General features: G+C 66.3%; 56 protein-coding genes, 1 tRNA gene, 1 pseudogene and 1 riboswitch (1 of these 59 only partly in view). Of the genes and pseudogenes, 18 read left to right on the top strand and 40 right to left on the bottom strand.

Features of this window, described 5'->3' with window-relative positions; translation table 11 throughout:
* On the bottom strand, positions 1-1,084 hold the 5' portion of the coding sequence (locus JWN03_RS39325) for an MDR family MFS transporter (RefSeq protein WP_297626536.1). Its footprint begins 587 nt before the window's first position; only the first 1,084 of its 1,671 coding nucleotides appear in the window; its start codon is at positions 1,082-1,084; its stop codon lies off the left edge, out of view.
* Positions 1,085-1,326: 242 nt separating this feature from the next.
* Positions 1,327-2,148 (bottom strand): crotonase/enoyl-CoA hydratase family protein, encoded by an 822-nt coding sequence (locus tag JWN03_RS39320; RefSeq protein WP_297626533.1) that lies wholly within the window; start codon positions 2,146-2,148, stop codon positions 1,327-1,329.
* Between the two features lie 145 nt (positions 2,149-2,293).
* Here JWN03_RS39320 and JWN03_RS39315 point away from each other — a divergent pair, with 145 nt between their 5' ends.
* From JWN03_RS39315 to JWN03_RS39305, 3 genes are all read left to right on the top strand, one after another.
* Positions 2,294-2,614, top strand: a complete 321-nt coding sequence (locus tag JWN03_RS39315) for a 2-oxo-4-hydroxy-4-carboxy-5-ureidoimidazoline decarboxylase (protein WP_297626530.1) — start codon at positions 2,294-2,296, stop codon at positions 2,612-2,614.
* 39 nt (positions 2,615-2,653) lie between these two features.
* A complete protein-coding gene (locus JWN03_RS39310; protein WP_297626527.1) occupies positions 2,654-3,127 on the top strand; it encodes a YbaK/EbsC family protein in 474 nt (157 codons plus the stop codon).
* 208 nt (positions 3,128-3,335) lie between these two features.
* The gene (locus JWN03_RS39305) at positions 3,336-3,800 is read left to right on the top strand and encodes a flavin reductase family protein (protein WP_441343143.1); all 465 of its coding nucleotides are present in this window, start codon (positions 3,336-3,338) and stop codon (positions 3,798-3,800) included.
* Positions 3,801-3,816: 16 nt separating this feature from the next.
* Here the strand turns inward: JWN03_RS39305 and JWN03_RS39300 are convergent, their stop codons facing one another.
* Together JWN03_RS39300 and JWN03_RS39295 are read right to left on the bottom strand one after the other, a co-directional pair.
* Entirely contained in the window at positions 3,817-4,452 is a 636-nt protein-coding gene (locus tag JWN03_RS39300; RefSeq protein WP_297626521.1) for a LysE family translocator, read from the bottom strand.
* A 132-nt stretch (positions 4,453-4,584) separates the two neighbouring features.
* On the bottom strand, positions 4,585-5,241 hold the full coding sequence (locus tag JWN03_RS39295) for a biliverdin-producing heme oxygenase (RefSeq protein WP_297626518.1): 657 nt from the start codon (positions 5,239-5,241) through the stop codon (positions 4,585-4,587).
* Between the two features lie 181 nt (positions 5,242-5,422).
* Positions 5,423-5,536: riboswitch (SAM riboswitch) on the top strand.
* Positions 5,537-5,588: 52 nt separating this feature from the next.
* Between JWN03_RS39295 and JWN03_RS39290 the strand changes: the two genes are divergently transcribed.
* Entirely contained in the window at positions 5,589-6,902 is a 1,314-nt protein-coding gene (locus tag JWN03_RS39290) for an aminotransferase class V-fold PLP-dependent enzyme (protein ID WP_297626515.1), read from the top strand.
* Positions 6,903-7,023: 121 nt separating this feature from the next.
* Here JWN03_RS39290 and JWN03_RS39285 read toward each other — a convergent pair whose 3' ends face one another.
* Together JWN03_RS39285 and JWN03_RS39280 are read right to left on the bottom strand one after the other, a co-directional pair.
* Positions 7,024-7,209: a hypothetical protein gene (locus JWN03_RS39285; RefSeq protein ID WP_297626512.1), complete on the bottom strand. Its 186-nt coding sequence runs from the start codon at positions 7,207-7,209 to the stop codon at positions 7,024-7,026.
* A gap of 91 nt (positions 7,210-7,300) precedes the next feature.
* A complete protein-coding gene (locus JWN03_RS39280) occupies positions 7,301-7,750 on the bottom strand; it encodes a DUF2752 domain-containing protein (RefSeq protein ID WP_297626509.1) in 450 nt (149 codons plus the stop codon).
* Positions 7,751-7,965: 215 nt separating this feature from the next.
* On the opposite strand from JWN03_RS39280, the gene JWN03_RS39275 reads away from it, so the two are divergent.
* Positions 7,966-9,132, top strand: a complete 1,167-nt coding sequence (locus JWN03_RS39275; RefSeq protein WP_297626506.1) for a hypothetical protein — start codon at positions 7,966-7,968, stop codon at positions 9,130-9,132.
* A 76-nt stretch (positions 9,133-9,208) separates the two neighbouring features.
* Here the strand turns inward: JWN03_RS39275 and JWN03_RS39270 are convergent, their stop codons facing one another.
* Positions 9,209-9,835 carry a TetR family transcriptional regulator gene (locus JWN03_RS39270; RefSeq protein WP_297626504.1) on the bottom strand — a complete coding sequence of 209 codons (627 nt, stop codon included), beginning with the start codon at positions 9,833-9,835 and terminating at the stop codon, positions 9,209-9,211.
* 146 nt (positions 9,836-9,981) lie between these two features.
* Here JWN03_RS39270 and JWN03_RS39265 point away from each other — a divergent pair, with 146 nt between their 5' ends.
* A complete protein-coding gene (locus tag JWN03_RS39265) occupies positions 9,982-10,770 on the top strand; it encodes an SDR family oxidoreductase (RefSeq protein WP_297626550.1) in 789 nt (262 codons plus the stop codon).
* A gap of 13 nt (positions 10,771-10,783) precedes the next feature.
* Entirely contained in the window at positions 10,784-11,848 is a 1,065-nt protein-coding gene (locus JWN03_RS39260) for an NAD(P)H-dependent amine dehydrogenase family protein (protein ID WP_297626501.1), read from the top strand.
* A 12-nt stretch (positions 11,849-11,860) separates the two neighbouring features.
* Here JWN03_RS39260 and JWN03_RS39255 read toward each other — a convergent pair whose 3' ends face one another.
* From JWN03_RS39255 to JWN03_RS39225, 7 genes are all read right to left on the bottom strand, one after another.
* A complete protein-coding gene (locus JWN03_RS39255; RefSeq protein WP_297626498.1) occupies positions 11,861-13,642 on the bottom strand; it encodes a copper resistance CopC/CopD family protein in 1,782 nt (593 codons plus the stop codon).
* Positions 13,624-14,310, bottom strand: a complete 687-nt coding sequence (locus tag JWN03_RS39250; protein ID WP_297626495.1) for a YcnI family copper-binding membrane protein — start codon at positions 14,308-14,310, stop codon at positions 13,624-13,626. Before JWN03_RS39250 ends, JWN03_RS39255 begins: the two co-directional genes overlap by 19 nt.
* Entirely contained in the window at positions 14,307-15,725 is a 1,419-nt protein-coding gene (locus JWN03_RS39245) for a PLP-dependent cysteine synthase family protein (protein ID WP_297626493.1), read from the bottom strand. The genes JWN03_RS39250 and JWN03_RS39245 overlap by 4 nt, the downstream gene beginning before the upstream one ends.
* On the bottom strand, positions 15,722-16,564 hold the full coding sequence (locus JWN03_RS39240) for an ABC transporter ATP-binding protein (RefSeq protein ID WP_297626490.1): 843 nt from the start codon (positions 16,562-16,564) through the stop codon (positions 15,722-15,724). The genes JWN03_RS39245 and JWN03_RS39240 overlap by 4 nt, the downstream gene beginning before the upstream one ends.
* Positions 16,558-17,604 (bottom strand): ABC transporter permease, encoded by a 1,047-nt coding sequence (locus JWN03_RS39235; RefSeq protein WP_297626488.1) that lies wholly within the window; start codon positions 17,602-17,604, stop codon positions 16,558-16,560. The genes JWN03_RS39240 and JWN03_RS39235 overlap by 7 nt, the downstream gene beginning before the upstream one ends.
* Before the next feature lie 11 nt (positions 17,605-17,615).
* Positions 17,616-18,791 carry an ABC transporter substrate-binding protein gene (locus JWN03_RS39230; RefSeq protein ID WP_297626485.1) on the bottom strand — a complete coding sequence of 392 codons (1,176 nt, stop codon included), beginning with the start codon at positions 18,789-18,791 and terminating at the stop codon, positions 17,616-17,618.
* Between the two features lie 279 nt (positions 18,792-19,070).
* Positions 19,071-19,502, bottom strand: coding sequence for a hypothetical protein (locus tag JWN03_RS39225; RefSeq protein ID WP_297626483.1), 432 nt, complete (start codon positions 19,500-19,502; stop codon positions 19,071-19,073).
* 131 nt (positions 19,503-19,633) lie between these two features.
* On the opposite strand from JWN03_RS39225, the gene JWN03_RS39220 reads away from it, so the two are divergent.
* Complete coding sequence (locus JWN03_RS39220; RefSeq protein WP_297626480.1) at positions 19,634-20,266, top strand: TetR family transcriptional regulator; 633 nt, start codon at positions 19,634-19,636, stop codon at positions 20,264-20,266.
* A 336-nt stretch (positions 20,267-20,602) separates the two neighbouring features.
* On the opposite strand, the gene JWN03_RS39215 is transcribed toward JWN03_RS39220, so the two are convergent.
* Positions 20,603-20,914, bottom strand: a complete 312-nt coding sequence (locus JWN03_RS39215) for a hypothetical protein (protein ID WP_297626477.1) — start codon at positions 20,912-20,914, stop codon at positions 20,603-20,605.
* Positions 20,915-21,158: 244 nt separating this feature from the next.
* On the bottom strand, positions 21,159-21,902 hold the full coding sequence (locus JWN03_RS39210) for a TauD/TfdA family dioxygenase (RefSeq protein WP_297626475.1): 744 nt from the start codon (positions 21,900-21,902) through the stop codon (positions 21,159-21,161).
* 99 nt (positions 21,903-22,001) lie between these two features.
* Here JWN03_RS39210 and JWN03_RS39205 point away from each other — a divergent pair, with 99 nt between their 5' ends.
* From JWN03_RS39205 to JWN03_RS39195, 4 genes and pseudogenes are all read left to right on the top strand, one after another.
* The gene (locus tag JWN03_RS39205; RefSeq protein ID WP_297626471.1) at positions 22,002-22,427 is read left to right on the top strand and encodes an NUDIX hydrolase; all 426 of its coding nucleotides are present in this window, start codon (positions 22,002-22,004) and stop codon (positions 22,425-22,427) included.
* 8 nt (positions 22,428-22,435) lie between these two features.
* Positions 22,436-22,732 (top strand): annotated as a pseudogene (locus JWN03_RS45655) (helix-turn-helix domain-containing protein); the annotation flags it as partial.
* 72 nt (positions 22,733-22,804) lie between these two features.
* Positions 22,805-23,695, top strand: a complete 891-nt coding sequence (locus JWN03_RS39200; protein ID WP_297626468.1) for a hypothetical protein — start codon at positions 22,805-22,807, stop codon at positions 23,693-23,695.
* 77 nt (positions 23,696-23,772) lie between these two features.
* Positions 23,773-24,357, top strand: coding sequence for a hypothetical protein (locus tag JWN03_RS39195; RefSeq protein ID WP_297626465.1), 585 nt, complete (start codon positions 23,773-23,775; stop codon positions 24,355-24,357).
* Between the two features lie 105 nt (positions 24,358-24,462).
* Here JWN03_RS39195 and JWN03_RS39190 read toward each other — a convergent pair whose 3' ends face one another.
* The 4 genes from JWN03_RS39190 to JWN03_RS39175 form a co-directional block, all read right to left on the bottom strand.
* A complete protein-coding gene (locus tag JWN03_RS39190) occupies positions 24,463-25,566 on the bottom strand; it encodes a hypothetical protein (protein WP_297626463.1) in 1,104 nt (367 codons plus the stop codon).
* A gap of 239 nt (positions 25,567-25,805) precedes the next feature.
* Positions 25,806-26,600 (bottom strand): hypothetical protein, encoded by a 795-nt coding sequence (locus tag JWN03_RS39185; protein ID WP_297626460.1) that lies wholly within the window; start codon positions 26,598-26,600, stop codon positions 25,806-25,808.
* Between the two features lie 24 nt (positions 26,601-26,624).
* Positions 26,625-27,080 carry a hypothetical protein gene (locus tag JWN03_RS39180; protein WP_297626458.1) on the bottom strand — a complete coding sequence of 152 codons (456 nt, stop codon included), beginning with the start codon at positions 27,078-27,080 and terminating at the stop codon, positions 26,625-26,627.
* Positions 27,065-27,316, bottom strand: a complete 252-nt coding sequence (locus JWN03_RS39175) for a hypothetical protein (RefSeq protein WP_297626455.1) — start codon at positions 27,314-27,316, stop codon at positions 27,065-27,067. Before JWN03_RS39175 ends, JWN03_RS39180 begins: the two co-directional genes overlap by 16 nt.
* Positions 27,317-27,366: 50 nt before the next feature.
* Here JWN03_RS39175 and JWN03_RS39170 point away from each other — a divergent pair, with 50 nt between their 5' ends.
* Positions 27,367-27,495, top strand: coding sequence for a hypothetical protein (locus tag JWN03_RS39170; RefSeq protein WP_297626452.1), 129 nt, complete (start codon positions 27,367-27,369; stop codon positions 27,493-27,495).
* A gap of 207 nt (positions 27,496-27,702) precedes the next feature.
* On the opposite strand, the gene JWN03_RS39165 is transcribed toward JWN03_RS39170, so the two are convergent.
* The 3 genes from JWN03_RS39165 to JWN03_RS39155 are packed head-to-tail and all read right to left on the bottom strand — an operon-like array spanning position 27,703 to position 29,290.
* Positions 27,703-28,179, bottom strand: a complete 477-nt coding sequence (locus JWN03_RS39165; protein ID WP_297626450.1) for a hypothetical protein — start codon at positions 28,177-28,179, stop codon at positions 27,703-27,705.
* Positions 28,176-29,066, bottom strand: coding sequence for a helix-turn-helix domain-containing protein (locus JWN03_RS39160; protein WP_297626446.1), 891 nt, complete (start codon positions 29,064-29,066; stop codon positions 28,176-28,178). Before JWN03_RS39160 ends, JWN03_RS39165 begins: the two co-directional genes overlap by 4 nt.
* A gap of 56 nt (positions 29,067-29,122) precedes the next feature.
* Entirely contained in the window at positions 29,123-29,290 is a 168-nt protein-coding gene (locus JWN03_RS39155; RefSeq protein ID WP_297626547.1) for a helix-turn-helix domain-containing protein, read from the bottom strand.
* A gap of 216 nt (positions 29,291-29,506) precedes the next feature.
* Here JWN03_RS39155 and JWN03_RS39150 point away from each other — a divergent pair, with 216 nt between their 5' ends.
* Positions 29,507-30,148, top strand: a complete 642-nt coding sequence (locus JWN03_RS39150) for a helix-turn-helix domain-containing protein (RefSeq protein ID WP_297626443.1) — start codon at positions 29,507-29,509, stop codon at positions 30,146-30,148.
* A gap of 938 nt (positions 30,149-31,086) precedes the next feature.
* Positions 31,087-31,581 carry a tyrosine-type recombinase/integrase gene (locus JWN03_RS39145; RefSeq protein ID WP_297626440.1) on the top strand — a complete coding sequence of 165 codons (495 nt, stop codon included), beginning with the start codon at positions 31,087-31,089 and terminating at the stop codon, positions 31,579-31,581.
* A gap of 92 nt (positions 31,582-31,673) precedes the next feature.
* Here JWN03_RS39145 and JWN03_RS39140 read toward each other — a convergent pair.
* The 5 genes from JWN03_RS39140 to JWN03_RS39120 form a co-directional block, all read right to left on the bottom strand.
* Positions 31,674-31,749, bottom strand: a tRNA-Thr gene (locus tag JWN03_RS39140).
* A gap of 62 nt (positions 31,750-31,811) precedes the next feature.
* Positions 31,812-33,032 (bottom strand): DNA polymerase III subunit delta', encoded by a 1,221-nt coding sequence (locus tag JWN03_RS39135; protein WP_297626437.1) that lies wholly within the window; start codon positions 33,030-33,032, stop codon positions 31,812-31,814.
* 304 nt (positions 33,033-33,336) lie between these two features.
* Positions 33,337-33,843, bottom strand: coding sequence for a mycothiol transferase (locus JWN03_RS39130; protein WP_297626434.1), 507 nt, complete (start codon positions 33,841-33,843; stop codon positions 33,337-33,339).
* 141 nt (positions 33,844-33,984) lie between these two features.
* Entirely contained in the window at positions 33,985-36,921 is a 2,937-nt protein-coding gene (gene topA / locus JWN03_RS39125) for a type I DNA topoisomerase (protein WP_441343140.1), read from the bottom strand.
* A gap of 252 nt (positions 36,922-37,173) precedes the next feature.
* On the bottom strand, positions 37,174-37,380 hold the full coding sequence (locus JWN03_RS39120; protein WP_297626431.1) for a cold-shock protein: 207 nt from the start codon (positions 37,378-37,380) through the stop codon (positions 37,174-37,176).
* A 436-nt stretch (positions 37,381-37,816) separates the two neighbouring features.
* Between JWN03_RS39120 and JWN03_RS39115 the strand changes: the two genes are divergently transcribed.
* Positions 37,817-40,213: a DEAD/DEAH box helicase gene (locus tag JWN03_RS39115; protein ID WP_297626428.1), complete on the top strand. Its 2,397-nt coding sequence runs from the start codon at positions 37,817-37,819 to the stop codon at positions 40,211-40,213.
* Positions 40,214-40,611: 398 nt separating this feature from the next.
* Here the strand turns inward: JWN03_RS39115 and JWN03_RS39110 are convergent, their stop codons facing one another.
* The 7 genes from JWN03_RS39110 to ssd all read right to left on the bottom strand — a co-directional run bounded on the left by JWN03_RS39110 (position 40,612) and on the right by ssd (position 47,202).
* Complete coding sequence (locus tag JWN03_RS39110) at positions 40,612-41,007, bottom strand: Rv3654c family TadE-like protein (protein WP_297626425.1); 396 nt, start codon at positions 41,005-41,007, stop codon at positions 40,612-40,614.
* Positions 41,004-41,318 carry a TadE family type IV pilus minor pilin gene (locus tag JWN03_RS39105; protein ID WP_297626422.1) on the bottom strand — a complete coding sequence of 105 codons (315 nt, stop codon included), beginning with the start codon at positions 41,316-41,318 and terminating at the stop codon, positions 41,004-41,006. Before JWN03_RS39105 ends, JWN03_RS39110 begins: the two co-directional genes overlap by 4 nt.
* A gap of 56 nt (positions 41,319-41,374) precedes the next feature.
* Positions 41,375-41,578, bottom strand: a complete 204-nt coding sequence (locus JWN03_RS39100) for a DUF4244 domain-containing protein (protein ID WP_441343142.1) — start codon at positions 41,576-41,578, stop codon at positions 41,375-41,377.
* A gap of 66 nt (positions 41,579-41,644) precedes the next feature.
* Positions 41,645-42,247 (bottom strand): type II secretion system F family protein, encoded by a 603-nt coding sequence (locus tag JWN03_RS39095; RefSeq protein ID WP_297626416.1) that lies wholly within the window; start codon positions 42,245-42,247, stop codon positions 41,645-41,647.
* Complete coding sequence (locus tag JWN03_RS39090) at positions 42,244-43,056, bottom strand: type II secretion system F family protein (protein ID WP_297626413.1); 813 nt, start codon at positions 43,054-43,056, stop codon at positions 42,244-42,246. The genes JWN03_RS39095 and JWN03_RS39090 overlap by 4 nt, the downstream gene beginning before the upstream one ends.
* Positions 43,057-44,129: 1,073 nt before the next feature.
* Positions 44,130-45,314: a TadA family conjugal transfer-associated ATPase gene (locus JWN03_RS39085; protein ID WP_297626410.1), complete on the bottom strand. Its 1,185-nt coding sequence runs from the start codon at positions 45,312-45,314 to the stop codon at positions 44,130-44,132.
* A gap of 703 nt (positions 45,315-46,017) precedes the next feature.
* The gene (gene ssd, locus JWN03_RS39080) at positions 46,018-47,202 is read right to left on the bottom strand and encodes a septum site-determining protein Ssd (protein WP_297626406.1); all 1,185 of its coding nucleotides are present in this window, start codon (positions 47,200-47,202) and stop codon (positions 46,018-46,020) included.
* Between the two features lie 382 nt (positions 47,203-47,584).
* Between ssd and JWN03_RS39075 the strand changes: the two genes are divergently transcribed.
* On the top strand, positions 47,585-48,385 hold the full coding sequence (locus JWN03_RS39075) for an HAD family hydrolase (RefSeq protein ID WP_297626405.1): 801 nt from the start codon (positions 47,585-47,587) through the stop codon (positions 48,383-48,385).
* 415 nt (positions 48,386-48,800) lie between these two features.
* Here JWN03_RS39075 and JWN03_RS39070 read toward each other — a convergent pair whose 3' ends face one another.
* The 5 genes from JWN03_RS39070 to JWN03_RS39050 form a co-directional block, all read right to left on the bottom strand.
* Positions 48,801-49,547 carry an oxidoreductase gene (locus JWN03_RS39070; RefSeq protein ID WP_297626402.1) on the bottom strand — a complete coding sequence of 249 codons (747 nt, stop codon included), beginning with the start codon at positions 49,545-49,547 and terminating at the stop codon, positions 48,801-48,803.
* 91 nt (positions 49,548-49,638) lie between these two features.
* Positions 49,639-51,327 (bottom strand): dipeptide ABC transporter ATP-binding protein, encoded by a 1,689-nt coding sequence (locus JWN03_RS39065; RefSeq protein ID WP_297626399.1) that lies wholly within the window; start codon positions 51,325-51,327, stop codon positions 49,639-49,641.
* A 5-nt stretch (positions 51,328-51,332) separates the two neighbouring features.
* Positions 51,333-52,292 (bottom strand): ABC transporter permease, encoded by a 960-nt coding sequence (locus JWN03_RS39060; RefSeq protein WP_297626396.1) that lies wholly within the window; start codon positions 52,290-52,292, stop codon positions 51,333-51,335.
* The gene (locus JWN03_RS39055; protein ID WP_297626393.1) at positions 52,285-53,211 is read right to left on the bottom strand and encodes an ABC transporter permease; all 927 of its coding nucleotides are present in this window, start codon (positions 53,209-53,211) and stop codon (positions 52,285-52,287) included. Before JWN03_RS39055 ends, JWN03_RS39060 begins: the two co-directional genes overlap by 8 nt.
* A gap of 80 nt (positions 53,212-53,291) precedes the next feature.
* Complete coding sequence (locus JWN03_RS39050; RefSeq protein WP_297626390.1) at positions 53,292-54,872, bottom strand: peptide ABC transporter substrate-binding protein; 1,581 nt, start codon at positions 54,870-54,872, stop codon at positions 53,292-53,294.
* A gap of 389 nt (positions 54,873-55,261) precedes the next feature.
* On the opposite strand from JWN03_RS39050, the gene JWN03_RS39045 reads away from it, so the two are divergent.
* Positions 55,262-56,073 (top strand): AMP-binding protein (locus JWN03_RS39045; protein ID WP_297626387.1); only part of this gene is annotated, 812 nt, incomplete at its 3' end.

The raw sequence follows: 56,073 nt of genomic DNA, 5'->3' as shown, positions 1-56,073 counted from the left end.
GGCCGAGGGTGATCATGCCCGCGCCGATCAGCGTGTACGCGCGGTAGCGGCCGGTCCGCGAGATCAGCTGCCCCGAGATCACCGAGCCGACCATCATGCCCAGCACCATGGGCATCATTTGCAGGCCGCCGATCATCGGACTGGCCCCGCGCACCGCCTGCAGATACTGCGGCAGCAGCAGAATTCCGCCGAACATGCCCGCGCCCACTACGAACGAGATCACCACCCCGAGCGCGAAGGTGCGGTTCCGGAAGATGCGCAGCGGGATCAACGCCGCATCCCCGAGCATCCGCTCCACCCACACGAAGACGATTACGCCGACCACTCCGACCACATAGCAGAGCACCGATCGCACACTGCCCCAACCCCATTCGCGCCCCTGCTGAGCCACGATCAGCAGTGGCGTGAGGGCGATGGCCAGCACCGCCGCACCCCAGTAGTCCACCCGGTCCCGCGAGCGCTCCCGCACCGGCAGATGCAGTGCGCGGGTCACCACCACCAGGGTGAACAGCCCGATCGGCACATTCACCAGGAACACCCAGCGCCAGCCCGCAATGCCGAGAATGCTGTCCTGCCCGGCGAACAGCCCGCCGAGGACCGGCCCGACGACACTGGAGGTGCCGAACACGGCCAGGAAATAGCCCTGATACTTGGCTCTTTCGCGGGGACTGACAATATCGCCGACGATGGTGAGCGCCAGCGACATCAGCCCGCCCGCGCCCAGCCCCTGCAGCGCCCGGAACACGGCCAGTTCGTACATCGACTGCGAGAACGCGCTCAGCAGCGAGCCGATCAGGAAGATGGTGATGGCGGCGAGATAGAAGGGCTTGCGCCCGTACATATCCGAGAGCTTGCCGTACAGCGGCGTGGCCAGCGTGGCCGTGATCAGGTACGCGGTGGTCGCCCAGGCCTGCAGCGAATAGCCGTTCAGATCATCGGCGATGGTGCGGATCGCCGTGGAAACAATGGTCTGGTCGAGCGCGGCCAGCAATATGCCGAGTAGCAGCCCGCTCAGAATCACCAGAATCTGCCGGTGGGTGAAGCCACCCTCCCCGGTCGATTCGGTCACCTCGGATGTCGCCATGCTCAACCTCCCGGTCCCTCGCACCACGATAGGCGTCGAACCGGAGGTTGGCAGTCCTTTTTCGGCCCCGCGTCCGGGCTCGAAAGCCACTCGAGACCGCTTGCGTCGCAAGCGGTCTCGAGGTCATGCATTAGCACCATGTTTGCCGATCCCGGAGGGCGTCGCCGGACTTCGGACGGGGTTTCAGCGGCGGAGCACCGGCGCAGAGAGGTGGAGCCGCGAGTCCCGAGAGTTGGGAGTACCTACTTCCCCTGGAAGCGCGGATCGCGCTTCTCGAAAACCGCCTGGATGGCCTCGGTCAGATCCTCCGAGGGCAGGAATGCGGCATTCCAGGCGGAGACGTAGCGCAGGCCGTCGGCGACCTTGCCCGCCCTGGGCTGATCCAGCACATCCTTGATGCCCTGCACCACCAGCGGCGGGTTCTCGGCGATCTCCCGCGCCAGCGCGTAGGCCGCGTCCAGCGTGGCCTCCCGATCGGCGTAGACGTCGTTGATCAGGCCGATCTTCTCGGCGCGCGCGGCATCGATGTCCTTGCCGGTGTAGGCGAGTTCGCGCAGGTGCCCCTCGCCGATAATGCCCGGCAGCCGGTGCAGCGACCCGATATCGGCGACGATCGCCACCTTCGCCTCGCGCAGGCTGAATTTCGCGTCCGCGCTGGCCAACCGGATATCCGCGGCCGCGATCAGATCCAGCCCGCCGCCGATGCACCAGCCGGCGACCGCCGCGATGACCGGCTTGTGGGAATCGGCGACCGCGGTGACCGCAGCCTGCATGGCACGCACCTCACGCAGGAAACCGGTGCGCGGCCCGGCCAGCGCGCGATCGGCAAGCAGTGCGCCGAACGTCGGAGCCATAGCGGGCAGGTCCAGTCCGTAGGAGAAATGCTTGCCCGCGCCGGTGATGACAATGGCCCGCACCTCGGGGTCGGCGTCGAGTTCGCCGAAGATGAGCGGCAACTCGCGCCAGAAGTCCGGGCCCATGGCATTGCCCTTGCCGGGACCGGTCAGCGTCACGGTCGCGATGTGGTCCTTGCTTTCGACCTCGAAAGCCTTCCAATCGGTCATCGGTCCAGCGTATCGGGGGTGCCGGCGGTTCGGGAGGGCGGTGTAAACCCTGTGCTAAATCTGCTGGGCTGCACTGGTTTCCAAGCGCTCTAGAACGGGACGATTGAAACGTCCGCAAGCTGCACTCCCGAGTGTGGAGATCCCGATGTTGATGCATCATGGAATCGGTCTCGACCGCTTCAATACGTTTTCCCGGCACCGCGCGGTGCACGCCCTGTACGAATGCTGCTGCAGCCTCACCTGGGCTGCCAAGATCGCCGACGGCCGGCCCTACCCCGGCTACGACGCCCTGTTCACCGCTGCCGACGGGGAACTGCACGCCCTCTCCCCCGCCGAACTCGACAGCGCCTTCGATTCATGTGTGCACGAAACCATTTCGGAGCGCACCGTCACGGAACTCGTGCGCATCACCCGCGCTCGCCTCACGCGGATGCTCGGTCCCGAAGAGGGCTACCCCGAATACTGATCCCCCGCACATCCACCGCAATCGCTCTACTCTGGTGCCATGCGCAGGTCCCTGCCGCCGGTCGCTTCCAAAGTCTCCGACACGCTCATCGCCCGCGGCCATCACGGGGTGATTCTCACTCAGCCGCAAGCCACCCATACCGCGGCGGATGCCGCCCAGGCCCTCGGCGTGGAGATCGGGGCCATCACCAAATCCCTGGTTTTCCTGCTCGACGACGATCCGGTGCTGCTGCTGGTCTCCGGCGCACACCAGGTCGACCTCGATCACACCGGTCAGCGCCTGGAAGGCAGGCTCACCCGCGCACCCGCCGCCATGGTGCGGCAGGTGACCGGGCAGCCGGTCGGCGGCGTCGCCCCGGTCGGGCACCCGATCAATCTGCCCACCTTCATCGACACCGCACTGTCCCGGCATTCGGAACTGTGGGCTGCCGGCGGGCATCCGAACACAATGTTCCGCACGACTTTTGGAGAATTGGTACGAATCACCGCAGGTCTCGCCATAGACGTGGACTGATCCCCTACCCACCCCCCTAGCGTCGTTTCGGGGGATCCCGAACCCGCGCAACTTCTCGCACCCCACCCCGCGATATTTCGCACAGCGCGGAATAACGGGCGCCCGGAAGACGTAGGTTCGGAAGGTGACCGATTCTCCGACGCCCGGCGCCGAGCTCCACGTGCCCGACGACCTGAGCGGCATCACCGCACAGCAGTATCGCGCCGCCATGCGGCACTATCCCGCGGGCGTCACCATCGTCACGCTGGACTCCGGGGCCGGTCCGGTCGGTTTCACCGCCACCTCGTTCGCATCCCTGTCGGCGCAGCCCCCGCTCATCTCGTTCAATATCGCCGAGACCTCCTCCAGCCTCACCGCCCTGTCGAAGGCCGATTCGGTGGTCGTGCACTTCCTCGGCGAACACCAGAAGCATTTGGCCCAGCGATTCAGCCGGACTGCCGACGAGCGCTTCACCGACCGGTCGCTGTGGACCACACTGCCCAGCGGCGAGCCGGTACTGCACGGCACGCCGATCTGGGTGCGGGCCACCGTGCACCAGCTCATCCCCATCGGCGATCACACGCTGGTGGTCGGGTTGGTCACCCACGTGCACGACAACACCGAGGACGCGCCCGCTGTCGGGCCGCTGGTCTATTACAACGGCGTCTACCACCGCGCCGAGATCGCCGACTGAGCTCGCGGCGAGCCGCTCAGGCCGCCGACGCCACCGTGCCGAGGCCCAGCGCCGCCAGGATGGCCGCGCTCACCTGTTCCAGCCGATCCCGCACCTTCGGCTTCCGCAGCAGTGCCACCGCACGCGAGGCCGCGACCGCCAGCAGCACCATTTCGATTGCGGCAATGGTGCATTCGATGGCGCCGAGGCCGAGCGTGTTCGCGAAGGTCACCTGGGACAGGAACTGCGGTAGCACCGCGAGATAGAACAACCCGACCTTCGGGTTGAAAATGCAGGACAGCAATCCCGCAGCGAACGCCGAGCGAACGGATACCCGCTGCGCCTGCACCCCGTCCGCGGTGAGGTCCGGGGCGCCCGCCGCGTGGCCGCGCCGGTGCTCGAGCAGGGCGCGAACGCCCAAGTACAGCAGGTAGATTCCACCGATCACCTTCAAGCTGCGATAGGCCGTCGCCGACTGCTCCAGCAGCGCCGCGACACCCGCCGCGACCACCACCGCCCAGACGAGCCCGCCGAAGGACGATCCGACCGCCGCGGCGATACCGGGGCGCCGCCCGGCCATCGTGAAGCGCAGCACCAGAAAGGTATCCGGGCCGGGAGTGAGGGCCAGCAGTACACACAGCCCGATAAAGCTCAGCAGCAGAGGGAAACTCACACGTCCATGGCAGCGCACCACAGTGCTCCGGCGCAAGACCGGGGCGTGCTCCGGTACGAAACCGGGTACAGATAGAAAGCCGCCGACCCTATCCGGAGGGAACGGCCGGCGGCTCCCCCGAGCAGCAGAGATTCAGTTCCGCGCGCTGAATTCCGAGCCCAGTTCGCGGAACACGTCGGTGTTCATCGAGAATGCGAGACGAGCTTCGTCGAGCACCCGCTCGACATCCGGACCGGCGATCGGCAGCCCGTCCAGGTTCTCCCGGTACTCGCGCTTGAACGCGGCCGGGTTGGAGATGTCGTCGAAGACGTAGAAGCGGACGCCGTCGCCCTTCTTGGGCAGGTCCCACAGCTTCTCGGCGGTGCCGCGAATGACCTGTCCGCCGGACAGATCGCCCAGGTAGCGGGTGTAGTGGTGCACCACGTAACCGGCCGGCCAGGTCTGCGCGCACTCTTCGATGCGGGCGGCGTAGGCGGCGGTGGACGGCAGGGCCGTCAGCTCGTCGCGCCAGTTCGCGCCACCGAGGTAGGCGAGGTCGATTTCGAGGGCGGCCAGGCGATTCAGCTCCGGCTTGACGAACGGCCCTGCGGCGGGGTCGGAAGCCAGTGTGGCGGAATGCTTTTCGAGGGCGTCGTAGACGAACCACAGCTGCGAGGTGTAGCGGTAGAAGGCCTCGACGCCGAGCTTCCCGTGCAGCAGGTCGCTCATGAAGGTGGAGTGTTCGGCCTCGGCATGCTGCTGCTCGGTCGCGGAGCGAATGAGCGTCGAGAACGGCGCGGTGTCCAACATGGTCGAGCTCCTCGTGATCGAACCGGGGGCGCCCGCCTTTGGCTACCCTAACTTCCCTTTGACCATACGCTTCAGCAACGATCTCGCGATTCGAACTTTGCGGTCCTGCCTCTCCAACTTTCGGATGATTTTCAGGAAGGGGTTGACAAGACCGCGGCCAATCTGCAAGCCTTCCAAATCAGGTCATGAGTACCAGCGTCAAGCCCTGGCTAGCTGGTCGGCAACCCTCCTCCGCGGTGGGGTGCTCCAGGTGACGACCGGGCCGCCGCCCGACCGGGCGCGGCAAGCGCGGACTCTCGATCACTCTTTTTCTGATCGCGCGTCCCTTGCCCGAATGGGATTTCGTGATGACTGCTTTTGCCGACCAGTCCTGCGCCGCTCTCGCCACCGTCTCCGGTTGTGATCTCCAGGTACCCCTCGTGCAGGGTGGGACCACCACCTACGCCAACTTCGACTATGCCGCCAGCGCACCGGCATTGACGCAGGTCACCGACCGGGTGCAGCAGCTGCTGCCGTACTACGCCAGCGTGCACCGCGGCGCCGGTTACGCCTCCCGCGTCTCCACCGACTGCTACGAAGCCGCCCGTGGTTCGGTCGCCCGCTTCCTGAATGCCGCCGATGACCAGGTCGTGGTCTTCACCCGCAACACCACCGATTCGCTGAACCTGCTCGCGGCCTGCGTGCCCGGCGACACCGTGGTCCTCGATGTGGAACACCACGCCAACTTCCTGCCGTGGACCCGCAATGGTCGCCGGGTTGTGCCGGTCGCGGACACCATCGAGGAGACCATCCAGCGCGTGGTGGCCGAACTGTGCACCAAACCCGCTGCGCTGCTTGCCATTACGGGAGCCTCGAACGTCACCGGCGAACTGCTCCCGCTGGAGCGGCTGGCCTGGATCGCGCACCAGTGCGGCACCCGGATCCTGGTGGACGCCGCCCAGCTGGCTCCGCACCGCCGCATCGACCTGCAGACCAGCGGCATCGACTACCTGGCCTTCTCCGGGCACAAGGCGTACGCGCCGTTCGGTGCGGGCGTGCTGGTCGGCCGGCGCGACTGGCTCGATGCCGCCGAGCCGTACCTCGCGGGCGGCGGCGCGGTCCGCTCGGTGACCGCCGACGGCGTCGAATGGGCGCCCGCCCCGCAGCGGCACGAAGCCGGTTCCCCCAATGTGCTGGGCGTGGCCGCGCTGGCCGCCGCCTGTGACGCCCTCGCCGAACTCGACGAGACCACCGTCCGCGAGCACGAGCAGTACCTCACGCACCGCCTGCGCTACGGCCTGAAAACCGTTCCGGGCGTGAACTTCCTGCGCATCTGGCGGGACAGCACCGACGCCGTCGGCATTGTCGCTTTCACCGTCGACGGTTTCGAACCCGGCCAGGTCGCCGCATACCTCTCCGCCGAACACGGCATCGGCGTCCGCGACGGCCGCTTCTGCGCCCACCCCCTGCTGGCCCGCCTCGGCGTCGACGCCGCCCTGCGCGCCAGCATCGGCCTCGGCAGCACCGCCGCCGCCGTAGACCGCCTGATCGACGCCCTCTCAACCCTCGTCGAAAACGGTCCCACCTGGACCTACGCCAAAACCGAAGGCCACTGGAACCCCGCCCCCGAAACCCGCCCCTTCGGCAGCAGTACAGAGGGCGGAGCACCCTGCGCGATCTGATCAGTGGCGGTAGATCGATAGCCTCGAACCCCACCGAGCTTCGGGCCAATCCGGCTGGCCTGGGGGTTCTGGGGCGTAGCCCCGGCGCAGAGAGGTGGAGCCGCGAGTCCCCAGAGTTGGGTCAGGGCACCAGGTAGCGCTCGGCGAGTTCCTCTACGAACGGGTCATCGTCGGTGACGGCGTTCAGCAGATCCAGGTCGTCCTGGACCGAAAGCTGGCGTCCGTCATCGCGTTCCGGGTCCGGCCCGTCCTCCGCGAGCTGGCGGATCAGCTTCGCTCGCACGCGGTCCTTCAGAGAATCACTCATATCGAGAGCATGCCCGCATTGTCGGGAATTACGCGAACAGGCACGCCGGACCTAGCGAGCAGGCCGGACACCGACAGGTCGGCGCGGCGGATTACACCGGGGCCAGCCACGTTCCCCACGGTGTATTGCGGAACACGGTATATAGGAGAGCCAGCGCCAGCATCACCCAGAGCGCGGGCTTCGGCAGCACCTTCGGCAACCGCGGTATCGGCTTCCCCTGCCAGCCGTACACCAGCGAAGCGGCCATCCAGCCGACAAAAGCCAGCAGCAGCGGCAGAATCAGCACATTGCTGTGCAGGGCATCGACCACATGCCCCTCGGTGAGATTGTGCAGCCCGCGCAACCCGCCACACCCGGGGCACCAGTACCCGGTCAATTCCTTGAACGGGCAGAACCCGTACGCCCCCTGCACATGCGGATCCCGAAAGTGCAGCAGCGCCAGTCCCCCCGCCACCGCACCCCCCGCGAGCAACGGCAAACCCACGCCCAGCCATCTGGGGCGAGCGGCGGATTCGACCTCGGTCGCGGGAGCGGTGTACACCCGAACAACGGTAGTCGCGGCCACCGCAACCTGCCAGATCACAACCAACTTCGCACCCCCGCGAGGCGTCAGCAGACAGCATCGCCGACAGCTCCGGACAGCATTGTCCGATATGTCCGATGGCGCGGTGAGCTGGCCGAACAGTCATGCACACTCGTCCAGAACCGTGGGTATGCTCCCCCCGCAACAGTTTTCGATCGGGGGAGTTCCACCTCATGAGCCAAGATCAAACCGGCGGAAGCAAGATCGCCCGCGCCTCCGCAGCCGTCGGCGCACTCGCCATCATCATCCTCGCCAAGGTAGGCGGCCGAATCATCGGCAATATGTTCGGCCTACTGGGCGTCCTCGTCCTAGTCCTCATCGCCGCAGCCATCTACTTCATCTTCAAGAAGAAGGACACCACCCCACAGCCCGAACAGTTCGACCCGAACCTCCCACCCCAGGGCTACCCACCCCACCCAGCCCTGCCAGACTTCTCAGCCCAGCCCGCCCAACCCGGCTTCCCCACCCAGCCGGCCCAGCCTAGCTATGCCATCACGTATGCCCCGCAAGACTTCTCGGGCCAACCAGCCAAGCCGAGCGCCGCCGGTCAGCCCGCCCAGTCCGCGCAGCCGGCCTACAACACCCCGTTTGCCCCGCAAGAATTCTCGGGCCAACCAGCCAAGCCGAGCGTCACCGGTCAGCCCGCCCAGTCCGCGCAGCCGGCCTACAACACCCCGTTTGCCCCACAAGACTTCTCGAGCCAACCAGCCAAGCCGAGCGCCGCCGGTCAGCCCGCCCAGTCCAACTTCTCGAGCCAGCCCGGCTCGTCCGCACAGCCCGTGTACCAGGGCTACTCCCCATCGCCTCCCCCGCAAGACTTTGCGGGCCAACCCGCGGCCGCAGGCTTCTCGAGCCAGCCCGGCCAATCCGCGCAGCCAGGCTATGCCGCCGCCCCGCCTGTGCAGCAGGGCTATTCCGCTGCGCCTTCCCAGGGGTTCTCGGGGCAACCCGCGCTGCAGGGCTATGCAGGGCAGTATGCACCGCAAGGTTTCTCGGGGCAGGTGGCACAGAACGATTACCAGGGCTCGCAGGGTTTCGCAGGTCAGGCCGCCCAGGCGGGATTCTCTGGGCAAGGGGCGCCGCAGGGTTATTCTGCGCCGCAGGGCTACTCCGATACGCCCGCCCAGCAGGGTTACCCAGGACAGCCGGGTGGTTATGCGCCGCAGTCGAATTACGCGGCGCCGGTGGCGCACACTCAGGTGCCGTCGACGCCACCTGTGCAGCAGGGGTACTCGGGTCAGGGCGGCGGGTACCAGGAGTCGCCGGAGTACTCCCAGCCGCAGCAGGGGTTTCCGCCGCCTGCGCGGCAGAGCTATCCGCCGTCCGGGTATCAGCAGTAGGAACAGCGGTTTTCGGCGATCAGCCCGGCTCGGACATCCTTCGAGCTGGGCCGATCGTGTTATGCCGGAGTGGCTTTCAGCGGATCGGGGCGCGCTCGCTGGCGGGTGCGGTGAGAGCGCCGGCGAGCATGTCGATGGTCTCCGCCCAGGCGCTGACCTCACCGGCGGCGACGCGGCCCGCTTCCACGGCGCGCTCGTGATCGGCCAGGAGCGCGAAAAGCATGGTGGGGAGCGCCCGTAGCCGGTGCACGCGCAGGCGGGGCGGCAGTTCGGTCATTTCGTCGTCGAGGCGCTGCATGATCACCCGGACCGAGGTGCGCTGTTCGCTGTCCAGATTGGAGGCGTCGGTGACGGCCGGATGGGTGTGGATCTGTTCGAGGAATCGCGCGTAGTGGTTGCTGCCGTGCCGTTCACTGAGTTCGAACATGGGCACCACCAGTGCCTCCACCAGCGCGTGCACGCCTGCGCCCGCTCCCACCTGTTCGGCGAGCAATTCCAGCCGCCGCACCTCGAGAGTCGCCATCCGCAGCTCGACCACGGCTTCGATGAGCCCGTCGCGCGATCCGAAGTGGTACTGGATGGCCGAATTGTTCCGCTGCCCGGCGGCGGCCGCGATATCGCGCAGCGGCACCGCCTGCCCGCGCTCGGCGATCAGGCGCTCGGCCGCCAGGATGATCCGCTCCCGCGCCTCGGTCACCGCCACGCGAATCCCTCCCTCGGTCCCACCGCACACGCCGTCACAGGTGCAGAGTAGCCGTCCACCAGCCCGTAAAGAACTCGTCCTTGACAGTTAAGCATGATTTCTTAAAGCTCTGAGTGACTGCCATCACTAATAAGGGACTGCACCCGATGATCCTGGATACCTTCCGACTGGACGGCCGCGTTGCCGTCGTCACCGGCGCCGGCCGCGGCATCGGCGCCGCCACCGCACTGGCGCTGGCCGAAGCGGGCGCCGATGTCGCCCTCGCCGCCCGCACCCCCGAACAACTCGAAGAGGTCGCCGGCAAGATCCGCGCCCTGGGCCGCCGCGCCGTCACGGTCCCCTGCGACCTGTCGGACCTCTCCACCGTCACCGCCTTCGCCGAAACCGCCGCGGCCGAACTCGGCCGCATCGATATCGTCGTCAACAATGTCGGCGGCACTATGCCCAATACCTTCACCACCACATCCCCCGAATTCCTCGAGGACGCCTTCCGCTTCAATGTGTCCACCGCACACGCACTTACCCAAGCCGCGGTCCCGCACATGTTGAAGACCGGCGGCGGCTCCGTGGTCAGCATCTCCTCGATGATGGGCCGCTCGCCCGGTCGCGGTTTCCTCGCCTACGGCACCGCCAAAGCGGCGCTCGCGCACTGGACCCGCATGGCCGCCACCGACCTGTCCCCGCGCATTCGGGTCAATGCCATCGCGGTCGGCTCGGTCCTCACCTCCGCGCTGGAAATCGTTGCACAGCAACCGGAGATCAAGGCCCGCATGGAGGGCGCCACCCCGCTGCGCCGCCTCGGCGAGCCGTGGGAAATCGCCGCCGCCATCGTCTTCCTCTGCTCACCGGCCGGCGGCTACATCACCGGCAAGATCCTCGAGGTCGACGGCGGCATCGAAGCGCCCAACCTCGAACTCGGCCTCCCCGACCTGTGAACCGGAGTCTCCTGTGAAGTATCGCGTAGTCCAGTGGAGCACAGGCAATGTCGGGCACCGTGCCCTGCGTTCCATCATCGCCCGGCCGGAGCTCGAACTTGTCGGCGTCTGGGTGTCCAGCGACGCCAAAGCCGGTAAGGATGCCGGCGAACTCGCGGGCCTCGACCACGAAACCGGTGTTCTCGCAACCAATGACGCCCAGGCCCTCATCGACCTGAAGCCGGACTGCATCATCCACACCGCCATGGCCGACGACCGGCTGATGGAGGCGGTGGAAGACCTGAAAACCTTCCTCCGCGCCGGCATCAATGTGGTCTCCAGCAGCCCCGTCTTCCTGCAATTCCCTTACGGCACACTGCCGGACGAGGCCATCAACCCGATCATCGAAGCCGCGATCGAGGGCAATGCCTCCCTGTGGGTGAACGGCATAGACCCCGGCTGGGCCAATGATTGGCTGCCGCTACTGCTTTCGAGTGGCTCCGAGCGCATCGACAAGGTCATCTGCTCGGAGATCATGGACTACTCGACCTATGACAACCCCAAGGTCGTGTTCGACATCATGGGCTTCGGCAGCGCGCTCGACGAGCTGCCCATGCTGCTGCAGCCGGGCATTCTCACGCTCGCCTGGGGCAGTGTCATCCGCCAGCTCGCGGACGCACTGGATATCGAACTGGATTCCGTCACACAGCATTTCGAGCGGCTTCCCGCCACCGAAGAGCTCCTTGTCGGCAAGCGCACCATTGCCGTCGGCACCGCTGCCGCCCTGCGATTCCAGGTGCACGGCGTCCGTGGGGACCGCGAGATCCTCACTCTCGAACACGTCACCCGGCTGCACCCCGATCTCGCCCCCGACTGGCCCCAACCCGCCGGAAAGGGTTGCTACCGAGTCGAAATCGAGGGCGAACCCGATTACCTGCTCGACCTGCAGCTCTACAGCAATGGTGACCACGCCGAAGCAGGCGTTGTGGGTACCGCGGCCCGCCTGGTCAGCGCCGTCCCCGCGGTGGTCCAGGCCCGCCCCGGCCTGCTGACCGCCACCGATCTGCCCCTGACCACCGGCCGCGGCCTGGTCTCCTGATCGCGCCTGCCGTCACCACACCCGATAGGGCAAGGTGGCGGCATAGGCGTTCGTCCGATCCACAGCCACAGTGAGCCGCAACTGCCAATCGCCGGCGAGTGGAACCTGAACAGGCTGGGAGACAAAGTAATCCGGTCCCAGCTCGACAGGCTCCACACGCCGGAAAGGCACCTCGATAGAGCCGATCCGGCCGTCGCCGCGCACCAGGCGGGCACTCAGTTCCAGCGCACCGGCCGGAACGCCCTGCGAATCCCGCAGGTGCACAGTGAATTCCTGCCGCCCGGTATGCGCGCCATCCACCGCCACCGCGGCGCTCAGGGGGCCCAGCTGCGCATTCAGAGCGGTCGCCGGATCGTAGGTCTCCCGAGCCGGTGCCACCCCGGTCAACAACGCGCTCACCACGAGCACGGCCACCTGTACGCCGAATTCGATCCGAAGCAGCGCCCCGGATCTCTTGTGCCGCCGCATATCAGAGGACGCCGGTACTTCAGACCGGCTGACCCGCCGAGCCACCAGCGCAGTACCGGCCGCTGCTCCCACCAACGCCAGTTTCAGCAACAGCAGCAACCCCCACGACGTACTCCACAGCGCCGCAAGCGGACTCACCGCCCGCCACGACTGGAATATGCCCGTGACCACTACCAGCGCAACAGCCCCCGCAGCCACCGGGCCGAACCGACGCACCACCGCCGCACGGCCGGGCGTCCGCCACACCAGCAGCACGATCGCTACTCCACCGACCCACACCGACATTCCGACCAGGTGCAATACCGTCGAACCCACCGCAGCCCAGCGATACTCCCCCGCCACCGCATGCCCGGACACCGCCGTCGCAGCCACCACAGCTCCAGCGGCCACCGCGATGACCGGGGGCCACTGCCCCCACCCTGCCGGCACCCACCCACTGACCTTGTACGCGCGATATCGCCCTCCGTCATCCCGGCATGCTTTTGGCCGGGATCCACACTGACCGCGCTCCACCTGGTTTCGCCGGATTCCGGACAGCGGCGCACCGGAATCGTGCGATGACTGCGCCCAGTACCACCAGCCGATCGCCAGCAGCACCGCGGCGGCGGCGCGGACGAGCGCGGCCGTGCCGAGTATCGAGGTCGCCGACTGCACCCAGACGTGCGGCTCACCCCATCCGGCCGCTCCGGCGAGCCGTCCTGGGGTGGCGGCGAAGATCAGCAATGACGCCACCACCACGGCGACCGCGCCGATTCGGGTGAGTTGCAGAATCCCACGGCCCCGTAATCCCTCCCGCCAGACCAGCCGGGCCGCCAGCGGAACCCCCACGGCCAGTGCGACTCCCGTGTAACCCAGCCCAGTGAGCAGCCGAACCACTGTGTCCAGCGCCGCCACCAGCGGATCCGGCGGCGCGGCGGTCAGCGACAGGTCCGGCGGCGTCCCGATGCCGAAGACGATCGACCCCGCCACCACATGCCCGTCCGCCGACAGCAGCGACCAGCCCAGCAAATAGGTCCCGTCGGGCAGCCCGGAGCGCAGCGGCACGACCACCGTGCGCCCGCCGTCGGCGGTCGTCACCCCGCCGGTATCGGCCCGCACGCCATCTCGATCGGCGACCGTCACCGCATGCTGCGCCGCTGTCACCGGCTCGTCGAAAGTCAGCGAAACCCATTCTGGCGCATGCTGCACCGTCGCCCCGTACGCCGGATCGGAACCCACCAGCACCGCATGCGCGGCAGCCGACGCCACCCCGACCCACAGCGCGGTGACAACAACACCGAGCACGCACAGCGCTCGGCCGATGATCTTCACCCTCTGCGGGGCCACCGGAGCCGCGGTGCGGCAGCCAGTGCGACAGCAAGGCCGGAGGCCACCAGGGCGGTCACCGAGATTCGCCCGGCTGCGCCAGAATCATGCTGTGGCACAGATTGTTCCGATACGGCGGCGGGATCACCGTGGTCGTGTGCGGCCGCCAATCGCAGGGTGGGTGCGGGCTTGTCGGGTGTGGTCCCGTCGGCGGACCGTTCGATCCACGAGACCACGGTGCCGTCGCTGTAGGTCTGGATGGCAGGGAACACCAGTTCGCTCACATGCGGGAGCGGGCCGACCAGCAGCTTGAACTCACCGAACTCACCGGGGCCGATCGACGCTCCGTCGCGGGCGGTGAAGGTGACACTCGCGACGTAATCGGAGACCTTGCCGCCGTGCCCGTTGTCGACCGGCGTCGCGAGAGTGGCGCGGTGCTGCTCGACCTGCCAGCCCGGCACCTGCTCGCTCCGCACCACGGCCAGCGGATTGTCCTTCGGCAGTGTGAGTTCCACCTTCACGGTGCCCGCTGTCGCCGACTCCGTGGGCACCCGCACGGTCAGGACCGCCATCCCGCCCGGCGCGGCATCGGGCGCACTCACCTCGACATGCGCGGACGCCACTCCCGAACCCGCCAGCACCAGCATCCCGGCCGCCGCGGCGATCACGGTCCAACGTACGTATCTCACACTCCACCTTCATTTTCGACGTTCTCATCCACGATCTGCGCCGCGTCCAGCAGTGCAATGACCCGGCCCTCCCGGACCACCAGCACCGGCCCGGTGTGCCCGGCGATCCGTGCCGCGGCCCCGGCCAGCGACTCGGTGGTGCCGACAGTCGGAAGCGGCGCGCCGAGATGCCCACTCACCAGGTCGTCCTCGGGTGCGCCCGAAAGGGTCTCAGCGGTAATGGAACCGAGCACCTCGGCTACGACGGCCGGTCCGGATGCCTTGCGCTGCAAGACCACCGGCAGCGCCGTACCCGAACCGAGGAGCTGCTTCGCCACGGCCACGGTCGCGCCGGACGGAACCGCCACCGCGGTATTCGCCGTATCGGTGAGCCCGGCAAGATCCCCGACCGTCCGTCCTTCGACAGCGGATGTCAGCGGAAACCCCAAGGCCCCCAACCATTCATCGCTGTAGTACTTGGACAGATAGGCGCGACCCGAGTCCGGTGCGATAACAACCACCACATCCTCGGGCCCGAGTTCCCGGGCAATGCGCAGCGCCGCCACAATGGCCGTCCCGGACGAACCTCCCAGCAGCAGGCCCTCCTCCCGGGCCAGCCGGTGCAGCACCCGAATCGCATCGATATCGGGAATCCGCTCGATCCGATCGACTACGTCCCGGTTGTAGGAATCCGGCCACAGATCGGTTTCCGTCGCCGGATGCACAAAATGCCCGACCGCTTCGACGTACCAGATACGACCGTCGCCGCCGCCGTACACCGAGCTCTCCGGATCGGCCCCGATCACTCGCACCGCACCGCCGGATGCCTCCTTCAGATATTCGCCGGTCCCGGAGATGGTGCCGCCGGTCCCGATACCTGCCACGAAATGCGTTACCCGCCCCTCGGTTTGGGTCCAGATCTCCGGACCCGTGGTCGCGCGGTGGGCGGCCGGATTGGCAGGATTGTCGTACTGCCCGGCGAACCACGCGCCCGGAATCTCCGAGACCAGCCGCAAGGCGACAGTGCGCAGATGCTCTGGATGATCCACCGGCCGCAGCCCGGGCGTCAGATGCACCTCCGCACCGTGTGCACGCAGCAACTGGACCTTCTCGCCGCTCACCCGGTCCGGCACCACCACAATCGTCCGGTACCCGCGAGAGGCGGCGACCGCGGCCAGCCCCAGCCCGGTATTGCCCGAACTGGCCTCCACCACGGTCCCGCCGGGGCGCAGCTCACCGGACTCCTCGGCGGCCAGCAGCATGGCGCGCGCGGCCCGATCCTTCACACTGCCGCCGGGATTCAGATACTCGAGCTTCACATAGACGGTGGCGGTTATATCGCCGGTCACACGGTTGAGCCGCACCAGCGGCGTATTGCCGATGGCGTCGGCAAAGGAGTCGTACACGCCCGCGGCGCGTGGGGAGACGGTGGTCATGCGGCGGCCCTGCCTGTCTCGCCGAGTGCGATGAACAGCTCCCGGCGCAATCGAAGATATTCCGAATGTTCGTTATCGCGCGGGCGCGGCAGCTCTATTGCCAAGTCCCGCACCACTTTTCCTGGACGCGGCGTGAACACCACCACACGGTCGGCCAGGCGCAGCGCCTCGTCGACATCGTGGGTGACCAGCACCGCGGTGAATCGATCACGCTGCCACAATCGGGCGATCTCGGCCTGCAGGGTCGCGCGCGTCAGCGCGTCCAATTTGCCGAGCGGTTCGTCCAGTAGGAACAGGCGCGGCCGATTCACCAGTGCCCGCGCCAAGGCCGCGCGCTGCGCCATACCGCCGGACAGTTGCGCCGGATAGGAATCGCGGAACCCGTGCAGCCCGACCAGCTCCAATGCCTCCGTCACCCGATCCCGGTCGGCGGCCGAAGTGCCGCGCGCCTGCGGACCGAGCGCCACATTCTGCTCGACGGTGCGCCACGGGAACAGCATCGGATCCTGAAACATCAAGGCGCGATGCGGATCCGGGCCCGCAATGGCGGACCCGTCGGCGCATACCGTGCCCCGCGACGGCCGGTCCAGCCCCGCCAGCAGCCGCAACAGCGTCGACTTCCCGCACCCGGACGGCCCGAGCAGAGCCACGAACTGACCCGGCTCGATCCGCAAGGACACGTCGGTGAGCACCCGCAGCCGCCCCAATTCCTGTGCCCGCGTCGGTGTCGGCGCGGGCCGCCCGAACACCCGGTCCAGCAGCGTCCGGCCGCGCGGCCCGGCCACCGCGAACTGGTGCGACACTCCCTCGATATCGACCGCGATACCGTCGTTCACCATCGCACCAGATCCTTCTGCCAGGCCAGTGCGCGATTGCGCAGCCGGAACAGTCCGAGAATCGCGGTACTCGCCACCACGATCATGATCAGAATCGCCGCGTACATGCGCGGATACGCGGCCCAGCCCTTCGTCCACTGGATGTACCAGCCGAGACCGTTCTTCACACCCAGCAACTCCGCCACCGCCAGCGCCGCCAGTGAGGCATACAAACCCATGAACACCCCGGTGAAAATGCTCGGCAGCGCACCGGGCACGGCCACTCGCCAAATCAGAAACCGATTCGACGCACCGAGCGTCTGTGCCACATCGAAGTACCCGCGCACCACACCCGCGATCCCGACGCGAGTCAGGAACGCCACCGGGAACCACACCCCCAGCGACACCATGAACACACTGCCCAGATAGGTACTCGGCGACAGAATGAACACCAGCGGCAGCAGCGTCGCCGGCGGCACCGGACCGATTGTCTGGAGCAGCGGATTCGCCCAGTAGGCAACGGCTTTCGACCAACCGGTGGCGATGCCGGTGATCAACCCGCCGACCACGCCGATGGCAAAACCCGTCAGCAACAGCACCAGTGAATGCCACGTGCAGGAAATCAGCAGCCCGCCGTCCTCATAAAACACCAGGAGCATGTGTTGCGGCGACGCGAAATGCGGAGGAATCAACCATCCGGTCTTGGCAGTGCTCCACTCCCACAACAGCATCCACGCGGCCAGTACCCCGATCCACGGCGTCCAATGCCGTAGTAGCACGGTCACACCACGACGCCCATACGCGACAATGCCCCAGACACCGAACGCGAAAGTCCATGCCGCGAAACCGATTCCGACCGCCTGCGGCGATGCCGCATCCAGCCGATCCGGCACCGCCAGCGTCACTGCGGCAGTAAGCGCCCACAGCGACCAGGACAGCACGAACCCCAGCGTCGGCGGATACCGCCGCGCAGCGCTCGGCGACGGGACGCTGGTAGCGACGGTGTTCGGTGAGGCGGCGCTCGGTGAGGCGGCAGCGGCGTCCGGTGTTTCGGCGGCACTCACCGGAGCTGTTGTCACCATGTCAGTCCCAGGTCGGCGTAGACCTTATCGGCGAGCACTCGTGCATCCGTCTTCCGATCCAGATATCCAGTCTTGGCGAACTTTTCGATCCCGGGAGTGATCTCGGGTTTGAACTTCACCGCGGACGGGTTGTACCCGTAGGTTGTCAGCGTCTTCTCCACCACCGTCCGGTCGGCCGCCACATACTTGTTGTCCGCCTCGATGGCGGCGGTCTGCGCCAGGTTCGCCCCCACCCAGCGGCTCCCCTCCGCCCATGCCGTCACCAGCGCCCGCGCCGTATTCGGATCCTCGCGCAGCAGTCGGCCATTGATGGCGGTCGCGCAGCAGAACAACTCCCGGTTCGCGCCCGACTGATTATTGGTGAGCTCGCGAGCCTTCCCATTCAGCCTGGGCAGCAGCGCATTCGGGTCACTGCCCGCGACCGCGGCGATCTCGCCCCGGGTCAGCGCATCCCCCAGTTGATCTCCGGGAAACACCCGCCACTCCACATCCTCGCTGGGATTGATCCCCGCATCCAGCAGATCCAGCGAAAAGAACGACATGGCCGAATCCCCGATGGCCGCCACGCCGATCGTCTTGTTCCGCAGCTCCGCAATCGATGTGATCGGACTGTCCGGCGGCACGATGATCCGCAGGCACCCCTCGTGCAACCCCGCCGCCAGCTTGGCGTCGATCCCCTGCTCGATCGGCTTCAACCAGGAGAAGAAGATCCCCGGCGCGGCATCCAACTTCCCGGCGCCCACCGCATCCTTGATCTCATCCGACCCGGTCTTGACGACCTCCACCTCGAGCCCGTGCTTATCGAAGATCCCCTGATGCAGGGCCGCGAACAGCGGCGCCTCACACACTCCGCCGCCGTATCCGATCTTCAACGCCCGATTCACCGGCCCCGACCCCGGCGTCCGCCGCGTCGTCAGCCAAGCCGTCACACCGCCGCCTGCCACGACCGCCGCGGCAATCCCCACGCCGGCGAACAGCTTTCGCCGCGACAAGCCCGGCACCTCCAGCTCCGCCGGCGTCGCCAGATCCTCGGATTCGTCATCCACCGTGTGGCCGGCCGCAGAAGTCTCCGCCGCGACCTCGGCCGGTGACTCGCGCGAATCCCGCTGCCCGGCGCTCTCGTTGGCAGGGTTGTCGTGTGCTGGTGCGTTGTCGTTATCGTTGGCCATGGCTGGGGTCCTCCTCATCTCGGCGACCTCCCCACACCGTTGTTCGATGCCCGGACGCCACCCGCTCCGACGGATCGCCGGAGCACAGCTTTGGTCAGAGTCGCAAAACCCGGCTGCCGCGAACAGATTTCGAGTCACCGCGAGCACAAGTCGGCCATCCCGCCCCGCGCTCCCCACCGCGGCGCAGATCGTCCCGAAACGGCAACAGGCCCGGCGTATGCCGGGCCTGTTCTCATTGCGAGGCAGCGGTGACGCCGCCGGGTGCGGGATGAATTCCCCTCACACATGGGCCAGTTCGTCGGCCAGTCTGGCGGTGATGGTGACCAGCACCCGCGCCGCGATGGCGCGATCCTCGGCCGAAACGGTGCTGTAGGCCCGCTCGACAATGGCACCGGTTTCGCCGCGGACCTGGGCGACCAGCGCCCGGCCGGCATCGGGGACCTCGATTCGAGCACCGGGCAGCTCGGCCACCAGACCGGCGCCGACCAACGCGACCAGCGCGGTCTCGACCGATGCGGGCGGCCACTGGGTCATCCCGGCAACACGGGCGATGTGCGCGGTCCGCTCGACGGGGGCATCGGCGGCCAGCGCCTGATTCAGAGTGATCCACTGCTTCTCGTCGACGGAGGTGCCCGCCAGCGCGCGGGTCAGGATGGCGGTGTGGTGCTTCTCGACCTGGCCGATGATCGAGGGGTTCAGGGTGGTGGTCATGTCGAGCTCCTTCATCAGGCGGGGCGTTCGTGGTGATTCATATTCTGACACTGAGTTCCATTCGTGCGCAAGTCTCAATCAGAACTAAGTTTTTTTCGTGCCCGAGAACCGATTCCGCTACGATCCCTGCCATGGCAACCGTCGACCGCTCCCTCCCCCTGCGCGAACGCAAGCGGCTCCGCACCCGCCGCGCCCTCGCCGATGCGGCGCTGCGCCTGTTCACCGCGAAAGGCTTCGACGCGACCACCATCGAAGAACTGGTCGACGAGGCCGAGGTCTCACGCAGCACCTTCTTCCGCGCCTTCCCCTCGAAAGAAGCGGTGGCCGTCGAATCCGAGACCGAACTCTGGTCCAATTACCTTGCGACACTGGGAGATCGGGACTACACAGGGCTGGTCATCGACGACCTTCGCGACGCCCTGATCACCACAGCCGAAGCCCTCGACCCGGACTGGGATCACCGCTACCTCACCACCCGCCGGTTGATCCTCACCGCACCGGCCCTGCAGGCCAATGTGGAGTACTACCGCTCCGGCGTCCGCATCGACATGATCGCCTGTCTCGCAAGCAAACTCGGCCTCGACCCCGACGACCTCCGCCTGCACGTCCTGGCCGAACTGACCACCGCCGCCTGGAGCGTGGCAGGCCGCCAGTGGGTCCACACCGACGGCGCCGGCGGCCGCGCCACCCTCACCGTCCGCCTGCGCGACGCCTTCACCGCCATCCCCGCCGGCCTCGACCTCACCGCACCCCCCGGCCGCTGACCCCCGGCGAACACACGAAAAGGCCCCCGATGCTGCTACATCGAGGGCCTTTTCCTGGAGCCGCCTGCGAGAATCGAACTCGCGACCTTTTCATTACGAGTGAGCCCGGAAGCGTATTCCGGCGTCCATTGAGGTCCGGCAGATCCAGGTCAGAGGCTCTTTCACGTCCGGCCAGTACCGACCAGTCCAGCCCGCGCGTGCCTGTCTTGGCACACTCTCGGCACGCTAGACATATCCCCTGACCTGGTAATTTCAGGGGCCACGGCAGGTAGTCCAATCCGTGACAGCGGAAGACCCCCGGTACCGAGCAAGGACCGAGGGTCTGTATCCGAAGGGTTAGGTCGACTGGCACCACCCCTTCCCGTCGCCCAATCTAGGCAGGGCCGCCGCTGACACCGAGGGCTCATCCTTGCTCGGAATCCAGCGCACAGCGTCACCAGCGCTGAACTCCGCCGCAACAGTCACTGCCTGCCCCTCGGACAGGTCCACCCCGAACGCATCGGGTGTCACGCCTACGACATCCGCGACCATCAGGCAGACGGTGGATCTGATCTGACGTTTGTCCCGGATCAGGGTCCAGCAGTCGAGTGCGGGTACGTGAGCGATCCAATGCGCGCCGCAGCAATGAACTTTCACCAGGTACTGCATCGTCTCACCCCCGACCCTGCGGAACGATGCAATCGACCCGCGGACTCGAGTACCAGCAACGCTGCGTCCTTCTGCCTGCACCGAACCGATTCGTTGTGCAGGTGGATCTGCGAAATTCGGTGTGCCGCTTCGACGGTGAGCGGACCAGGATCGAAACCGCAGTGGTCGTAGTACGGATAGTCGTTTGGTTCGTCAGAGCCGTTCTCAAACCGGATCGCAACCCGAACGGTGGCGTAGTCCACGTTCACGACGCCACCCCCAAAGCATCGGGAGCCAAAAAGCCGGACGGTATGGCGAACTCGGGATGAGGATTCAAGCTCAGGCGGTACATCACCCGTTCGCCCGTGAACGCCGACCGGCCGTGCAACCACCTGTGGTTGTGCAGCACATACCCGTGTCCCGGTTCCAAAGTGAATTGGCACGCGTGGCGGTCGATAGCCGCGTCGAGCATGGGGAGCCACCGCGAGATTTCCGGCGAGTACTTCGCCAAGCCGTCCCGCCGGTATCGGACCCGGATCCGGCCGCCCTGAGCGCGCTCGAAGATCGAGCCCAGGTGACCGGAAGCTCCACCGAACAAGACGGTCCGAGGCTGGGACAGCGCCCGCAGGGCTTCCGGCTCATTCCGGGCGAGATCGCCGTACACGGCGCAGCCGTCGATCGCGACGCATTCACCTCCGGTTGTGCTCTTGCGACCACACACGACGAGCAGCAGCGCTGGAGGCTCCGGGACCCCGGACCGGTCGGTGTGCGGAGCTAAGGCACCAATTCCGAAGCCCTCGAATCCAAGCCGCTGCGCGAGCCCTGCCCGATGCTCCAGCGTGGTTACCCCGTCGCCGTCGCTGTCGCGGTGCGGAACGATCCGCCCGAGAGACGCCCCCAACGTGACCAGTTGCGCCCGTGTACGAATTCTGTCGAACCTGGCGAGCCCATCAGCAGCGAGCCCAGCCGCCACCCCTGCCGCCCAATCCTGCTGTAAGTCAACGAACATGGCTCAAACCGTGCGCTCGGCACGTTGGCCGTGTCCACTGACAAACTGTCAACGCCAACCCCACAGCCACCCGGCCGGCGCGGTGCTAGCGTCGCGAACATGACCTCCGGATACGTGCCGCACCTGTACTCGATCTCGATCAAAGGCGTAGTCGTTCGTGATGGACAAGTGCTGCTACTGAAGAACGAACGCGACGAGTGGGAGCTGCCGGGCGGCCGGATCGAACCGGACGAGACGCCAGAAGAATGCGTGGCGCGAGAGATCACTGAAGAGACACAGTGGCCCGTGACCACCGGCCCGATTCTCGATACCTGGATGTACTACATCAACGAGGCGGAGAAGAACGTCTTCATCGTGACCTACGGCTGCTATCCGGACACTGACGCTGAGCCCGTTCTCTCTCATGAGCACAAGGAAGTTGGACTCTTTCGTGAGGACGAGATCTCCGGACTGAACATGCCCGACGGCTACAAGCGGTCGATCATGACGTGGTTCGCCCAGTTGAGGGCAGCAGAAAGCGTCTAGGACAGACGATGGCCGATAGTAGGTGCCGGGCGTGCGGGGTGGCGATAGGGCGCTACGCGGAAGCCTCCGTGTGCCCCACATGCGCTACCAATAGCCAGACTGGCAGGTCTGTCGTCGTTCGTACCGCGCCCATCGCGTCGGCTGTCTGGCTGTGGTCCACACCGGAAGCCGCTACCGCAATCGCAACTCGTGACCTCCCCACGATCCTCCGGGCATATCGACGCATCAACGGCACCAGTCAGGCAGCACTGGCCGAACTACTCGGCTACGACAACTCGTATGTGTCGATGCTCGAAACAGGTCGCAGGGTCATCAGCGACGTAGGAACCCGCAGACACATAGCCACACGGCTCTGCCTCCCTCCGCATGTCCTGGGCGTGACCGACGTCGACGACATCGAATACCGGGCGATGCTCCAATTCGGGGACAGCACAGTACGTCTCGCCGAGATTGCCAGGCAGGCTGGGCATGCTGTGGAAGCCGTCAACGAGTTGTGGCCGCTGGTCGCTCGCCTGGAGGCCAGAGCGTCTGAGGGCCGCATGGAACGTGACAGCCTGATCCTGTTGGCCCAAGCGCGCGTAGCACTCGGCGTTTCACTCGGCACTGTCCTACCCGAGGAAAGACTATCGGCGGCCGCCCGCTGGACCGGCCAGGCGGTGAAAATTGCCGCCTATCTCGATGATTCACACTTCTACGCCCATACGCTCAGGATGCACGGGAACGAGCTGCGCAAGGCCGGACATCCTGGGGCGGCAGTCGCGCGACTCGACCACTCTCTTCAGCTGTCCAGCGATCCAGCCGACCAGGGCGGTTCGCTCGCCTTCCTGTGCAGAGCCGCCGGGGAGCTCGGCGACGCTGACCGGTTCGACACAGCACTCAGCGCCTACCGTGGTCTGCTCGACCGGAACACAGGCAGCGGCTTACTGTTCCAGCCCTTCACATTGCGGGAGATCGAGTTGCGGGGGCTCATGGGCACCGGAAGGGTGCCTGATGCCTGTCGGCTGGTCAGTCGTCAGGCCGGCACTCCGGCGGCCCCTCAGTGGTTCATCATCGAGCGCGTCACGACGGGCGAAGTCCTCATCGCCAGTCAGGAAATCGTCAGTGCTGCACAGGCATTCACCGATGCGATCGAATCTGCGGAACGTCATCGACTGCCGCACCAAATTCAGCGGGTGATTCGAGCAACCACGGCAGCAGGGATGCTTAGCTTGGCCGACGAAGCGGGAGCCGCTCTCCATCGCATTCGAGCCATGCTCGCGGCGCGATAGGTAACCCGATCAACCAGCGGTTTCAGCAGTAGCGCGGCGGCTCACAGGTTGTCGCCGCGCACAGATACGTTGATCACATGACTGAGCGAGCTTGGGTCACCTACGACGACAACGCGAACGAGACGGTAATTGATTGGCTGCGCAGAGGATCAGGCTGGGCATCAAGGGCTTTCTTGATCCCGCAGAAGCGTTGGAGCGATCCAATCTTGGATGACTACGCCAAGAACGGCAATGTCGGCAGTGACAAGGGCAACCAGGCACAATCTGGTGGGCCGGTCTTCTGCCTCGGCCCAACACTGAAACTGCTTGAGCAGGCCGTCCACGTAGCTGGCGAAAACCGACTGGGCATTGTGGAATGGTCCGCACCTCTTATTCGTGGGTGGGCCGCCGCGACCGGTGCGGTTAATCTCGCCACCGGAGCGATCGAGCCCACTCCAAACGATGAGGCACAAGCCGCGCTTGAAGAACTGGCCAGGATCGGGTTCCTGCGTCCGGAGCCATTCTACAAAGCGAAGCGGGTCGAACCGGTTGCAACCTTGAAAAACGCAGGATGCGACCTGTATTACGTACAGACCTATCTGATCGCTCAGGGCCTGACCCACACCGACGTCGCAGGGGCAGCCAAGTACTTCGATAGGCCGCCGACCAACTGGGATGTCTGACGCAACTGAGCCCCAGTATCATCACTGAATCAACGTCCTGAGATACCACAACTAGCCGAATGTCGGACGTATGTACGCGCCTCGGTATGCGGGTTAGTACTGCCCCTAAGGTCTGGGTGCCTCTCGCAAAAATGGCGCACGAGAGGGTGGTTCGTGCGTAGTCTCCGAGATTCCAGGCCTGAAGCAGAGTTGAGCGATCTGATCACTCAACTCCGCTTCTCGCTCAACAGGCATCCGCTCGACTATCTCGACAATCTCGGCCTGTTCGATCGGGAAGTCCTGGTCGTCGATCACCGTTACGCCGCCTTCCGACAGCCCAATCGCAGAGGCACCGAACCGAACACGTGGAAAGCCATCTAGCACAACAACGGTCCCGACCCGCAGACAACGAGACACAAAATCGCAGGTCAGCCTGTTGAGATGGGCAATGCCATGGTCAAGGCTGGGGTCCTCCGCAAGGTACCCCCCGATCGCTCCATAAGCCGCGAAGAACTGTTCGACAAGCAGCAGTTGCTTGAGCGGCACTCGCATCAGAGCGGGTTGCTTCGCATGAGTCGGCGACTCAGGGCTTTCGTCAGGTCCAGCCGACGTCGTGCCCTCCCTGCCAGATCCAAGGTCATAGAGAAGCAGATGGACCTCGCGAAACGGCGTGGCACGCAACGCCTCTCGAACACGCTCGTTGAACAGTGCATCTGTTGAATAGTCGCTGGCGTTGAAATCCATCCGAAACCAGTCGAGAACAACAAGATTGGCATGCGAGAAGCCGGTGAAGTCGTATCGCTTACCCGATTTGTCCTCAATAACTTCTGCCAGCCGCATATGGAAATCTTCGCGGGAATGCGGCTTGGCGATTATGGCCGGCAGACCCTCGTACTTTGTCTTCCCATCCTGATCCCTAACGACTACATCTTGGACATCGAGTATGGCGGCGTCCTCCTTGATCGGCGAACGAGTCTTGTCCCACAACGACTCCATGTAACCCGGCATCGCGTGGAGCCGCGCGTATGTCTCATTCGGGAACAGCTGGGTAATCTCGACACCGAACGGCTCGCGCACCTCATGACCGTGGAGCGCAAAGTCGGGACGTTCCCGCTCTTCGATCAGAACGAAATCGCCTGGCCGATAGACAAACTCAAGTGTGATGCGCTCCTGTATGCGCTTACGCTGCTCGTTGGTCATGTCGGCAAAGGGATCGGCCGCGGGTGTCATAACCGCGCACGATAGTGCAAACACGCCTCCATGGCCATCCGATTATTGAGGGATACTTGTACGGCTTCCGAGCACCCGAATCGGCGATGCGGCAGCGGAGCCAAGGCGGCCAAAGTCTTTGACATGCCCTACCGGGCGCGGATCCTGACCACCGATAAGCCTCACTTATCGGGGGTCAGGATTCGGCTTCCCCGGAGGTCAGATCGGCCGGTCATCGAGCCCTGACGAGCGGCGTCAAGTTAGTGCTTCGCCATCCTTCCGGTACCCGACATCTGCAAGGCGTAGCGTCCGATCTCCACGAGCGCGTCCGTGATGCTGTCCAGGCCGTATGTGACATCGTCGATGGTCACAGCCGGTAGCCGATCATGACCATGGGTCGAGTCATCGATGCCCTCACGTGCGTTGTCGTACCACGATCGTTCGACCACGCCGCCGTCGCGGAGAACAGCCTTCGCGGCTTCGATTCGGTCCCGGTGGGCGGCACGCAGTACGTCCACCCGTCCGATTGCCATCTCGGCGGCGTCGACTGCTGCGGCAATCTCGGCGAGAGGGGGAATCGGAAGGTCTTTGCGCACAGCCGATTTCGCTGATTCCTGACGCTTGCTCAGTTCGCGCCCGGCCTTGGCGCGCGCCTTCGTGCCTTCGGCAGCCAACTCGTCGCGTTTGGCCTCTGCGCTGGCCTCTGCCTGTGCGGCGGCCAGTTCGGCGGCCGACACATGAGCACCCGCACGAATGGCCTCCTCAAGGGCAGCCAGCGTGCGGGCGGCCTGCGTTCGTTCCTCGTCCGCGCAGCGAGCCGCTTCGGCGTCGACTTCGGCGCGTTGCTGCGCGAGATGCGCTGGGATTGCATTTAGCACCTGACGCAGTTCGTTGGCGGTGGGGTATTCGTCGGCAGAGATGTACTTGCCGGTTACCTGGGCGATCAGGTGGTAACGGTCGCCGCGATCCGGGAGCGCACGGTTTACTGCTGCGGCGAAGTGGCGGCGTTCGTCGCGCTCGGCGTGGTCAGCAGCGATGGCAGAGGGCTGGGACATGGTGAATCTCCTTGCAGTGGTGGGCTATTCGGATGGGCTGGCGATCGCTGGCTTGTCGCCGAGCATCGCTGTGAGCCATCCGTCGACCGCGCTGAGAGCGGCGTCGGTCTGTTCGTGGGATTCGAGCTTGAGGGACTTGTCGATCGCGACGCCTGCCACGATGGCGAGGTCGCGCAGTTCCCTAGGCGAGGCCTCGGGCCGGTCGAGCGCATCGGAGGCCACTTCGAGCAGTCGCCCAACCAGCAGGGTGCGCCGCTGCTGTGCCGTGGCCTTGCATACCTCGGTGGCGGCGGCAGTCGCGCTCGCGTCGAACGAGATGCCCGCCAGCTCTGCGGCGTTCGACACGGTGCCAGCCGACGCACCAAGCGTTCGCGCGATCTCGTTTCGGCCCAGTCCCTGCGCACGCAGTCGCGCCACCTCCGGCGCGATCTCCTGCGCGCGCGTACGTTTTGGGCCGTGACCGGTCACAGCGGCGGCCATGGCTTCTCCTGAGCGAGGGCGGTGTGGTCGCTTCCGATTTCGAATCCTTCGAGTGCGTCGGCAATTCGGCCGGCGAGGCTCCGTGCGGCGGTGGGGTGCATGTCCAGGCGCAGGCCGGGGCCGCTGATCACAAGGGTGTTGCCTCGTGCGGAACGGTGGACCGTGAAGACTTCGGCACCGAAAAGGCTGCGGCGGGTGCGCAGTTCGGATCTCGGAGCGGACGGGTCGGTGGTCATTCGGGTTCTCCTGATAGGTGTTCCGGCAGAACTCGTGTGTCCCAGAGGTGTTGGCGCTGGACCAGACGCAGGGCACAAGCACCGGCAAGGCATCGGACGGTTCCCAGATCGCCCCGGAGAGCGGCTGCACGGAGGGCGCGGGTGTCTCGCAGGTCGGCGACGAGGTGCGCCCGGTGTAGTCCCAGGTACGCGCTGGCGGCGTCATTGGGCATGATTCGGATTCCTTGCGCTAGGCGGGCAAGCGCACCCTCGGCGCTCCAGATCACGGACGCGCACCCGCAGACTCGCGTTCTCCCGGCGTAGGGCGCGGACGTAGCGCTGTTCCCACTCGGGGAGCTGTTCCACCGAATCCGCGGAAGCATTGCAGTGTTCAAATCGGGGTCGCCTCACGCCGCCATCGCCCCGCCCTCGTTCTTCGCGACGTACTCGAGATGGATGCGCATGGCCTTCTCCTGGCTTGTCTCGATGCGAAAGAACTTGGCTGTCTGAGCCATCACTGCTTTTCGTGTGGCCTCGGACGCGGGCTGTGATCGTTCGGCGCTGGTACCAAGAGCCGCAGGACTACCGCCGAGCAATCGCGCCAGCCGCCCATCACGTTCGGCGTCGCGCTGATCCCGATACACCGGCGACGCGCTGGCACGCTCGATGCGATCGTTGGACGCACGCCGCGCGAGGTCGAGCACGTGCACCGGCCGGATGCGGTCGGTGCTGGTCTTGTGATGCTCGACGACAGCGTCACGCGCCTCTCGGTAATGCATCTCACCGAGCGCAGCGAACCAAGCTTCGACGTCGGCTTCACCGATCGTCCGCTGGTCATACGTCGCGATCACAGACAACAGGTCTGCGGTCTCGTTGCGGTTCATCGTGTAATCGCTTTCTGTGCAATGAATCTGGCAGCAAGACCGACTGCCGGGCGATCGAGTGCAGGGTCGTAGTCGTCCCACTCGGGCCGTTTGAGCGCCTGTGCCTGCGCGACCCGGTCATTCGTCGTCGACTTGGGTGACGGCATGGTGCGGGCTTTGACGGCATCGCCGACGAGGTATGGCAGTAAGCCGGGACCGACCCCTGGGCGTGATTGCCAAATCTGTAGCCCAGCCTCGATGTCGCCGGACGACTTTCCCTCGGCAAGTAGCTCGGCGGCCTTTCTGGCGAGGCCGGTCCGTACGCCCGAAGGAAACTCTTGGCCGATGACGTTGTCAACGAGCGTCCAGGCTCCGGCGGGGATGCTCGAATCCTGTGCTGCGCTGCGCTTTTGTGGTTCAGGACGGTTCGGGACGGTTACTACGCCACGGCTGGCATGATTCTCGACCACCAGTGGCAGGTTTCCCGACCTTGAGTGGCACGTTTGGTCACCCCTGACGTAGTCGTTGCCGTCAGGTTCAGTCACCGGTGACATGTATTCCGATGTGGTTTCAGCGTGGTTGCGAACTCGGTCTAGCCGAAGATTCCAGACGATCGGTGGCCGGTGGCCAGTGCTGTAGCGACGAGCGAGTCGCTGATCGCCACGCTCGATGAGCCCTTTTTCCTCCAGCGATTCGATCGCACGCGCGACAGTGCGCAAACTGCATCGGGCATACCCGGCAAGGGTGGCCTGCGAGGGAAAGGCAACCGTGCCATCAGCATTGGCGTGCTCGCCGAGACCGATCAGCACGACCTGTTCGCGCCCGCTCACGCCGGACGCGCTTTTGAGTGCCCAGACAATCGCTTCAATACTCAAGGAAATGCTCGGATTCTCTTGCAGCGCTTGCATTTACCTGTTCAGCGCGGGCGTGTGCGAATGAGGTTCGGGCGACACACAAGACGTTCTCAGGCAGCGACACTCTCCGCACTCAGAAGGCGACGCAGATCGGCCGTGACGACTCGGTACCGCGTACCAACTCGCACCACCTTGCAAGGAAAGTCACCTGCTCGGGCGAGCTGGTACGCCGTCGATCGTGCGATACCGAGCGCAGCCGCAGCATCCCCCACGGCCATGGTGGGGGTCGTGATGTGAGCGAAGTCGTAGAGCATGACGCACCTTTCGAGCATTTGCCGGTTTCAGTGGACGGTCCTTGCGCGCCGCAGACTTGGCGCGGCAACAGCATCTGGAACTGGACCCCGGGTCGCGGGGAGAAACTACCGCCGCTCTGACTGGATTGCAGAATTGGAGTCGCTTGGATTCCGCGCAATATTGGCAGTATCCTCTCGAAAATGACGCAATCGACGTGGAAGGACTCCACCGTCCGAAGGATCGCCGAACAGATCAGACGCCATCGGGGCGACCGCTCTGCGCAGTGGTTGTCCGATCGCACCGCTGAGCTGGGGTACCGAGTCACCCGCGCAACGATTTCCGATCTCGAAGTCGGACGACGAACCCGACTCGAGGTGACACAGCTGTTAGTACTCGCGCGCGCCCTCGACGTCCCGCCGATATTGCTGCTGTTCCCGGATGTTCCCGATGGTCCCGTCGCGTACCTCCCGGGCGAAATCGACCAGTCGATAAGGGCTATCGAGTGGTTCGTCGGCGAGAATCTGCCGCCCTCCGCACCGGGCAACACTCTGCCTATGCAGTTGGTGCGTGAAGAACGTGACCTGAGGAGACGGCGGACCGAGCTCGAGGCCAGCCACGTCGCCACCAACCGACGCATCGCAGAGTTGCCACCGGGACAGCGCGACCCGTATCTCGACACCGTTGCGGCCCAACTACTTCGGGCAATCGCTGAGGCCGATCTTGGCATCGACAGCGTCAAGGGACGACAGCATGATGCGGGCCTCACCGTGGACGGATTCGGCAACCGGTTGACCGATTCGACGTCAGCTCAGATCTCAGGAGTGGAGAGTGCGAATGAATGAACCACGGATGTAACCCCGAAAACTCCAGCAGCACAGAAGGATTCGAGATATATGGCCATAGCAGAAGACCTCGACGACAGCAAGGACAAGAAGGGCCGCCGAGCCGAACCGATCGACAAGCGCACCGCCAAGAACGGACAGACCAGCTACACGTTCCAGGTGGACGTGGGGACCAAGCCGGACGGCACCCGCGACCGCCAGCGGTTCACCTACCGGACCCAGACCGAAGCGCGGCGCGAATACCGCCGGATCACTTCGGAAGTGGCGGCTGGGACCTTCATCCGGCCCCTGGACCTCACCCTTGACGAAGCGTGCGACGAGTGGCTCGCGGGCCGCCGCCTGCGCCGCCAGGTCACCCGCAACAACTACGTTCAGCATCTTCTGCCCGCCCGCCGCTATATGGGTGGTCGCAAGCTCTCACAGCTCACAAAGGCGGACGGGGACGCCCTCGTCACGTGGATGTTGACCCAGGGCCGCGTGGACCAGCGCCGCGCGATCAACCCAGACTCCCTATCCTCGCGGGTCGCGGCCTTCGTGGCGCTGCACACCGATGGCGTGACAACCGGCGCGATTCAGGCGGAGTTTCCAGGCCAGGAGATTCACACCCCGTTGTCGGCCCTGGTGCGCACCGGCCGTGTAACCCGAACGGGAAGGGCTGTCTATAAGGCGACCGAGTTGGCCACCGTGGAGCGCGGGGTAAAGCCCGTCACAGTACGCAGCACCTTGACGGCCTTGTCCATGATGATCCAGTCCTACGTGGACCAGGGCCGCCTGCCGCGCAACGTGATTGCGCTCGTGGAGCGTCCGGCCGATGAGATCCCGGAGGATGACGACGCCGTGGAGGCGGCGAAGTCCTGGACCGTGGCGGAGGTCCAGCGGTTCCGGGAGGCTGCGGCGGGGCACCGCCTCCACGCGTGCTGGTTGCTGTCCACGTACGGATGCGGCGGTCGGAGGTGCTGGGACTGCGTTGGACGCGCCTGGAGGCGGAGGTCAAGGTCCGGCGCGGCCGGGTCGCGGTCGGCACCGAGACGGAGGAGAACCTGCCCAAGTCCCGGCGCAGCCGTCGCGATCTCCCGCCACCCGCCGAACTGGCCGAAGCACTGCGCAGCCTGAAGACCGTGCAGCGTGCCGAGTGCCTGGCGCTGGGTATCCCGTGGTCCGACGATCGCCTGATCGCGGTGCACGCGGACGGGACTCCGCTGCGGCCTGAGTGGTACACCGATGAGTTCCAGCGGATCGCGAAAGCGGCTGGGCTGCGGCGTATCCAACTGAAGGGGCTGCGGAACACGTCGGTGTCTCTCATGCTCACGCTCGGGATTCCGGTGCATATCGTGGCGGCCTGGCATGGACACGATCCGTCCATGTCCCTGTCGGTCTACTCCGACACGCACGCAGAGGATTTGAAGGCGGCGGGGGCCGCGCTGTTCGGGTGAATTGACGGGGAGACTCCCCCGTGCGTTGGCACACTGTTGGCACATTGAGCCGACAAAGGCCCTCCCCCGAAAACGGGAAAGGGCCTCTGACTTGGAGCCGCCTGCGAGAATCGAACTCGCGACCTTTTCATTACGAGTGAAGCGCTCTACCGACTGAGCTAAGGCGGCGTGCCTTCCGGCGCTGCGAGTCTATCGTCTCGGTGCCGGATCACGAAAATCGGTGGTGACGGTCACGCGGAGCGGGCCGCGATCAGCCCGGCGACCATGGCGGCGACCGCGAAGCGGGGCTTCACATTCGTTTCCAGGGCCTCGCGGCAGTCGAGCACCGCCTGGATCGAGCGCAGCAGGCCCTCCGGGCGGACATCGGTCGCCAATTCTCGAATCTGGTCGGCCATATCGGGATGTGTGAGCGTGACACCGGTTTTCGAGATAGGCACCGTCGCCGCGCCGAATCCCACGGCGAGCGCATCCCGATACAGTCCGGCCACATCGATGAGGGCCCGATCCAGCGCGTCACGCCCGGTCCGGGTGGCACGCGACTTCTGCCGCTTCTCCAAATCCTTGAGTGCACCGGCCGACCCGCGGGTCGCCCCGGCCGCACCCTTACCGGTACCGCCGGCGCCGAGCGCCATCGCGAGCGCGTCTCGCTCCTTGTCGTCCCGGACCGCGCTCATCTGCTTGGCCTCGTCATCGGCGGACTTCACCAATTCGTCGGCGGCGGAGTAGGCCACGCCCGGACGGGTGGTCGCAGCGACCAGTGCCAGGGCCCGTTTGCGCTGGGCTCGGGCCTGATCGTCGGTGGCCAATCGGCGCGCCCGGCCGACATGACCGCCACTGACCGAGGCCGCCCAGGCCGCGGTATCGGTGGCGAGCCCATCCCGCTCACGCAGCACCTTCGCAATCGAATCGACCGACGGCGTCGCCAAATGCACGTGCCGGCACCGGGAACGCAGCGTGATCGAAATATCCTCCGGATCCACCGAAGGCGCGCACAGCAGGAAGACGGTGCGGGCCGGCGGCTCCTCCACCACCTTGAGCAGCACGTTTCCGGCCGCTTCGGTCAAACGGTCGGCATCCTCGACCACCACTACCTGCCACCGGCCGGTACTGGGCCGCCGCGACGCCACCTGCACGATCTCGCGCATCTCCTTGGTACCGATACTCAACCCCTCGGGCACCACGCGGCGCACATCGCCATGCGTTCCGGCCATGGTGGTCGTGCACGCATGACACCGCCCGCACCCCGGGCTCCCCGCATCGGTGCATTGCAGTGCCGCCGCGAAACACAGCGCCGCCACCGAACGCCCCGATCCCGGCGGCCCGGTGAACAACCACGAATGCGTCATGGCCGACGACGACACCACCGCGCCACCCCGCGCGGCCACCGCCGCAGTCGTCAACGCTGACTCGACCGTATCCTGTCCCACCAGTCGATCGAAGACTCCAGCCACGCGCTACAGACTACTGTCGCCCTCCGACACGACGGCCGGGCCGGTCCCCGAGACCGCTGCTCGCCCAGCGCCACAGCCGATTCCCCCAATACCCGGCCGCGCAACAGGAGCGCACCTCGACGACCTCCGCGTCGCATATCGAACGGCCGCAGCGCGGGTCGACCGATAGCAGCGGGCGCTCGACGCCCACGCGCTCGCCACAGGGTATGACTCGCGAGTGCGCACTACGCAAGGCACGCACGCTCAACCGGTGGGACGCACCCGATCGTCGCCGGCGCGGCTACCGGACGGAACCCGCCGAAGATCAGACCGCGCGCTGGTGGGTGGTGCTCGCGCCGTCGAAGGATTCGCGAATGATGTCGGCATGGCCGGAGTGATGGGCGATCTCGCGCAGAATGTGCAGCACGATGTAGCGCGCCGACAGCCATTCCCGCTCGGGCGCCCACGGCGCGGTCGGGGCGGGGATCGAATCGTCCAGGTTGGGCAGCTCGCGAATCAGCTTCGCGGTCTGCTCGGCGAGCACTTCCCACTCGGCGAGCAGCCCCTCGACCGTCTCGTCCGGACCCAGCTTGTACTCGGAATCCATTCCGGAGACATCGAATTCGGAGTTCGGGTCGCGCTCGACGAGGATGGTGGTCCAGTGCCGCTCGGTATTGATCACGTGATGTAGCAGACCGCCTAGCGTGAGCTCGCTGACCGTGCTCCGCTCCCGCGCCTCATCCTCTTCGATCCCGCGCAGGGTGATCCGGAAGATATCCCGCTGGCTCGCCAGGATACTGATCAGCTGTTCACGCTCGTGGTCGACCGTCATCGAATGTCCCTCCGCTGGTGCGTATTCGGGACACACGCTACGGCAGGGCACCGACAATCGGGTTGGTTGACGAGAACCCTTGACAGCGGAAATCACCCGCACGAAGCGGGTGATTTCCGGTCGGAACTATTGGGGCGCGGACTACTTGGAAACGGCAGCCTTCTTCGCCGCAGCCTTCTTGGTGGTGACCCCGTCGGCGGTCTTGGCAGCAGCCTTCTTCGCCGCAGCCTTCTTCACCACCGTGGTCTTCGATGCCGTGGCCTTCGCCGCGGTCTTCTTAGCGGCAGCCTTCTTCGCGGGCGCCTTCTTGGCCGCAGTCTTCTTCGCAACCTTCTTCACCGGCCCGCGCGCCCGCCGATCCGCCAGCAACTCCGAGGCTCGCGCATCGGTGATGGACTCCACCGCATCGTCCTTGCGCAGGCTGGCATTGGTCTCACCGTCGGTGACGTACGGACCGAATCGGCCGTCCTTGATCACCATCGGCTTCTCCGAGACCGGATCCACACCCAGCTCACGCAGCGGCGGCGCACTGGCCGACTGCCCGCCGCGCCGCTTGGGCTCGGCGTAGATCTTGAGCGCATCCTCCAGCGAGACCGTGAAGATCTGGTCCTCACCGGTCAGCGACCGCGAATCGGTGCCCTTCTTCAGATACGGCCCGTAGCGGCCGTTCTGCGCGGTGATCTCCTCATTCGAGGTCGGATCGACACCCACCACACGCGGCAGCGACAACAACTTCAAGGCGTCGTCGAGCGTAATGCTTTCCAAATCCATGGATTTGAACAGCGATCCGGTGCGCGGCTTCGGCGCGACCGCCTTCTTCGCGCCCTTCTTGGCCTCGGGCTCCTCCGCCGGTTCGGGCAGCACCTCGGTCACGTACGGACCGAAACGCCCTTCCTTGGCGACGATTTCGTGCTGGGTGTTCGGATCGACGCCCAGCGAGCGCCCCTCCTGCGGAGTCGAGAACAGCTTCTCCGTGACATCCAGCGTCAACTCGTCCGGCGGCAGATCATCGGGCAGGTTGGCGCGCTGCGAGATCGGATCACCGTCCGGGTCATCAGGATTGATGATCATGCGCTCCAGATACGGCCCGAACTTGCCGACCCGGACGACCACATCGCGGCCCTCGTCGTCGGCGAAGAGCCGGATCGAGTTGACCTCGCGCGCATCGATACCGTCGAGCCGCTCGCTCACCATCTTCTTCAGGCCGCCGGACCGCGCCACCGAACCGTCGGCGCCGTCGTCACCACCGAAGTAGAAGCTGGACAACCAGTTTCCGCGCTGCGCCCGACCACCGGCGATGGCGTCGAGATCGTCCTCCATGGCCGCGGTGAAGTCGAAGTCCACCAGCCGGCCGAAATGCGCCTCCAGCAGACCGATTACCGCGAACGCCACCCACGACGGCACCAGCGCACTACCGCGCTTGTACACATACCCGCGATCGAGAATCGTCTTGATGATCGACGCGTAGGTGGAAGGACGCCCGATACCGAGCTCTTCCAACGTCTTGATCAGCGAGGCTTCCGTGAAACGCGGCGGCGGATTGGTGGTGTGCCCGTCCGGCGCCAGCTCGATGGCTGTCACCGCCTGGCCCTCGGTCAGCGCGGGCAGCCGGGATTCGGCGTCATCGGACTGGCCGCCCGCCTCCTCGTCAACACTCTCCACGTACGCCTTGAGGAAGCCCGCGAAGGTGAGCGTCCGGCCGGACGACGAAAACACGCACTCCTCACCGGTATTCGCGACACCGGTGATGCGAACGGTCAGCGTGGTGCCGCGCGCATCGACCATCTGCGAGGCCACCGTGCGCTGCCAGATCAGCTCGTAGAGCCGGAATTCGTCATTGTCGACCCGCGCGTGCAACTGCCCCGGCGTGATGAACACATCACCGGAGGGGCGAATCGCCTCGTGTGCCTCCTGCGCGTTCTTGACCTTGCGGGTGTACTGCCGCGGCGTCGGGCTCACATACTCCGCGCCGTACAGCTGCGTGGCCTGCGCCCGCGCCGACTGGATGGCCGACTCCGACAGCGTGGTCGAGTCGGTACGCATGTAGGTGATGTAGCCGTTTTCATACAGTCGCTGCGCGACCCGCATCGTGCGCTCGGAAGTGAAGCGCAACTTGCGCGCGGCCTCCTGCTGCAGCGTCGAGGTCATGAACGGCGCATACGGTTTCCGCGTGTACGGCTTGGACTCGACCGAGCTGACCGTCAGCGCCTCGCCCTGCAGCGATTCCGCCAGCCGCTGCGCGTAGCCTGCGTCCAGCACGGTGACACCCGACGACTTCAACTGACCGTCGGCGCCGAAATCGCGACCGGTCGCCACCCGCGAACCCGCGACGGTGACAAGACGCGCGCCGAAGACCCGCGGATTCCCCTCGCCCTGATCGCCCGCGTCCAGCTTGGCCGCGATATCCCAGTACTCGGCGGAACGGAACGCCATGCGCTCCCGCTCCCGCTGCACGATGACGCGCGTCGCCACGGACTGCACCCGGCCCGCCGACAGCCGCGGCATGACCTTCTTCCACAGCACCGGCGAAACTTCGTAACCGTAGAGCCGATCGAGGATGCGGCGCGTCTCCTGAGCGTCGACCAAATCCTTATCGAGCTCGCGCGTGTCGGCGGCTGCGGCGAGGATGGCCGGCTCGGTGATCTCGTGGAACACCATGCGTCTGACCGGGACCTTGGGCTTCAGGGTCTCCAGCAGATGCCACGCGATGGCTTCGCCCTCGCGGTCGGGGTCAGTGGCGAGATAAAGTTCGTCGGCGTCGGCGAGCAGGCTTTTCAGCTCTGCGACCTTGGCCTTCTTATCCGGGCTGACCACATAGATGGCCTCGAAATCATGGTCGACGTCGACGCCGAGCCGAGCCCATTGCTCGCCCTTGTATTTGGCAGGCACATCCGCCGCACCTCGCGGCAGGTCCCGAATATGCCCCACCGACGCCTCGACCACATAGCCGCGGCCCAGGTAGGGGGCAATTTTCCGGGCCTTGGTCGGCGACTCGACGATGACGAGACGACGCAGGGGCCGACCCTGGTCGGGCGCTGCCTTGGAGTTCGGCGCTGCACCGCGGTCTCGTGTTGCCACCGGCGAACACACCTTTCCTGTCGATCCGCGCTGCGTCGTTTACATGTCACGGCGCGCGATACGCGGCTGGGGCAAGCGGCTGCGATTACTGATTATCGCTGCCAGCAACGTTTATACCGTGTTCAGAGGCTCGGCCTCGGTCGCAGCGACGATATGGCCCCGGGTTGTGATCGAGTGTAGTGGGTCCGGATATGGCTCGTCCCCCACCGCCGCGTGGCGATGGGGGACGGATACCTAGATGGGTGAGCCCGCTCAGGCGAGCGCGCGAACACCGGTGGCCTGCGGGCCCTTGGTGCCCTGGCCGACCTCGAACTCGACCTTCTGGTTCTCTTCGAGGGTGCGGAAGCCCGAACCCTGGATCTCGGAGTAGTGGACGAAGACGTCAGCGGACCCGTCCTCGGGCGCGATGAAGCCGAACCCCTTCTCCGCGTTGAACCACTTCACAGTTCCCTGTGCCATTCTGTTCCTTCTCTTTCCATACCGGAACGGTAGACAAGTAGGTTCGTCCACCGGGTCCGTTGAGACCGCTGTACTCTGTTCCCCCTGCAGGAAAGCCATCAGTACACCGTTCGCAACATCGATCCTGCTTGATGGTTTGGACTTTAGATCCGTTCCCTCGAACACAGAAGCTTGCGACCAGGAACCAGTGAACCATGTCCGCGAGCAATTCAACAGCTGAGTTACCCACAATTTGCAAAAAAGATGATCTTGCGAATGCGCAGGTGAGGGGCATAATGCCCAAATCCGTACTCGAAGTAGGTTTGCTTCCGGATAACAGAGCGAGCATCCGGCAAACCCCCTGCGACACAGGTCGCTACTCTGTAGTGAAATGGCAGGTAGAGGACCAGACATACACACGTTTCGCACCCCACTCGCCCAGCAAGGCGGCCTGACCATGATTCCGGCAGACCCGGCGAGCGTTCTGGGAAGCCCCCGCGACACCAGCTATGGCCAATCGTTGCTGAATCGTGTCCTTACCGGGGCAGGAGCCGGCGACACCCGTCTCACCCACGTCGCGGAGTTGCCGCCACGTGCGGCTCAGGTCACGAATTGGCCCGAATGGGCGTCCTCCGACGTAATAGCCGCAGTGCGTGCTGTGGGGGTGGAAGCACCTTGGATTCATCAGACGCAGGCCGCCGACCTGGCCGCGGAGGGGCGGCACGTCGTCGTTTCCACAGGCACCGCCTCCGGGAAATCGCTCGCCTACCAGCTGCCTGTACTTACCGCGCTGCAGCAGGACCCCCGGGCCACCGCCCTTTATCTGGCTCCCACCAAAGCGCTCGGGGCCGATCAACTGCGGATGGCAACCGAGCTGACCAGCCAAGATCCGCTGCGCGGCATTCATCCCGCGCCTTATGACGGCGATACGCCCACCGAGATAAGGCAGTGGGTACGGGCCAACTCCCGCTGGGTCTTCACCAATCCGGACATGCTGCACGTCGGGATGCTGCGGTCGCATCAGCGCTGGGCCCGGCTGCTGCGGCAGTTGAAGTACGTGGTGGTCGACGAATGCCACACCTACCGGGGCGTTTTCGGGTCGCACGTGGCGCTGGTGCTGCGTCGGCTGCGGCGGCTGGCAGCGCGATACGGCGCCGATCCGGTATTCGTACTGTGCTCGGCCACCACCGCTGAACCGGCGGCCACGGCCTCGCGGCTCATCGGCGCACCCTGCGTCGCGGTCACCGAGGACGGGTCGCCGCAGGGGGCGCGGACAGTCGCGCTGTGGGAGCCGCCGCTCATCGGCGGCGGCGTGACCGGGGAAAATGGTGCGGCCGTGCGTAGATCGGCAGGGGCGGAGGCCGCCAAGATCATGGCCGATCTGGTGACCGAGGGGGCGCGCACGCTCACCTTCGTCAGGTCCCGGCGTGGGGCCGAGGCCATTGCCATGGATACCCGGCGGCTGCTCGCCGACATCGATGTCACGCTGCCCGAACGGGTCGCGGCCTACCGGGCCGGTTATCTGGCGGAAGATCGGCGGGCGCTCGAAGCAGCACTGTCAGAGGGGTCTCTGCTGGGTGTGGCCACCACCAATGCCCTCGAGCTGGGCCTGGATATCGCCGGGCTGGATGCCGTTGTAGTGGCCGGATATCCGGGCACGGTCGCCTCGTTCTGGCAGCAGGCCGGGCGGGCCGGACGGCGGACGCAAGGGTCATTGGTGCTGCTCATCGCCCGTGACGACCCGCTGGACACCTACCTGGTCCATCACCCGGAGGCGCTGCTCGGACGGCCCGTCGAGGCCACCATCACCGATCCGCACAATCCGTATGTGCTCGGTCCGCACCTGCTGTGCGCGGCCATGGAACAGCCGCTCACCGATGCCGAGGTGCTCGAGTACCGGGCCTGGGAATTGCTGTCCGACCTGGCCCGACAGGGTTTGATCCGGCGGCGGGCAGGAGCCGGCAGGGACGGGACCGCACGCTGGTTCGTCACCGCCGACGCCCACCCGCACGATGCGGTGGACGTGCGCGGCGGCATCGGCAGCGCGATCGCGGTGGTCGACGGGGAGAGCGGGCGCATGCTCGGCACCACGGACGCCGGACGGGCGCCGGCCACCCTGCACGAAGGGGCCGTGCACCTGCATCAGGGCGAGAGCTATGTGGTCGATGAACTGGACCTGGAGGAAGGCGTCGCGCTGGTGCACGCCGAGACTCCGGGGTGGACCACCAGCGCCCGGGCGGTGACCTCCATCGAGGTCGAGGAGATGACCGAACACGAGACATATGGCCCGGTCACCATTGCTTTGGCGCAGGTGCTGGTGACCCGGCAGGTGATCGGATACCTGCGACGGCTGCCCAGCGGCGAAGTTCTGGACATGGTGCCGCTGGAGCTGCCGGCGCAGATCCTGCCGACCCGGGCTGTCCTCTATACCGTCACGCCGGACCTGCTGTCGCGGGCCGGAATCGACCCCCGACAGGCGGCGGGAGCGCTGCACGCCGCCGAACACGCCGCCATCGGCATGCTGCCGCTGGTCGCGACCTGCGATCGCTGGGATATCGGTGGGGTGTCGACCGCAGAACATCCCGATACCGGGCTGCCCACGGTGTTCGTCTACGACGGGCATCCCGGGGGCGCGGGCTTCGCCGAACGCGGGTTCGCACGGCTGCGGCAGTGGCTGACTGCGACGCTGGCGGCCATCGAATCCTGTGGCTGCGGTAGCGGCTGCCCGTCCTGCGTACAGTCTCCGAAGTGCGGAAATGGCAATAATCCGCTGGACAAGACGGGCGCGGCGCGGCTGCTGACCGCAGTACTGGCAGCCCTCGGCAATGGTGACGGGGACCACACCGAACCGTGATCGAGGCGTCGCCGAAGCGAGGCCGGAACGCCATCCGACCAGCTGGTCACGGTCCGGCGGTGGGCAGCACCGACGGCGTGGCGCAAGACTCGGTACGAGTCATGCACAGCGGGCCTGATAGCCGAATAAAGAGGGATGTGATCCGGTTAACTGAGCAGTTGCCCCGTTCGATAATGTCGATCATGCATTTACCAGTGCATTTAGTCGATTCCAAGTTTCGGATCGAATAGGAAAGAGTCGGCGGCCAAACTATTCGCCTACCACTTTCATCCAATATCGACATTGATCGACACGCAGTGTGGTGCGCGCCATCCATTCTCTAACCAACCGCTCAGTACGAGATAGTTGCATTGGGCAAGTAGTCCTATCTATTACGAGTACTACTACTGCCGCGAGTACTACACGTCATCTCCGATCGGCCCGGCCCGAGCCATAGCGCGCACCGATCGCACACCCAGTGGACCGAGCGTCATTCGTCCTTCGACTGTGATCGTCACATCCCACTCGGCCACGGTGCACCCGACAATCCGCACTCCCATTCGGCGCGCAATCTCCTCGGCTCGCGCGCAACCGGCCGCGGTGCCACGGTCCAATCCGGCCGCTGCGGCCAGCGCGGCCAGGTCCGCCGCGGACTGCGCGCGGTGACGGCCCACCACCGCCACCCCGACCTGCGCCACCAGCACCGTGAGGGTCAGTAAAGCGAGCAACGCCACACATGCGACCACCGTCACTCCCCCTGCCTCGCCGCCCGAATCCCGAGCGCGGGCCGCGCCGGAACGATCACCTCCCCTCATCGCGGCTCGCCGGGTTCCCGCGCCGATACCGCCTCCGCGCGGAGGGTCAGCGGTAGCAGCGGCGACCGGACGCTCACCGAGGCCACCACCAACTCGCCGTCCGTGCGGACCGTGATCACGGCATGCGGGGGCGCCATGCGCTGTGCGGCGGGTACCGCCCTGGCGCCGTCACCGCGGGCCGCCAGACGGGCTGCCTCGCGCGCGGCATCAACACAGCGCACCTGTGCCGATACCGCGAGCAGTGCGCCGATGCAGAGGACCAGCACGGCGACCAGGGCTGCCAGCGCGATAGCGGCCTCGACGGTCGCCATGCCATGGTCACCGCCGCGACCAGGCGGCCGGCCCGGCGCGACGAGCGGGCCATCGCTCATCCGACCGAGGTCGTCAATGCCCTGTCGATGATCTTGGTCAGGGCATTGACGATGCTGTCGCCGGTCACCACCGCGTACAACACGGCCCCGAAGGCGGCCGCCGCAATGGTCCCGATGGCGTATTCGGCCGTACTCATGCCCTCCTCGCCGACCGCGACGAGGAGCAGTCGCTCTCGCAGGCCCCAGTTCAGGCTTCGCACCGAAGATCGCACGATCTCTCCTCTCCTCGCTCCGATGCGGCCGATCCGCATCGGCACAGTTGCCGTTCACAGCAGGCCTCCGCCCAGGACGTGGCCCGCCAGGCCGATCACCACCGGCACAATCCCCAGGCATACGAAGGCGGGTAGAAAGCAGAGGCCGAGGGGCCCGCCGATCAGGACACCGGCCCGTTCTGCCCGGGCGGCGGCCGCATCCTCCACCGCTCCCCTGCGCTGTTCGGCCAATTCGGTTACCGCCGAGGCCAACCCGGCACCGGAACGCGCCGACCGACGAGCCATTCGCGCCAGTGCCGCCATCCCGTCGTCGCCGCACCCGGCGGTGGCCTGCTCCCACGCCGTCACCGGATCCGCCCCCAGCGCAAGCAGGTCCGCTGCTCTCCGCAGTACGGAGGTCAGTGGTTCCGGCGCACCCGGCGCCACCGCGCCCGCCGCAGCCGCGGCGGGCAATCCTGCGCGCAGACAGGCCGCGAACAGATCCAAGGTCCCTGCAGCACCCAGCGGATCAGCCGCTGCCCGAACAGACTTCGCCCGTCTCTCGAGATCCGGGTGCCGCGCTCGCAGGCCGCGTAATCGCCGCGCCGCGGCAATACGGCCCGGCAACATCACCAGAGCCAGCGCGACGAGCAGCAGGGACCACGAAAGGCCGTTCATCGCAGCACCTTTACGGTGATGGCGTCGGTCCAGAGCAGACCGGCACAGGTCAGGGCCGCGCCGAGAGGCAGGAGGTAGGTGCCGGCCGGAGATAAGAAGAGGACGTGCACCGGAGCAGCTCCCATCAGTTGACCGAGCGCGATACCGAGCAGGGGTAGCAGGGCGAGCACAGCGGCGGTCGCCCGGGCACCCGCGAGCGCAGCTCGGGTGCGGTCACGGAAGCGCTTGCGGCCCAGCAGGTCCAGCCGAGTGGCCGTGAGCAACTCCGCGAGCGCCAGCCCGTGCCGATCGGCGACCTGCCAGGCTTCGGCAATGCGGGCCAGCTCCTGCGGGATCGCGGTCTCCGAACGACGAAAGGCCTCGGCCCCAGATCCCCCCAGACGACTGCGCGCGGCGCTCACCGCAAACGCGTGCGCCACCGGACCAACGGTCTCGTACGCGGCAACTTCCGCGGCCGCACTCGGATGCGCACCGATCCGCAGCTCGCCGATCACCGTCTCCAACCCCTCCAGCAGCTGCGCACTCTCCTCCCCTCTCATACGTTCCCGCCCCGCCCGCCGCCAGCGCAGTCCCAGCGTCCCCACAACCAAGATCGCGGCAAACAGCGGACCCACACCAATCACGAGCGCCACGGGCAAGCCCGCCACGACCGTCAGCCGACCCACCCCGCCCACCCGTGGTGTCCGAATCTTCTTCGCGCACCGAAACAGTCGAGCGAACCTGCGACGGCCCGCCGGATCCGGAACCACCACCAGCGCAAGCGCGAGACAGCCGAGTATCGAACCCCAGTGCCCGACAATCGAAGTCATCGGTCACCGCTCCCAGCCTGCTGCGGCGGATCCTCCCGCCGCGAGACACAACCACTCCGCCACCCACGACGTAGCCCTGGCGGCTGACTGTGACGCCACTGAAACAACTTGCCGCACCGCTGATCCCGACCGGAACACTGATCCTCGGCACAACAACCCGACGTCCTCACCACCGGCGCAGCCGGCCGAGGCTCCGGACCCGGCGACGCAGTCATCGATTGCTCCCCTCACTGAGCGGTCGGCCGCAGGTGGCGCCTATCGGACAAACACAGACCAGCCCGCTGGGCGAAGCGCTTGACCGACCCTGCTGACAGGGAGTGAAAACATGCAGCGTCAGTGAGTCATCGAGCTGTCCGCCATCGGGCCGAACCGGCAGCGGCGGGAGACCGTCATCGGGTCGTGCCTCCCCCGTGGCGGCGAGCGGACGGTGAGTCGCCTCCGCCGAAGCGGAGTCAGCTGGGAATTCGGCAGTCATCAAGGTGTCCTTTCGTCGAAGAGTGAGCACAGGCTGCGACCGACGCGGCGATCATCAGTCCTGGAATCAGGCGGTCGCTCGACTGTCTTCGCCAAAGCCATAGCAACTTCGGACGCAGCGACCATGAGATCTCCTCCAGCAAGGAGGCAGGTAGGGGGACTCGGCGGACGCGACGATCATCGAGTCGGCCCTCAGTCGTGGAAACAGGCGGCCGCTCAACTGCTTTCGCCGAGACAGTAGGAACTTCGGACGTGGCGACCGTGAGCCCTCCTTTCGTCATGGCGGCGGGTAGGGAGGCTGCGGCGAACGCGGCAGTCGCTGAACTGCCCGTTCGTCGAGAAGACGGACGAGCGAGACGGCGGCACACGTAGCGCCATCGGGTCGCCCTTCATCGAGGAGACCGGTGAGCGAGGCGGGGCAGAGGTCGCGCCATCGGGTCGCCTTTCGCCGGGGAGGTCGGTGAGCAAGGCGGCGGACGTCAGTGGTCATTGGGTTGTCCCTTCATCGAGGAGACCGGTGAGCGAGGCGGGGCGGAGGTCGCGCCATCGGGTCGCCTTTCGCCGGGGAGGTCGGTGAGCAAGGCGGCGGACGTCAGTGGTCATTGGGTTGTCCTTTCGTCGAGGAGCTCGGTCAGGGAGGAGGACGCGGGGGTGGGGCGGGGGTCGGCGGTCCAGGCGGGGGTGATGTGGACTCGGCCGGCGGTGGAGGTGACCAGACCTATTTCACGGAGGGTGCGGGAGCCGTCGGGGCGGCGGTGGACGTGCAGGACCACCTGGATGGCGGCGGCTAGTTGGCTGTGCAGCGCATCGCGGCTCATACCGCCGAGGGCGGCAAGGGCTTCGAGGCGGGCGGGGACTTCGCGGGGTGAGTTCGCGTGCACGGTGCCGGCGCCGCCATCGTGACCGGTGTTCAGTGCGGTCAGGAGGTCTGCGACTTCGGCGCCGCGCACTTCGCCTACGACTATTCGGTCGGGGCGCATGCGGAGGGCTTGGCGGACCAGGTCGCGGACCGTCACCTCGCCTGCGCCTTCGACATTGGCGGGGCGGGCGACCAGACGGACCACGTGCGGGTGGGGTGGGGCCAGTTCTGCGGCGTCCTCCACGCAGATGATGCGTTCGGCGGGGTCGACCTTGGCAAGCAGGCCGGAGAGCAGGGTGGTCTTGCCCGCACCGGTGCCTCCGACCACCAGGAAGGCGAGTCGGGCGCGAATTATGCGCTCCAGCAAGGCCTTCGCCTCGGCGGTGACCGCGCCTGCGGCGGCCAGCGCGTCCAAACCCTGCGACGCTGGGCGCAGCACGCGCAGTGAGAGGCAGGTGCCGCCGTGCGCGATGGGCGACAGCACCGCATGCAATCGGACCCCGAACGAATTACCCAGGGCCGCTTCCGTTCCGGTCAGCCGGCCGTCCACCCACGGTTGCGCGTCATCGAGCCGTCGCCCGGCCGACAGGGCCAGCCGCTGCGCCAGACGCCGCACCGCCGCCTCGTCGGGGAATCGCACCGGCGCCCGGCGCAGCCCGTGCCCCCGATCCACCCACACCGCATCCGGTGCGGTGACCAGCACATCGGCCACCTCCGGATCGTGCAGCAGCGGCTCCAGCACCCCCGCCCCGGTCATCTCCGTCTGCAGCAACCGAAGCGCTCGCAGCAGATCCGTATCCCCCAGCACCCCACCGGCTTCGGCCCGAATAGCCGCCGCCACCTGCGCCGGATCCGGATCGACAGCCCCCTCCGCCAGCCTCTCCCGCACCCGATCCAGCAGATCCGCCGTCACCAGCGCACTCATCGAGACACCCCCGTATACCCACTGATCGGCATACGCCGCGCCCGAGCCACCCGCGCACACCTGCCAACCGGCAACCGCCGCACCTGTGACCTACCAGCACGCTCCCCAATCGGCGACCGCCACACTTGCGGCCCACCTACGGGTGGCCCGACCGGCGACCGGCCGACCCGGGACCTACCGGCACGCGGCCGACTCGGCGACGGTGACACCGGCCCACCCGAACGCGGCCCGACAGACAAGCGCTGTGCCCAGAGCACATCCGCATGCTCGCCGCGCGGCAACCGCTGTTCCGGCTGCTGGCAGCGCATTCGGGGGCAATTCGCACGTTCTTCGACCGGCGATCGCCACACCCAGGACCCACCCGCACACTGCCCGACCAGCGACCACATCTCGGGCACATTCGCATGTCCGCCGCGCGAGAAGCGCTGTGTCCGAGGAACATTCATATACTGCCCGGACGGCGACCACATCCCGGGCAAGTTCGTACCTTCGCCGCGCGAGAAGCGCTGTGTCCGAGGAGTATTCACATGCTGCCCGGACGGCGCCCGCCGCGCTCGGCGGCCAGCCGAACACTCCCCGACCTGTGCACATGGCATCTGGGATGGACTCTGATGCACACCGACCGGCGGACGCTGCATGGGCGGTCGAGAGCAGCGGGGCATGTGGTCCGAGCGCTGGGCTGCTGGTGCGGGCGTCGTCCGGGTCATCGCCGCGTCCCGGTGAGGGTGGTTGGGCTGCTGATTCGCATGGGCCGCAGGGGGTCGGGGATGCGGGTGCGGTGTGGGCGCTGGGGGGTGAGTGGGCGAATTGGGGGGTTGGGGTTTGTGACCAGGGCTGTGAGGACGGCTTCGGCGGCGGTGCGGAGGGGGCCGCGGCGCGGGAGGGTGAGGGGGCCGCGTTCGAGAATTTGGGGGAGGGCGGGGTGGGGTGGGACTGCGGCGAGGAGGGGGAGAGCGAGGGTTTCGGAGATTTCTCGGGGGCGGAGGCCGCCTGGGGACGGGCCTCGGATGATCAAGCGCACGTTCGGGTTTCGGTGGGCGAGGTGGGCTGCTACCGATTCGGCGGCGGCGGTGGCGCGCAGGCGGGCGGGGGTGATGAGGACTATCAGGTCGGCGGCGGCGAGGAGGCGGTCGGTGTGCGGGCCGCGTTCGGTGGACAGGTCGCAGACCACCAGATCGCCGGCGGAGCGGCCCGCCTCGACTACTGCGTGCAGGGCGATGGGGCTGAGTTCTGTTGCGGCAGGACCTCTTCCGCAGGAGAGCACGGCTACGCCCGCGGCGGCGGGGAGGGCGTCGTGCAGGGCTGCGGCGGAGACGCGGCCGTCTTCGATGACCAAATCGGGCCAGCGCAGACCGGCGGTCTTCTCGAGCCCGAGCAGCAGATCGAGGCCGCCGCCGTGGGGGGCGGCATCCACCAGCAGCGTGTGATCGCGGAAGCGTTTGGCGGCGGCGAGGGCCACGGCGGTTGCCAGGGTGGACGCGCCCGCTCCGCCGACGGCGCCGACTACGGCGACCACCGCACCGTCGCCGCTGCCGCGCTGGTCGTGGGCGGCGAAGGCCGCGATCAGGGCATCCGCCTCGGCCGGCAGTGGAAGCACCTGCTCGGCACCGATTTCGGTGGCTGCCCGCCAGTCGAGCAAACCCGGCTCCCCGTCGGTCACCAGCAGAATTCCCCCGCGGCGGGGGGAGTCGGCGGATGCGCAGCTACGTGCGGCGGCGGAGTCGAGCACGATAACCGAGGCGGCGGTCCACGCATGGCGGCCGAGCGGCGGAGTGCGTTCGTCCAGCGGACGGTCGGCGGCAGCCGCGATGCGCCGGACCTCGTCTCGCAGTCTGTGATCCGACACCAGGGCGAGGGCTCGTAATGAAGCATCGACGTGAGAGTTCATGCAGGTCAGCGTCACCCAAATGAACGAGCGCCGAAAGAGCCTCAATAGCGATTGTGGATAACACGCGGCCTGTGGATAAAAGCCGGGTGATCCAGTGGGACATAACAGTCCATAGATAGAGGACGACCCCAGCCGGGGGGGGAGGAGGCTGGGGTCGTCGGGTTCAGCCCCGGGGGGTCGGGCTGAACGCTGCCTGGACTAAGTCCAGGCACCGCCAATACTACACCCAAGGCCTGGACCGTTTGCAAGTCCGCCGGGCGAGTCTTTTTCCGGCCGCCATCGGCCCCGCTTCCGACTGGCTAACTCCGGCAAACACCGCAAAATACCGCACCGAACGCACCGCGCCGCCCGCCCGGCGCCACCGAACCATAAGCTGGTCGCTGTGACAGCCGAGCGCGGACGAGTCGCCGCCTTCTTCGATCTCGACAAGACGGTGATCGCGAGGTCGAGTGCCTTCGTGTTCAGCAAGCCGTTCCTGGACCAGGGCCTGCTCAGCCGACGAGCAGTACTGGAGAGCAGCTATGCGCACTTCCTGTTCCTGCTCTCCGGCGCCGACCACGACCAGATGGAGCGCATGCGGGAGAACCTGACCCGCATGTGCGCGGGCTGGGATGTGGATCAGGTGCGCTCGATCGTCGCCGAGACCCTGCACGACATCGTGGACCCGCTCATCTACGCGGAGGCGGCGGATCTCATTGCCGACCACCGCATTCGGGGCCACGACGTGGTCATCGTGTCGGCCTCCGGCGAGGAGGTGGTCGCGCCGATCGCGGCCGCACTGGGCGCCGACCACTACGCCGCGACGCGCATGGTGGTCGAAAACAACAAGTACACAGGCGAAGTCGAGTTCTACTGCTACGGCGAGGGCAAGGTCGAGGCCATCGAAAGGCTTTCCGCCACACAGGGATACGACCTGTCGCGGTGTTATGCCTATTCCGATTCGGTGACCGACCTGCCGATGCTCAGCGTGGTCGGGCATCCCACCGCGGCGAATCCGGATCGCGGTCTGCGCAAGGAGGCGGTCGCCCGCGGCTGGCCGATCCTCACCTTCTCCAACCCGGTGTCGCTGTGGGCGCGCATTCCGCAACCGTCGACGACCACCGTGGCGGCCAGTGCCGTGGTCGCCTTGAGCGCGGTGGCCGCGGGCGCGGTGAGCTATCGGCTGCTTCGCCGGCGGCGATGAGATCGCACCCAGACACGCCCCAGCACAAACCTGCCGGACACGCGGGGTATTTGAAAGTTTCCCCACCACTTGATGTGAGAGCCGTCACAGGGTAACAATGGACGCACGGAAGTAAGGAAGGCCAAGATCGGAATCGGAAGAGAAGATTCGGTCTCCCGTCCCATCCTTCCCAGCACGGACACCAGGCACCCACGCGGAGCACGCCGCGAGAGGGCATGAGTGTTGTGGGCCTGCGTTATCTGCGGTCCGATCGGTAATGGCCTCGCAATTCCGCGGGGATGATCCGCATCGGAGCCCGGAGAGCTCGCCGAGGCCGAAACACAACCCGAGAAGCACGCTTGGTAACCAGGTGATCCGTGCTAGCGGGCGGTGAAGTCGCGACAGCGGCGACGCCGCCCGCATTGATGTGCGGGGGCTATCCGCCCGCCGCGTCCGCGATCGAACGAGCCTCGCGCGCGCCGTCTTCGAGTGCACCACAGGTGAAGAGCACCCAGCCGCCGACGCCGTCCGCGGTGCCCATGCCGAATCCGGCGGCCGCATCCAGGTAGGCCTGTCGCCGCCGTAGCCAGAAGACCTCGGGCACGCCGAGGCTGTGCGGGTCCAGCCCACTGGACACCGCGACCAGTCGCGAGGCCGCCCGTGCGACGATCCCGTCACCGGTGCCGAAGGGCCGCAGGGACAGCAGTTCGCCGTGCACGATGGCGGCGATGACGGGGGCGGGGGCTTTGCTGGTGAGTACGGTCTGCGCGAGCAGATCGAGTCGTTCGGCCACGCCCGGGACATTGCGCGGCCGGCCCAGCTGCTGTTCGTTCTCGACCATATCGGCGGCCGCCAGCAGATGCAGTCGCGCCAGCGCCTGCAGCGGCGCACGTTCCCACACCCCGACGAGGGTCCGCAGCGCGTCCCCGTCCAAGGCCTGTCCGACGCGCAGTGCCCCGGCGAGGATCGGGTCCTCGACATTTCCGTCCGCGGGCAGCTCGATGCTGCCGCCCTCGATGGCTGCCGACGAGCGCGCCGCCCGCACCGCGGCCTCGGCGGCAGTGGTCGGCCAGCCGCGCCGATTCGCTTGGTGGCGATGCACTCCGGCGAGCGCGTCCCGGGCCTTGTCTGCGGCTTCGCGCACACCGGGCAGTTCGACGAGTGGCTCCAGCGGATCGGTCACGAATGACCAGGTTACTGGCGGCCGATATGTGACCGGCCGCAGCCTCGGAGGTCGCGACCAGCCCTCGGCGGACTGCACTTGCCTGAGTGGATCAGCCTGCGAGGAGGTCGCGGCCGGGGATGGCTTCGAGGAGGCGCTGGGTGTACGGGGATTGCGGGTTGTCGAAGACCTCCGTGGCGGAGGCAGCTTCGACCACCGTGCCGTCCTGCATGACCAGGACGTTGTCGGCAATCTGGCGGACGACGGCCAGGTCGTGGGTGATGAACAGGTAGGACAGACCCATGTCGGCTTGGAGTTCGTTGAGTAGTTGCAGGATCTGTGCCTGCACCAGCACGTCGAGGGCGGAGACAGCCTCGTCGCAGACGACCAGTTCCGGGGACAGCGCCAGAGCGCGGGCGACAGCTACGCGCTGACGCTGGCCGCCGGACAGCTCGTTGGGGTAGCGACGCATGACCGAGGCCGGTAGCGAAACCTTGTCGAGGAGGTCGCGGACGGTGGCCTCGCGTTCCTTCGGGGTACCGATGTGGTGGGTGCGCAGCGGCTCCTCGATGGTGCGGTAGATCGAGTACATGGGGTCCAGGGACCCGTAGGGATCTTGGAACACTGGTTGAACGCGGCGGCGAAATGCGAAGGCGGCCTTACTGTCCAGGGTCGCGACTTCGCGGCCGTCGAAGGTGACCCGGCCCGCGGTCGGCGCGAGCAGTCCGAGAACCATTTGCGCCACAGTCGATTTGCCGGATCCGGACTCTCCGACAATGGCGGTGGTGGTGCCGCGGCGCAGCCGGAACGATACGTCGTCCACGGCGACGAGGTTCGTCGATTTCCACGGTGTGTCGCCCCGGATCTTGTACACCTTCGTGAGGTGCTCCGCGATCACCACATCGTCGGGCGCACTGGCGAATTCGGCGTCTGTCTCGGCTCGCTTCCCGGCCACCTGCACGGCCTGCTCACGCACCTCGGCGCGTTCGCGGACCGACGACAGCCGCTGCGAGGCCAGCGATGGCGCCGAGTTCACCAGCTTCTTGGTGTACAGGTGCTGGGGATCGTGCAGGATCTGTTGTGCCGGGCCGGATTCCACCACCTTGCCGCGATACATCACGACCAGGTGTTCGGCCCGCTCGGCGGCCAAACCCAGATCGTGGGTGATGAGCAGGACCGCGGTGCCCAGTTCGCCGGTGAGCACGTCGAGGTGGTCGAGGATCTGCCGCTGCACGGTGACATCCAGGGCGGAGGTCGGTTCGTCGGCGATGAGCAGTTTGGGCCGGCAGGAGAGCCCGATGGCGATGAGCGCACGCTGGCGCATGCCACCGGAGAATTCGTGCGGGTACTGATTGACCCGCCGTTCGGCATCGGGCATGCCCGCCTCGGTCAGCAGCTCGATCGACCGCTGCTTCGCCGCCTTGCCCTTGACTATCCCGTTGGCCTCCAAGGTTTCCCGGATCTGGAACCCGACCTTCCACACGGGGTTCAGATTCGACATGGGGTCCTGCGGTACGAATCCGATGCCGCGGCCGCGCACCCCGACGATTTCGCGCTTGGAGGCCTTGGTCAGATCCTTGCCGTCGAATGTGATGGAGCCGGCGGTGATCTCGCCGGTGCCGGGCAGCAGGTCGATGATCGCGTGCGCGGTCGTCGACTTGCCCGATCCGGATTCGCCGACGATGGCGACCGTCTGCCCCGGATACACCGACAGGCTCACCCCCCGCACCGCCGGAATCCGCTTGCCCTCCGAGGTGAAGCAGACATTCAGGTCGTGGACCTCGAGCAGTGGTTTGTCCATGGTCGTCACCTCTTCCGGGCCTTGGGGTCCAGTGCGTCGCGCACCGCGTCGCCGAGCATGATGAAGCTGAGCACCGTGAGCGCCAGCGCGGTGGCCGGGTAGAACAGGATGGCCGAGGTGCGGATCTCCTTCTGGTTCGCGGCGATATCCGAACCCCAGGACACGATCTGGCGCGACAGCCCGACACCGAGGTAGGACAGCGTCGCTTCGGTGACGATGAAAACACCCAGCGAGATGGTGCTGACCACGATCAGCGGGCTGACCGCGTTCGGCAGCACGTGGCGCAGCAGCGTCCGGAATCTGGACACGCCCAAGGCCTTTGCCGCCGTGACATATTCGGTATTGCGGGCCTGAATCACCGCACCTCGCGCGATGCGTGCCGCCTGCGGCCAGCTGAACGAGGCCAGTGTCAGCATGACCGTGAACACGGTGCGGGTGGCGAGCAGCTGCATGAGCACGATCGCGGCCAGCGTCAGCGGCAGCGCGAAGAAGATCTCCGCGATGCGCGAGATCACCGCATCCAGCAGGCCGCCGTAATATCCGGCGAGGGCGCCGAGCGTGCCGCCGATCAGCACGAACAGCACGGTCGCGCCGAGTCCGGTCTCCACCGACGCCCGCGCGCCATAGAGGGTCCGGGCGTAGATGTCGCAGCCCTGCTTGTCGAAGCCGAACGGATGGCCGTCGGCCGGGGGGTGCATGCTGAAATCGCCGCTGCAGTAGCGCGGATCCACGCTGGTGAACAGCTGCGGCCAGACCGCGACCAGCAGGACGAACAGGATCAGCAGCGCCGCCACGAGGAAGATCGGATTGCGCCGCAGTTGTTTCCACGCCTCGAGCCATACGCTGGTCGGCGCCGCGGTTTCGTCCAGCCGGTCGGTGGCCAGCACCTCCACCTCGTCCGGTGGCGCGACGAAATGCTCTTGGCCGGGCCGGATCTCCCGTATCCCGGTCTGTCGGTCAGGCATAGCGGATCCTCGGATCGAGTGCGGCATAGAGCAGGTCGACGATCAGATTGGTCAGCAACAGGATGATGATCAACACGGTCACGAAGGCCACCACCGTGGGCGGTTCGCCGCGGGTGATCGCCTGGTAGAGCGTCCCGCCCACGCCCGGAATATTGAAGATGCCTTCGGTGACGACCGCTCCGCCCATCAGGAAGCCGAGGTCGGTGCCGACGAAGGTGATCACCGGGATGAGCGAGTTGCGCAGGATGTGCACCACGATCACCCGCCGCCGGCTCAGGCCCTTGGCGGTCGCGGTGCGCACGTAGTCGGCGGACATGTTCTCCGCCACCGAGTTCCGGGTCAGCCGCAGCACGTAGGCGAACGACAGCGATCCCAGCACGAACGCCGGTACCAGCAGGTCGGAGAAGCTCGCCTTCGCGCCGACGGTCACCGGCGCGATACCCCATTTGACGCCGAGCAGGTACTGCGCCAGAAAGCCGACCACGAAGATCGGCACCGCGATGATGATGAGGCTGAGCACCAGCATGGTGGAATCGAACAGCTTGCCCTTGCGCAGCCCGGCGATCAGGCCGAAGACTACGCCGAAGACGAACTCGATGCCGACGGCCATGACGGCCAGCCGGAAAGTGATCGGGAAGGCACGGACCAGTTCGTCGCGCACCGGCCGACCGGAGAACGAGGTCCCGAAGTCCAGCGTGACAATGCCTTTCAGGAATTCTAGGTACTGCACGAAGAACGGCTGATCCAGGTGGTAGCGCGCCCGCAGCGATGCCTCCACGGCCGGGGTCATCTGCTTTTGCCCGGCGAGCGCCTGGATCGGATCGCCGGGGATCAGGAAGACCATCGCGTAAATGAGCAGCGTCGCTCCGAGGAAGACCGGAATCATCTGAAGCAGCCGCCGCACGACATACCAAGCCATGTTTCACTCCAATGAGCAGCGGGGGTCGCGCGCAATCGGCTCGCCGCGTACGGCTTTCGCGCGCGACCCCCAGGTGGCGGTTACTTCTCGATGTTCTCGAAGTCGAACAGACCCGACCAGGTGACCACGGCATTCTTGACCCTGTCCGAGCGCCCGGCCGCGACGTCGTAGTCGAAGATCGGGATATCGGGCAGGTCCTTGAACAGCACCGTCTGCGCCTGAGCCAGGATGTCGTAGGCGGCTTCCGGGGTGGCGGCCGCCTGGGCCTGGGTCAGCAGTCGATCGAATTCCGGGTTGGTGTACTGCGTGTTGTTGGACCCGGATCCGGTGTAGTAGAGCTGGGTCAGGAATTCGAACATCGACGGGTAGTCGCCCTGCCAGCCGTACCGGAACGCCTTACCGATGGTCTTATTGTTGATCTCGTCACGGATGCTCTTGAACGTCGGGTACGGCACGCCGACCGAGTCGATGCCGAGCGTGTTCTTGACGCTGTTGGCCACCGCTTCGATCCAGGCCTGATGTCCACCGTCGGCGTTGTAGCTGATCTGGAAGTTGCCCGACCACGGCGAGAGCGCATTCGCCTGCGCCCATAGCTTTTTGGCCTCGTCCGGGTTGAACTTCAACACCTCGGAACCGGGCAGGCCGCCGCGGAAGCCGGGCAGGGTGAACGCCGTGAAGTCCTGGCAGGCCACACGGGTGCCGTGGAAGATGTTGTCCGCGATCTGATCCCGGTTGATGGCCATCGAAATCGCCTTACGCCGCAGCACGCCTTCCGCACCGCCGAAGTGCGCCACTGTCGGCTGGATGCCGATGTGCTGGCTGTAGGCGATCGGGTGCTGGATGGCGCGGTCGCCGAGATCCTGCTTGTAGGTGGCCAGTGCGCTGTCCGGAATGATGTCGAGCGCGTCGAGGTTGCCCGCCTGCAGATCAGCGTAGGCGGTGTCGTAGGACTGATACATCACGAACCGCAGGCCCTTGTTCTTGGCCGGACGGCCGCCGTGATAGTCCGCATTGGGCAGCACCTCGATCTTGACGTTGTGCTCCCAGTCCGAGAACTTGTAGGGGCCGTTGCCGATCGGGTGTTCGCCGAATCCCTTGGTGTCCTTGAAGAAAGCGTCCGGCATCGGATAGAACGGCGCGTAACCGAGCTCCAGCTCGAAGTCGATCGAGGGCTCTTTCAGATCGATGGTGAAGGTGTGGTCGTCGAGTACCTTCAGCCCCGATAGCGTCTGCGCCTTGGGCGGATCTGCCGAAACATCGTCGTAGCCTGCGATTTCCGCGAAGGCCGCGTTCTGCAACTGCCCGTTGGTACCGAGGGCGCCGTAGTTCCAGGCATCGACGAACGACTTCGCCGTCACCGCAGTGCCATCGGTGAACTTCCAGTCCTTCAGCGTGATCTTGTAATGCTGCCGGTCGGTGGTGTCGATCGATTGCGCCACTTCGTTATACGCCTTGCCGCTGGCGTCGTAGTACTTCAGCCCGGCCCACAGCCGGTCCACAACACGGCCACCCATGTTCTCGTTGACATCGGTGGGCACCAACGGTTTCTGCGGTTCACCGCCATTGACCGTAACGAGGTCGGTGCTGTCACCGCCGCCGGAAGAGCAGCCGGTCAGTGCGAGGCTGGTAGCCAATAGAGCGGCCGCGGCCAGCGCGGTCATCGTCTTGATTCTCAACGCGTATCTCCCGAGTCCAGGAAAAGCGAAGGAGGGACAGCGGTGCACGCCGGGGTCCGCCAGCGACATCGATGACCCGCCTTGGGTAAATCGGACACTAACGACCCGGAACGGTCTTGTCAGCGGTTCGAAACGGGATTGTTCGCTGTGTTAGCAATCCGGCAACATGACCGACCCAAACAGGGGTTCGGACGTGACACAGTGCACAACCCCGCGCGAGGGTGGTTCACGGTTCGGTCATACGCGGACTGGGAACGTTCCCGGCGTGGCCCCACCGATCGGGACAGCCGAACGCGGCCCAGGTCACAGTCGGTTAGGGTCGAACGTGGCCGCGGTCACCCCGTGACCTGTACGCGCGAGAGAAGAAGAGAGAGATGACCGAAACCACCGCCGACCATCCGGATGCGTATCCACCGAGCGCTGACTTCGCCGCGTCCGCGAACGCCGACGCCTCTCTTTATGCTCGAGCCGAAGCCGATCGCGAGGGCTTCTGGGCCGAGCAGGCGCAGCGACTGCACTGGGAACAGCCGTGGACCCGCGTGCTGGACTGGGACGACGCGCCCTTCGCCCGCTGGTTCACAGGCGGCAAGCTGAATGTCGCCTACAACTGCGTCGACCGGCACGTCCTGGATGGGTACGGCGACCAGGTCGCCATCCACTGGGAAGGCGAGCCCGGCGATTCCCGCGACCTCACCTACGCCGACCTGCTGGCCGAGGTGTCCCGCGCCGCCAACTACCTGACCTCGCTGGGCCTGGTAGCCGGTGACCGCGTCGCCATCTACATGCCGATGGTCCCCGAGGCCATCGTGTCCATGCTGGCCTGCGCCCGCCTGGGCCTGACCCATTCGGTGGTCTTCGCCGGCTTCTCCCCCACCGCACTGCGCCAGCGCGCCGACGACGCCGCGGCCCGGCTGATCATCACCACCGACGGCCAGTGGCGGCGCGGTAAGCCCGCCCCGCTCAAGGACGCCGTGGACGCGGCTCTCGCAGGCGGTGATTCGAGCGTCGAGCACGTGCTGGTCGTGAACCGCACCGGCATCGACACCCCGATGGTGGCGGGCCGGGATCTGTGGTGGCACGAGACCGTCGCGCACGCCTCACCCGAGCACGAGGCCCAGGCCTTCGATGCCGAGCACCCGCTGTTCATCCTCTACACCTCCGGCACCACCGGCAAACCCAAGGGCAT

The organism is Nocardia sp., from assembly GCF_025465275.1.
In the GTDB taxonomy this organism is placed as follows: Bacteria; Actinomycetota; Actinomycetes; order Mycobacteriales; family Mycobacteriaceae; genus Nocardia.
This window is presented reverse-complemented; position numbering and strand designations above follow the sequence as displayed.

Bases quoted from the DNA above. Each gene is read 5' to 3' on its own strand.
- JWN03_RS39320 (WP_297626533.1), bottom strand. From the start codon at position 2,148: ATGACCGATTGGAAGGCTTTCGAGGTCGAAAGCAAGGACCACATCGCG.
- JWN03_RS39315 (WP_297626530.1), top strand. From the start codon at position 2,294: ATGTTGATGCATCATGGAATCGGTCTCGACCGCTTCAATACGTTTTCC.
- JWN03_RS39310 (WP_297626527.1), top strand. From the start codon at position 2,654: ATGCGCAGGTCCCTGCCGCCGGTCGCTTCCAAAGTCTCCGACACGCTC.
- JWN03_RS39305 (WP_441343143.1), top strand. From the start codon at position 3,336: ATGCGGCACTATCCCGCGGGCGTCACCATCGTCACGCTGGACTCCGGG.
- JWN03_RS39295 (WP_297626518.1), bottom strand. From the start codon at position 5,241: ATGTTGGACACCGCGCCGTTCTCGACGCTCATTCGCTCCGCGACCGAG.
- JWN03_RS39290 (WP_297626515.1), top strand. From the start codon at position 5,589: ATGACTGCTTTTGCCGACCAGTCCTGCGCCGCTCTCGCCACCGTCTCC.
- JWN03_RS39285 (WP_297626512.1), bottom strand. From the start codon at position 7,209: ATGAGTGATTCTCTGAAGGACCGCGTGCGAGCGAAGCTGATCCGCCAG.
- JWN03_RS39275 (WP_297626506.1), top strand. From the start codon at position 7,966: ATGAGCCAAGATCAAACCGGCGGAAGCAAGATCGCCCGCGCCTCCGCA.
- JWN03_RS39265 (WP_297626550.1), top strand. From the start codon at position 9,982: ATGATCCTGGATACCTTCCGACTGGACGGCCGCGTTGCCGTCGTCACC.
- JWN03_RS39245 (WP_297626493.1), bottom strand. From the start codon at position 15,725: ATGACCACCGTCTCCCCACGCGCCGCGGGCGTGTACGACTCCTTTGCC.
- JWN03_RS39240 (WP_297626490.1), bottom strand. From the start codon at position 16,564: ATGGTGAACGACGGTATCGCGGTCGATATCGAGGGAGTGTCGCACCAG.
- JWN03_RS39230 (WP_297626485.1), bottom strand. From the start codon at position 18,791: ATGGCCAACGATAACGACAACGCACCAGCACACGACAACCCTGCCAAC.
- JWN03_RS39225 (WP_297626483.1), bottom strand. From the start codon at position 19,502: ATGACCACCACCCTGAACCCCTCGATCATCGGCCAGGTCGAGAAGCAC.
- JWN03_RS39220 (WP_297626480.1), top strand. From the start codon at position 19,634: ATGGCAACCGTCGACCGCTCCCTCCCCCTGCGCGAACGCAAGCGGCTC.
- JWN03_RS39215 (WP_297626477.1), bottom strand. From the start codon at position 20,914: ATGCAGTACCTGGTGAAAGTTCATTGCTGCGGCGCGCATTGGATCGCT.
- JWN03_RS39210 (WP_297626475.1), bottom strand. From the start codon at position 21,902: ATGTTCGTTGACTTACAGCAGGATTGGGCGGCAGGGGTGGCGGCTGGG.
- JWN03_RS39205 (WP_297626471.1), top strand. From the start codon at position 22,002: ATGACCTCCGGATACGTGCCGCACCTGTACTCGATCTCGATCAAAGGC.
- JWN03_RS39195 (WP_297626465.1), top strand. From the start codon at position 23,773: ATGACTGAGCGAGCTTGGGTCACCTACGACGACAACGCGAACGAGACG.
- JWN03_RS39190 (WP_297626463.1), bottom strand. From the start codon at position 25,566: ATGACACCCGCGGCCGATCCCTTTGCCGACATGACCAACGAGCAGCGT.
- JWN03_RS39185 (WP_297626460.1), bottom strand. From the start codon at position 26,600: ATGTCCCAGCCCTCTGCCATCGCTGCTGACCACGCCGAGCGCGACGAA.
- JWN03_RS39180 (WP_297626458.1), bottom strand. From the start codon at position 27,080: ATGGCCGCCGCTGTGACCGGTCACGGCCCAAAACGTACGCGCGCGCAG.
- JWN03_RS39175 (WP_297626455.1), bottom strand. From the start codon at position 27,316: ATGACCACCGACCCGTCCGCTCCGAGATCCGAACTGCGCACCCGCCGC.
- JWN03_RS39165 (WP_297626450.1), bottom strand. From the start codon at position 28,179: ATGAACCGCAACGAGACCGCAGACCTGTTGTCTGTGATCGCGACGTAT.
- JWN03_RS39160 (WP_297626446.1), bottom strand. From the start codon at position 29,066: ATGCAAGCGCTGCAAGAGAATCCGAGCATTTCCTTGAGTATTGAAGCG.
- JWN03_RS39155 (WP_297626547.1), bottom strand. From the start codon at position 29,290: ATGGCCGTGGGGGATGCTGCGGCTGCGCTCGGTATCGCACGATCGACG.
- JWN03_RS39150 (WP_297626443.1), top strand. From the start codon at position 29,507: ATGACGCAATCGACGTGGAAGGACTCCACCGTCCGAAGGATCGCCGAA.
- JWN03_RS39145 (WP_297626440.1), top strand. From the start codon at position 31,087: ATGCGGCGGTCGGAGGTGCTGGGACTGCGTTGGACGCGCCTGGAGGCG.
- JWN03_RS39130 (WP_297626434.1), bottom strand. From the start codon at position 33,843: ATGACGGTCGACCACGAGCGTGAACAGCTGATCAGTATCCTGGCGAGC.
- JWN03_RS39120 (WP_297626431.1), bottom strand. From the start codon at position 37,380: ATGGCACAGGGAACTGTGAAGTGGTTCAACGCGGAGAAGGGGTTCGGC.
- JWN03_RS39115 (WP_297626428.1), top strand. From the start codon at position 37,817: ATGATTCCGGCAGACCCGGCGAGCGTTCTGGGAAGCCCCCGCGACACC.
- JWN03_RS39110 (WP_297626425.1), bottom strand. From the start codon at position 41,007: ATGAGGGGAGGTGATCGTTCCGGCGCGGCCCGCGCTCGGGATTCGGGC.
- JWN03_RS39105 (WP_297626422.1), bottom strand. From the start codon at position 41,318: ATGGCGACCGTCGAGGCCGCTATCGCGCTGGCAGCCCTGGTCGCCGTG.
- JWN03_RS39095 (WP_297626416.1), bottom strand. From the start codon at position 42,247: ATGAACGGCCTTTCGTGGTCCCTGCTGCTCGTCGCGCTGGCTCTGGTG.
- JWN03_RS39090 (WP_297626413.1), bottom strand. From the start codon at position 43,056: ATGACTTCGATTGTCGGGCACTGGGGTTCGATACTCGGCTGTCTCGCG.
- JWN03_RS39085 (WP_297626410.1), bottom strand. From the start codon at position 45,314: ATGAGTGCGCTGGTGACGGCGGATCTGCTGGATCGGGTGCGGGAGAGG.
- ssd (WP_297626406.1), bottom strand. From the start codon at position 47,202: ATGAACTCTCACGTCGATGCTTCATTACGAGCCCTCGCCCTGGTGTCG.
- JWN03_RS39065 (WP_297626399.1), bottom strand. From the start codon at position 51,327: ATGGACAAACCACTGCTCGAGGTCCACGACCTGAATGTCTGCTTCACC.
- JWN03_RS39060 (WP_297626396.1), bottom strand. From the start codon at position 52,292: ATGCCTGACCGACAGACCGGGATACGGGAGATCCGGCCCGGCCAAGAG.
- JWN03_RS39055 (WP_297626393.1), bottom strand. From the start codon at position 53,211: ATGGCTTGGTATGTCGTGCGGCGGCTGCTTCAGATGATTCCGGTCTTC.
- JWN03_RS39050 (WP_297626390.1), bottom strand. From the start codon at position 54,872: ATGACCGCGCTGGCCGCGGCCGCTCTATTGGCTACCAGCCTCGCACTG.